Source organism: Cytobacillus massiliigabonensis, assembly GCF_900199725.1.
Classification (GTDB): domain Bacteria; phylum Bacillota; class Bacilli; order Bacillales; family Cytobacillaceae; genus Cytobacillus; species Cytobacillus massiliigabonensis.
This window is the reverse complement of sequence record NZ_LT904903.1, coordinates 898864-956534: the sequence shown is the minus strand read 5'-3', so window position 1 is coordinate 956534 and position 57671 is coordinate 898864. Positions and strand designations below refer to the sequence as shown.

53 protein-coding genes and 1 other annotated feature (2 of these 54 only partly in view) are annotated in these 57671 nt (G+C 37.8%); of the genes, 10 read left to right on the top strand and 43 right to left on the bottom strand.

The genetic code is table 11. The features are described from left to right. A protein-coding gene (locus tag C1726_RS10670; RefSeq protein ID WP_235822748.1) for a vWA domain-containing protein crosses the window boundary here: on the bottom strand, positions 1 to 1710 show its 5' portion. Its footprint begins 63 nt before the window's first position; 1710 of the gene's 1773 nt are visible here — the first part of the coding sequence; the start codon lies at positions 1708 to 1710; its stop codon lies off the left edge, out of view. Positions 1711 to 2057: 347 nt separating this feature from the next. On the opposite strand from C1726_RS10670, the gene C1726_RS10665 reads away from it, so the two are divergent. Together C1726_RS10665 and C1726_RS10660 are read left to right on the top strand one after the other, a co-directional pair. Then, positions 2058 to 2993 (top strand): hypothetical protein, encoded by a 936-nt coding sequence (locus tag C1726_RS10665; RefSeq protein WP_102273122.1) that lies wholly within the window; start codon positions 2058 to 2060, stop codon positions 2991 to 2993. A gap of 13 nt (positions 2994 to 3006) precedes the next feature. Continuing rightward, positions 3007 to 4254 carry a hypothetical protein gene (locus C1726_RS10660; RefSeq protein WP_102273121.1) on the top strand — a complete coding sequence of 416 codons (1248 nt, stop codon included), beginning with the start codon at positions 3007 to 3009 and terminating at the stop codon, positions 4252 to 4254. A gap of 181 nt (positions 4255 to 4435) precedes the next feature. Here the strand turns inward: C1726_RS10660 and C1726_RS10655 are convergent, their stop codons facing one another. From C1726_RS10655 to C1726_RS10590, 14 genes are all read right to left on the bottom strand, one after another. Next, on the bottom strand, positions 4436 to 5041 hold the full coding sequence (locus tag C1726_RS10655; protein ID WP_102273120.1) for a response regulator transcription factor: 606 nt from the start codon (positions 5039 to 5041) through the stop codon (positions 4436 to 4438). Continuing rightward, positions 5034 to 6149, bottom strand: a complete 1116-nt coding sequence (locus C1726_RS10650) for a sensor histidine kinase (protein ID WP_102273119.1) — start codon at positions 6147 to 6149, stop codon at positions 5034 to 5036. Before C1726_RS10650 ends, C1726_RS10655 begins: the two co-directional genes overlap by 8 nt. Before the next feature lie 14 nt (positions 6150 to 6163). Beyond that, positions 6164 to 7312, bottom strand: a complete 1149-nt coding sequence (locus tag C1726_RS10645) for a DUF418 domain-containing protein (protein WP_102273118.1) — start codon at positions 7310 to 7312, stop codon at positions 6164 to 6166. A gap of 218 nt (positions 7313 to 7530) precedes the next feature. After that, on the bottom strand, positions 7531 to 8493 hold the full coding sequence (locus C1726_RS10640) for a DUF4097 family beta strand repeat-containing protein (RefSeq protein ID WP_102273117.1): 963 nt from the start codon (positions 8491 to 8493) through the stop codon (positions 7531 to 7533). 1 nt (position 8494) lies between these two features. Next, entirely contained in the window at positions 8495 to 9094 is a 600-nt protein-coding gene (locus C1726_RS10635; RefSeq protein ID WP_102273116.1) for a DUF1700 domain-containing protein, read from the bottom strand. Then, a complete protein-coding gene (locus tag C1726_RS10630; protein ID WP_102273115.1) occupies positions 9087 to 9407 on the bottom strand; it encodes a PadR family transcriptional regulator in 321 nt (106 codons plus the stop codon). Before C1726_RS10630 ends, C1726_RS10635 begins: the two co-directional genes overlap by 8 nt. Positions 9408 to 9638: 231 nt before the next feature. Then, positions 9639 to 11117, bottom strand: a complete 1479-nt coding sequence (locus tag C1726_RS10625) for an aldehyde dehydrogenase family protein (protein ID WP_102273114.1) — start codon at positions 11115 to 11117, stop codon at positions 9639 to 9641. Beyond that, the gene (locus tag C1726_RS10620; protein WP_102273113.1) at positions 11098 to 11838 is read right to left on the bottom strand and encodes an SDR family NAD(P)-dependent oxidoreductase; all 741 of its coding nucleotides are present in this window, start codon (positions 11836 to 11838) and stop codon (positions 11098 to 11100) included. The genes C1726_RS10625 and C1726_RS10620 overlap by 20 nt, the downstream gene beginning before the upstream one ends. Further along, positions 11839 to 12927 (bottom strand): tartrate dehydrogenase, encoded by a 1089-nt coding sequence (locus C1726_RS10615; protein WP_102273271.1) that lies wholly within the window; start codon positions 12925 to 12927, stop codon positions 11839 to 11841. It lies immediately after the preceding gene. Continuing rightward, positions 12924 to 14303 carry an FAD-binding oxidoreductase gene (locus tag C1726_RS10610; RefSeq protein WP_102273112.1) on the bottom strand — a complete coding sequence of 460 codons (1380 nt, stop codon included), beginning with the start codon at positions 14301 to 14303 and terminating at the stop codon, positions 12924 to 12926. Before C1726_RS10610 ends, C1726_RS10615 begins: the two co-directional genes overlap by 4 nt. Before the next feature lie 11 nt (positions 14304 to 14314). Continuing rightward, positions 14315 to 15583, bottom strand: coding sequence for a TRAP transporter large permease (locus tag C1726_RS10605; RefSeq protein WP_102273111.1), 1269 nt, complete (start codon positions 15581 to 15583; stop codon positions 14315 to 14317). Then, a complete protein-coding gene (locus tag C1726_RS10600) occupies positions 15583 to 16062 on the bottom strand; it encodes a TRAP transporter small permease (protein WP_102273110.1) in 480 nt (159 codons plus the stop codon). Before C1726_RS10600 ends, C1726_RS10605 begins: the two co-directional genes overlap by 1 nt. A 75-nt stretch (positions 16063 to 16137) precedes the next feature. Beyond that, positions 16138 to 17172 carry a TRAP transporter substrate-binding protein gene (locus C1726_RS10595; RefSeq protein ID WP_102273109.1) on the bottom strand — a complete coding sequence of 345 codons (1035 nt, stop codon included), beginning with the start codon at positions 17170 to 17172 and terminating at the stop codon, positions 16138 to 16140. A gap of 227 nt (positions 17173 to 17399) precedes the next feature. Next, positions 17400 to 18209, bottom strand: coding sequence for a DUF2262 domain-containing protein (locus C1726_RS10590; RefSeq protein ID WP_102273108.1), 810 nt, complete (start codon positions 18207 to 18209; stop codon positions 17400 to 17402). Positions 18210 to 18419: 210 nt separating this feature from the next. Here C1726_RS10590 and C1726_RS10585 point away from each other — a divergent pair, with 210 nt between their 5' ends. After that, positions 18420 to 19817, top strand: a complete 1398-nt coding sequence (locus tag C1726_RS10585; protein ID WP_102273107.1) for a trypsin-like peptidase domain-containing protein — start codon at positions 18420 to 18422, stop codon at positions 19815 to 19817. Positions 19818 to 19905: 88 nt separating this feature from the next. On the opposite strand, the gene C1726_RS10580 is transcribed toward C1726_RS10585, so the two are convergent. The 3 genes from C1726_RS10580 to C1726_RS10570 all read right to left on the bottom strand — a co-directional run bounded on the left by C1726_RS10580 (position 19906) and on the right by C1726_RS10570 (position 23006). Continuing rightward, on the bottom strand, positions 19906 to 20463 hold the full coding sequence (locus C1726_RS10580) for a hypothetical protein (protein ID WP_102273106.1): 558 nt from the start codon (positions 20461 to 20463) through the stop codon (positions 19906 to 19908). A gap of 66 nt (positions 20464 to 20529) precedes the next feature. After that, a complete protein-coding gene (locus C1726_RS10575) occupies positions 20530 to 21153 on the bottom strand; it encodes a class I SAM-dependent methyltransferase (protein ID WP_102273105.1) in 624 nt (207 codons plus the stop codon). A gap of 170 nt (positions 21154 to 21323) precedes the next feature. After that, on the bottom strand, positions 21324 to 23006 hold the full coding sequence (locus tag C1726_RS10570) for an FAD-dependent oxidoreductase (protein ID WP_102273104.1): 1683 nt from the start codon (positions 23004 to 23006) through the stop codon (positions 21324 to 21326). A 226-nt stretch (positions 23007 to 23232) separates the two neighbouring features. Between C1726_RS10570 and C1726_RS10565 the strand changes: the two genes are divergently transcribed. Continuing rightward, positions 23233 to 23844, top strand: a complete 612-nt coding sequence (locus tag C1726_RS10565) for a TetR/AcrR family transcriptional regulator (protein WP_102273103.1) — start codon at positions 23233 to 23235, stop codon at positions 23842 to 23844. Positions 23845 to 23850: 6 nt separating this feature from the next. Here C1726_RS10565 and C1726_RS10560 read toward each other — a convergent pair whose 3' ends face one another. From C1726_RS10560 to C1726_RS10540, 5 genes are all read right to left on the bottom strand, one after another. Further along, entirely contained in the window at positions 23851 to 24681 is an 831-nt protein-coding gene (locus C1726_RS10560; RefSeq protein WP_102273102.1) for an energy-coupling factor transporter transmembrane component T family protein, read from the bottom strand. After that, a complete protein-coding gene (locus C1726_RS10555; protein WP_102273101.1) occupies positions 24672 to 26384 on the bottom strand; it encodes an ABC transporter ATP-binding protein in 1713 nt (570 codons plus the stop codon). The genes C1726_RS10560 and C1726_RS10555 overlap by 10 nt, the downstream gene beginning before the upstream one ends. 45 nt (positions 26385 to 26429) lie before the next feature. Next, entirely contained in the window at positions 26430 to 26996 is a 567-nt protein-coding gene (locus C1726_RS10550) for an ECF-type riboflavin transporter substrate-binding protein (protein WP_407642017.1), read from the bottom strand. A gap of 23 nt (positions 26997 to 27019) precedes the next feature. Beyond that, a complete protein-coding gene (locus C1726_RS10545; RefSeq protein ID WP_102273099.1) occupies positions 27020 to 27877 on the bottom strand; it encodes an SAM hydrolase/SAM-dependent halogenase family protein in 858 nt (285 codons plus the stop codon). A gap of 56 nt (positions 27878 to 27933) precedes the next feature. Further along, positions 27934 to 28206: a binding site (T-box leader), on the bottom strand. Between the two features lie 148 nt (positions 28207 to 28354). After that, positions 28355 to 29602 (bottom strand): MFS transporter, encoded by a 1248-nt coding sequence (locus tag C1726_RS10540; protein WP_102273098.1) that lies wholly within the window; start codon positions 29600 to 29602, stop codon positions 28355 to 28357. A 484-nt stretch (positions 29603 to 30086) separates the two neighbouring features. Between C1726_RS10540 and C1726_RS10535 the strand changes: the two genes are divergently transcribed. Continuing rightward, complete coding sequence (locus C1726_RS10535; protein WP_102273097.1) at positions 30087 to 31133, top strand: SDR family oxidoreductase; 1047 nt, start codon at positions 30087 to 30089, stop codon at positions 31131 to 31133. A 73-nt stretch (positions 31134 to 31206) separates the two neighbouring features. On the opposite strand, the gene abc-f is transcribed toward C1726_RS10535, so the two are convergent. The 5 genes from abc-f to C1726_RS10510 form a co-directional block, all read right to left on the bottom strand. Then, entirely contained in the window at positions 31207 to 33129 is a 1923-nt protein-coding gene (gene abc-f, locus C1726_RS10530; RefSeq protein ID WP_102273096.1) for a ribosomal protection-like ABC-F family protein, read from the bottom strand. Positions 33130 to 33900: 771 nt separating this feature from the next. After that, entirely contained in the window at positions 33901 to 34908 is a 1008-nt protein-coding gene (locus C1726_RS10525; protein ID WP_102273095.1) for a Rossmann-fold NAD(P)-binding domain-containing protein, read from the bottom strand. A 206-nt stretch (positions 34909 to 35114) separates the two neighbouring features. Next, the gene (sstT, locus tag C1726_RS10520) at positions 35115 to 36353 is read right to left on the bottom strand and encodes a serine/threonine transporter SstT (protein ID WP_102273094.1); all 1239 of its coding nucleotides are present in this window, start codon (positions 36351 to 36353) and stop codon (positions 35115 to 35117) included. A 452-nt stretch (positions 36354 to 36805) separates the two neighbouring features. Next, the gene (locus C1726_RS10515; protein ID WP_102273093.1) at positions 36806 to 38113 is read right to left on the bottom strand and encodes an ATP-binding protein; all 1308 of its coding nucleotides are present in this window, start codon (positions 38111 to 38113) and stop codon (positions 36806 to 36808) included. A gap of 375 nt (positions 38114 to 38488) precedes the next feature. Then, complete coding sequence (locus C1726_RS10510) at positions 38489 to 38797, bottom strand: RNA polymerase alpha subunit C-terminal domain-containing protein (RefSeq protein WP_407642016.1); 309 nt, start codon at positions 38795 to 38797, stop codon at positions 38489 to 38491. Positions 38798 to 38962: 165 nt separating this feature from the next. On the opposite strand from C1726_RS10510, the gene C1726_RS10505 reads away from it, so the two are divergent. Together C1726_RS10505 and C1726_RS10500 are read left to right on the top strand one after the other, a co-directional pair. Beyond that, complete coding sequence (locus C1726_RS10505; protein WP_102273091.1) at positions 38963 to 39463, top strand: CBO0543 family protein; 501 nt, start codon at positions 38963 to 38965, stop codon at positions 39461 to 39463. A 38-nt stretch (positions 39464 to 39501) separates the two neighbouring features. After that, positions 39502 to 39714, top strand: a complete 213-nt coding sequence (locus tag C1726_RS10500) for a hypothetical protein (protein WP_102273090.1) — start codon at positions 39502 to 39504, stop codon at positions 39712 to 39714. A gap of 51 nt (positions 39715 to 39765) precedes the next feature. Here C1726_RS10500 and C1726_RS10495 read toward each other — a convergent pair whose 3' ends face one another. From C1726_RS10495 to C1726_RS10470, 6 genes are all read right to left on the bottom strand, one after another. Next, the gene (locus C1726_RS10495) at positions 39766 to 40476 is read right to left on the bottom strand and encodes a M48 family metallopeptidase (RefSeq protein WP_102273089.1); all 711 of its coding nucleotides are present in this window, start codon (positions 40474 to 40476) and stop codon (positions 39766 to 39768) included. 1 nt (position 40477) lies between these two features. Then, complete coding sequence (locus tag C1726_RS10490; RefSeq protein WP_102273088.1) at positions 40478 to 40972, bottom strand: YehS family protein; 495 nt, start codon at positions 40970 to 40972, stop codon at positions 40478 to 40480. A gap of 83 nt (positions 40973 to 41055) precedes the next feature. Beyond that, on the bottom strand, positions 41056 to 41610 hold the full coding sequence (locus C1726_RS10485; protein ID WP_102273087.1) for a GNAT family N-acetyltransferase: 555 nt from the start codon (positions 41608 to 41610) through the stop codon (positions 41056 to 41058). A gap of 297 nt (positions 41611 to 41907) precedes the next feature. Then, positions 41908 to 43164 (bottom strand): MFS transporter, encoded by a 1257-nt coding sequence (locus C1726_RS10480; RefSeq protein ID WP_102273086.1) that lies wholly within the window; start codon positions 43162 to 43164, stop codon positions 41908 to 41910. Positions 43165 to 43269: 105 nt separating this feature from the next. Next, positions 43270 to 43641, bottom strand: a complete 372-nt coding sequence (locus tag C1726_RS10475) for an MmcQ/YjbR family DNA-binding protein (protein ID WP_235822746.1) — start codon at positions 43639 to 43641, stop codon at positions 43270 to 43272. A gap of 22 nt (positions 43642 to 43663) precedes the next feature. Next, the gene (locus C1726_RS10470; RefSeq protein WP_102273085.1) at positions 43664 to 44209 is read right to left on the bottom strand and encodes a GNAT family N-acetyltransferase; all 546 of its coding nucleotides are present in this window, start codon (positions 44207 to 44209) and stop codon (positions 43664 to 43666) included. Between the two features lie 251 nt (positions 44210 to 44460). On the opposite strand from C1726_RS10470, the gene C1726_RS10465 reads away from it, so the two are divergent. Further along, the gene (locus C1726_RS10465) at positions 44461 to 45582 is read left to right on the top strand and encodes a phosphatidylglycerol lysyltransferase domain-containing protein (RefSeq protein WP_102273084.1); all 1122 of its coding nucleotides are present in this window, start codon (positions 44461 to 44463) and stop codon (positions 45580 to 45582) included. Beyond that, complete coding sequence (locus tag C1726_RS10460) at positions 45582 to 45965, top strand: GtrA family protein (RefSeq protein ID WP_102273083.1); 384 nt, start codon at positions 45582 to 45584, stop codon at positions 45963 to 45965. The genes C1726_RS10465 and C1726_RS10460 overlap by 1 nt, the downstream gene beginning before the upstream one ends. Positions 45966 to 46247: 282 nt before the next feature. Here the strand turns inward: C1726_RS10460 and C1726_RS10455 are convergent, their stop codons facing one another. The 8 genes from C1726_RS10455 to C1726_RS10420 all read right to left on the bottom strand — a co-directional run bounded on the left by C1726_RS10455 (position 46248) and on the right by C1726_RS10420 (position 54744). Continuing rightward, positions 46248 to 47207: a tRNA dihydrouridine synthase gene (locus C1726_RS10455; RefSeq protein ID WP_180968157.1), complete on the bottom strand. Its 960-nt coding sequence runs from the start codon at positions 47205 to 47207 to the stop codon at positions 46248 to 46250. A 247-nt stretch (positions 47208 to 47454) separates the two neighbouring features. Then, positions 47455 to 48834, bottom strand: a complete 1380-nt coding sequence (gene rlmD / locus C1726_RS10450; RefSeq protein ID WP_102273082.1) for a 23S rRNA (uracil(1939)-C(5))-methyltransferase RlmD — start codon at positions 48832 to 48834, stop codon at positions 47455 to 47457. 19 nt (positions 48835 to 48853) lie between these two features. Further along, positions 48854 to 49714: a DNA-3-methyladenine glycosylase family protein gene (locus tag C1726_RS10445; RefSeq protein WP_102273081.1), complete on the bottom strand. Its 861-nt coding sequence runs from the start codon at positions 49712 to 49714 to the stop codon at positions 48854 to 48856. A gap of 283 nt (positions 49715 to 49997) precedes the next feature. Next, positions 49998 to 50795, bottom strand: a complete 798-nt coding sequence (gene pdaA, locus C1726_RS10440; protein ID WP_102273080.1) for a delta-lactam-biosynthetic de-N-acetylase — start codon at positions 50793 to 50795, stop codon at positions 49998 to 50000. 125 nt (positions 50796 to 50920) lie between these two features. Beyond that, positions 50921 to 52468 (bottom strand): fumarate hydratase, encoded by a 1548-nt coding sequence (locus C1726_RS10435; protein ID WP_102273079.1) that lies wholly within the window; start codon positions 52466 to 52468, stop codon positions 50921 to 50923. Positions 52469 to 52627: 159 nt separating this feature from the next. After that, positions 52628 to 52813: an SE1561 family protein gene (locus tag C1726_RS10430; RefSeq protein WP_102273078.1), complete on the bottom strand. Its 186-nt coding sequence runs from the start codon at positions 52811 to 52813 to the stop codon at positions 52628 to 52630. A 110-nt stretch (positions 52814 to 52923) separates the two neighbouring features. Further along, complete coding sequence (locus C1726_RS10425; protein WP_102273077.1) at positions 52924 to 53619, bottom strand: N-acetyltransferase; 696 nt, start codon at positions 53617 to 53619, stop codon at positions 52924 to 52926. A 15-nt stretch (positions 53620 to 53634) separates the two neighbouring features. Then, complete coding sequence (locus C1726_RS10420; RefSeq protein WP_102273076.1) at positions 53635 to 54744, bottom strand: mandelate racemase/muconate lactonizing enzyme family protein; 1110 nt, start codon at positions 54742 to 54744, stop codon at positions 53635 to 53637. Between the two features lie 284 nt (positions 54745 to 55028). On the opposite strand from C1726_RS10420, the gene C1726_RS10415 reads away from it, so the two are divergent. Beyond that, a complete protein-coding gene (locus C1726_RS10415) occupies positions 55029 to 56297 on the top strand; it encodes a helix-turn-helix domain-containing protein (protein ID WP_102273075.1) in 1269 nt (422 codons plus the stop codon). Positions 56298 to 56344: 47 nt separating this feature from the next. On the opposite strand, the gene nhaC is transcribed toward C1726_RS10415, so the two are convergent. Next, positions 56345 to 57671 carry the 3' portion of a Na+/H+ antiporter NhaC gene (nhaC, locus tag C1726_RS10410; protein WP_102273074.1) on the bottom strand. It continues 95 nt past the right edge of the window, so 1327 of the gene's 1422 nt are visible here — the last part of the coding sequence; its start codon lies beyond the right edge, outside the window — the gene reads right to left on this strand; the stop codon is at positions 56345 to 56347.

Sequence of the window (57671 nt, the reverse complement as noted above, 5' to 3'; positions counted from 1 at the left end):
ATTCTTCTTAATCGTTATTCCTTTTGAAGCATCTACTGCTCGCCCAGCCTTCTCAATGATTACATCCCCTTTATTAAAAAGAGTGAGTGTGTCATTTTTCCCTGGCACGAGAATAATAGATTCCGTTTCAATGTATTCTGGTGCAAGCTGAAGAAGCTGGTGGAGTTTAATCTTTCCTTTGAATGTATTCAACTTGCGATATTGTGGTGTTGTTTTCTCCCCTGTATTCTCATCTCTGATTTCAACAACAATCTGCCCGATAAAACCTTTGTTTGCCTTTTTAATCAGTGCTAGAATATAGAAGGCAAGAATCAATAACAAGATTACGCCGATTCCAATCAAGACGTACAATACCCACGGGAAATCTTTTTTATTCCCCTCTTTCTCAGGGGCAGCAGAGGCAGCAGCCATTACACTGGCATCAATGATAAACGGATCTGTTTCACGGTAAAAACTATTATCTTCTGCTACAACTTTTAATTCATATTTTTTATCCTCTGGAATGGTAAATTCTCCATGAAAGCTTTTTCCATCATTCGTAAGAGAAAGTTCGCTTTTAGTATTCGATGCGGTATCGCTAACAATCAGTTTCGCGTTCATCGATTGATACAATTCAGGACTATTCACCTTCTGTCCATTTGATTCAAGAAATGACAGAATTTCTATCATGTCACCCTTTTTATAGTTCGATTTCGCAGGCTCTTCTAGACGAAGCCCTAAATCATAATTAAAAACCATATTAATGTCAATTTTATCCTTTTGTACACCCTTAACTTGAACCTTCCAATTCCCAGACTTAGGTTTAATTAATTTAATTAATGAATAGGCTTTTGACTTTGAATAGTAAACATCATTTGATGGGATTTCTACTTCCTTTCCATCTGGTGAAAATAACTTTGCTTCAATCGGATTCCCTGATGTAATTGAAATGTTCGCCTCCATAACACTGCTGTTTGGAATCTCGATCGTTACATCTTGAAATTGACCGTTTCCTGTTAAATTTGTAATGGGTATTACTTTTAACTTGAGATGGTTAGCGAATATCTCACTTAATATTCTCGGAAGGTCATCTGCCGTTGTCGTAGTAAAAAATTTGCCGCCTGTCTCTCCAGATAGCTTTTCTAATATTGTTTTATTTAACGTGCCATCTGCATTTAAACCGATTGTATAGATAGGATATCCCTCTGCCTTCGATTGCCTTATCGCTTCATTCAGTTCCTTGTCAGACAGCTCCTCTGTTCTATCTGAATTTGGATTCAAATAGTTATTCCCATCTGTTAATAAAATAATTAAAGGTGTATGGTCAGCTTCCTTGCCGGCATCAAGGATTTTAACCGCTTCACTGACACCAACCGCAATATCTGTATAAGCTCCAAGGGATAATGTATCTATATATTTCTTAAAATCATTTTTATCATCATCTGATCCGATCTTCATTAAGGCTTTTTCCCGAATAATTTGGTCTGTGTAGGCGACCATTCCGACCTTATCCCCATTTTTCGAAAGCATATCAATGAACATTTTCATTGCCTCGTTGCTGATTTTGTTTTTATCACTGTCCTTCATAGAATTGCTGACATCTACTACTAATACAGCATCCATCTTTTGAGCATCTGCAGCAATATTTGCTGCAGCAGAATCTGGTAGAAGAAGTGAACTTAACAATAATAGGCATAATAAGAAAAAAGCCGCATACTTATGCACCTTCACCAAAAAATCCCCCTTAAAATATGAACATTCCCCAATTATTTACCTGAAAAATCACCATATATTGTAATTATCCTGGTTATTTATAGAAAAATTACCTTATTTTAAATATAATTAATTTATCGTATATTGTAAAGTTTTGAATATTTTTGTTATTATAGAAAGATTTAACATTTGAAAAGGAGGAAGAACTTTGCTTCCATACTATCTGCCTTTACTCATTTTTGTTTTTTGTTTTATATGGAAATCTTTTAAACTATATAAATATAAAACTGCTGCTATTAAACAAGAGGATGCTGATCGCTTCATCTATAAATATATAAACAATAAACAGGGAGGAAACTTATCTAATGAGTAAAACTCCTGTCAAATTTAGCCCTTTTATGTTTAAGGAGAAGTTAACAAACCGATTATATGTATGCAAAAACTGCAGCGGATACACCTTGCTGCATATGGAACATTGCAGTCATTGCTCCCAGGCAAAGGGGTATTTTACAATGGAACAATTTATCTCCAAAAAATACCGGCTTACATTTCAGAGTGATATTTTCCTATTGCTGTTCCTCTTATTCATAGCTGTTTTCTTTACCTTTCATCTTAGTTCAATAGTAATCATTGGAACGATTGGGGCTGCAGCCATTATCTTCTTTAGTATTTTTAAACTGCTCATGCGCAGTTCTGAAAAAAAACATTTCCTCATGAACCAAGTCATCGCTGATAGGGAAAAAATAAAGAGAGGGATTCAAGTAAACAAGAAATTTGCTGAGAAAAAGGTACAGAATTCCGCCTACCTTGAAGCCTATGAAATCTTAAGAATCATCGGTTTATTTTGGAATGATGACTCTATTAAAGAACTAAAATTAATATGCTTAAATACTTTTATTATTCGAAAAGATATGCAATTAGAAATGGATACAGTTGTTCCAAATAGGTATAGTAAGGAATTTATTACGTACTTAGGTAGTGCAGCGAAAGTACAGCGGCATCTCGTCAATAAGAAGATATTAGATTATGTCGTTACTTATGAAAGACAGATTCAAGAGCATTTTTCTAATGAGATTTTTATTACCGTGGCTGGGTCAGCTTTACGAATGAAACAATACTTTTTAATCTATGAAGATTTTATTATGAAATATGTTGATGAGATGCCTAGAGAACGAGTCATACGCTTGTATCAGCTTCTTGAATCAATCAATTCTTACGAAATAGGAGAATCAAAGAAACGGGCACATCAATTATTGCTCTCAAAATTTAATGAAGATCCATTCGCAGCGGCTCTCCATTAGGAAGGACAAAGGTATGAAAAATACTCTGTGGATTAGAAACGGTTTATTTCTTCTGTTTGTCATTTCAGCAGGACTTCTTGGATACAAGGCTTATCTTGGTTACGAAAAAGTAACTGCATCTAAAAAGGCAGAGCATTTTTATAAGTCACAGCAATATGTAAATGCTGAACCCTATTATAAAAAAGCTATGAACAACCGTTCCATTCTATACAAAGAGAATGAAATCCAATCGAACTATACTATGCTTTCAAGCAGCAATAAAGAAGTATCCGCTTTATTAGAAGAGGCAGAAGCTTCTTACAGAAATGAAAATTATTCTAAACTGATCAATACCTATAAAGGCTACCTTGATCTAAAAGAAAAGAAACGAGATGATCCTATATTTTTAGGTTACGATCAGCACTTCAATGTACAAGAGGAATTTGATACCCTGCTTTCCAATGCGAAAGAGAACTTATATAAGCAAATGGATGCGAATATAAATAATGAGATGTTTGAGAATGAACATTTCATTGCTATTTTAGGAGAAATGCCAACTAAGGTTTATGGGAGTGCAGACAAAAAAGCAGAAGAACTAACGAGCCATTTTATCAATTATGATAAAAGGAAATATTCGTTATTGGAGAATATACTAAGTTACAATCAGCTAAAGAAAACGATTAATCGCCAAGTTTCTTCCTATTATAAAATAGGCATAGAGGCCTTTTGGCTAAAAGAAACACTCAAGAAGATTGAAAAGGCTCATGAATTAAAAATGGCTGCTTTAGAGGAAGAGCGCAAAAGAAAAGAGGAAGAATTAAAGAAAGCAATGGAAGAAGAAAAAGCAAAAGACCCTGCCTTCCAGGAAGAAATAATGACCATTGTCAATGAGTACGTGATCGGATGGATGGCTGCCTATAATCAACTAGATCCTTCCTATTTTGTTCATATTTCACCTGAACTATTGAATTTCTTTGATGAACGATTTGAGGAGATCAAGTCAAAACAGACAATTTTCACGGGAGAACTTTTATACACTGAATTCGACTTAGATAGTTTTAAATATAGTATGGATGATGAAGAAAGTGTTGAGCTACATGTTGTTTTAACAATGAATTCAGCTACCTATAAAGAAGGGGAAAATTATGAGATGAAGGAAACCGCCAATCCATGGCATTACAAGCTGATTCATACAAGCGATGGCTGGAAGCTGAGTGAACGAAAAGAAATTGTTAATTTCAATTCTGCAAATACCCAAATTTATGAATTCGGATATTACTAATATGCGGGGACAGGGGGACAGGTTCCTCATCCCATTAAGAAATACCATACTGCTTTTTGTACGGTATTTCTTTTTTGCTTCATCGTTCCTTTATAGGTATTCGGATCACGTAATTCTTAAAAAATGCCGGACCCCCGATAAATTTCTTATAATGGGGTTTCTTTAATATTCTTATACAGTTTTAAATCCACCCTTTAGTTTTCGCCTTCTCAATTGCCTGCTGCCTAGTCGTAACCTCTAGCTTTTGGATGGCAGAAGATAAATAATTTCTAACCGTTCCATCTGTTAAAAATAAGGTGTTAACAATTTCTCTTGTTGTCATTCCATCCTTTGCGAGACGGAGCACATCCATTTCACGATCCGTTAAAGGATTCATCTCTTTTAGAAATAAGGCTGCCGCTAAGTCTGTACTTAGTACACGTTCACCCTTTTTTACCTTTCGAATGGCTTCAATTAGGAAATCGATTGGTTCATCTTTTAGTAAATAGCCATCTACTTGCACATCAATTGCTTTTTGTAAATAGCCGGGGCGAGCAAATGTCGTGACAATAATAACCTTTGATAGATGATTCTCTTGCTTAAGTTTTTCTGCGATTTCAAGACCTGACATCGAAGGCATCTCAATATCCAATAAACACACATCAGGCTGATATTTCATAATCGCATCCCATGCCGCCAAGCCATCTGCAGCTTCTGCTACGACTTCTATATCATCTTCCAGCTTTAATAATGATGTTAATGCCCCACGAAGCATTTTCTGATCTTCTGCAATCACAACGCTAATCACTTGATCCTCTCCTCCCATTCACATGAATCGGTACACTCAATGTGATCATGCTACCGCCTTGGGAATTCTCACAGATCTCCGCCTGTCCTTGAAGCATATCGATCCGCTCCTTAATAGACTGTATCCCATTGCCTTTCCCCTCCCTTATTTGCCCACTTCCGTCATCCATAACCTGAATGCAATATTCTCCATTCTTTTCAAACTGAGTACATGTACAATGCTTAGCCTTACTATGCTTGACAATATTCGTTATCGCTTCTCTTACAGAAAGCGCCAGCATGGTTTCCGCAACATTTGACAATAGCGGCAGCTTCTCTTGTTTCTTATGAACCATAGCAATGCCTGCAGTTTGTAAGACTTTCTGTGATTGATCAATTTCTTCTTCAAGCGAGACAAACTTCATATCTGAAACGAGTTCCCGAACTTGCTTTAACGCAAAACGGGATGTATTTAAAATATCATCTAACTCCTGCTTTGCCTTATCTGCATCTTTTTCAATTAACCTCTTCGTTAACTCGCTTTTCAGTTTTATCATCGTTAATGTTTGCCCAAGTGTATCATGTAAATCTCTCGCAATTCTCTGCCTCTCCTTCTCCAAAATAAGCTGAGCGGTTGCTGTATCAAGTTCCTCTTGAAGGACATTTGCCTTTTTACTTATAAAAATAACTGCCGGCACAAGCATTTGTACAATCATAATGGGGAGATGCCACATTTTAATAAATGCGAACGGGCTCCCTTCTGATATTAAACCGAATAAAACATGCATCACTGCAATGCCAATAATCCCGATTCCAAGATCTACGTTGCGCTTTGCTTTTCCAAGCAAATCCGAAAAAACAAATCCGAAAAGCAAAATCCATTTATCCACATAAACAGCTAATAGCATAAGAATGAGGCAGCCTGCAAAACTAGCTGCAGAAAGCCTCCAGTCCTTGTGCCACAGGCAGATATAAAAGCATAGTAAATACAAAACGACTAATAAAAACTGCCCTGGATAACCAAGTGCTCCATTCGTAATGCTAACTTTATAAATTAATACCACAATAACAATCACATCAATAAGCAAATATTTTTGAATCTGATCGAGAGGATAAAGTTTTTTTAGCATTACGATCATCTCCTTTATTTAATCCCTGCTAATCTCGAAGTATATCTCCTAGCAGCTTCCATAGGACCAAACTTATAATGCTCCAGCCAAACATTCGCAAATAAGACTTGAATCGTGCTAATAAATAACCAGATAAGAACAACCGCTGCGGAATTTATTTTTCCGCCTAGACCAATGCCCCAGCCGTAAAAAACAATCGCTGAGATTAAATTTTGCACCACATAGCAGCTAAGCGACATCTTTCCTACCTTTTCAAGCTTTCCCCAAAGCCAAAATGACTGGGTTCTTTCCACTGCTCTAGCAATAAATGCGATATAGCCTAAAGATAATATCGGTGCAAAAAGATAACGGACAGGAAAATCAAAGATGCCCCCTGGCACAAAAATTAGTAAATTTAGCGGAACGCCTGCATACAAGCCTAATTTAAATAATTTTTTCCGCTGTTTCTTGCCATGTTCATCCGAAGAAAAAACGCCGGATCTCATTAGGCGAATGCCAAGCAAAAAGAGAAATATATTCATAGGAATAACAAAAATAACCTCTGTACGTAAAAATACAAAATTTAATAGACGATATTGAATCTGCTCTATCCAGCTTCCATTCTGATACAGTAATACAATTTCTTTCATATCACCGAATGAAACAGCCGAAGCTGAGAATCCAAGAACCATTCCCTGCACTAAAAGCAGCAGCATAAAACCGCAGTGAAGTCCGCCAATCATCTTCATCGCCCTGGCAATCACCAGATCTCCGCCCTTTACAATAAAGGAAACAATGATCGCGGTTACCCCATAACTCATTAAAATATCGTATTCCATGACAAGCGTGAAATGAATGAAGCCCTCCATCATTAGAATAAAGGAAGTCCATATATAAACACCTGGCCAAGCATTTCCTTTTCTTAAAGCCTGCTGATATTTTAATTCGAGACCTACACCAAACATGATTGTTAATAACCCCAGCATCTTTCCATTCACCAAAAATAAGATAAGTATCCTGATAAAGTCTTGAATTGAATCCCACCATGCAGAATGATCATAAGTGAAAATATATGACAAGTCCCCTAAGTACGCAAATATCCATATATTTGTACCTAATGTCCCAAGCACAGCAAATCCTCTTAGAATATCTAACAAACGAATTCGTTTATTGTTTCGATTCATGAATATCCAATTCCTTCCTATATGTGATAACTTTATTTTAGCTGTGGAAATTAGCAATCAATATTCACACATATCAGGAGTTTTTTATGACAGGTGTCATATACAAAAAAACGGACATGCTCATGGGAGCTAGTCCATTTTAAATCTAATCTATATGTAAAACTCCATTAATCAAGAAAATCCGAGATCTCGATAAAGAGGCTCGGATTTTCTTAGATTTAGAAGTCAACTTGAACATCGCCATCATTGGAAACGATATCTAGCTTATTTTCAGTGTTTGCCTTATTCGTTGCCTTTGCTTCGAAATGATTATCATTAATGGAAATATCTCCGAATTGGTTGCGGATCGAATAGCTTAGCTCTGATTCTTTATTAGAAAGCTTCAAATCAATGTCCCCAAAGCTTGAATGAATGACGGAATTTCCAAGAAGCTTTCCTTGAATCTCAATATCTCCATCATTGCTTTTCATCGTTAGCCCTTGACTTGTCAATTCTCTGAAGGTAATATCACCGAACTTATTATTAACATCGGCAGAAGCAGCCTCTAGCTCCTTAAACACCGCATCTCCATCATTCATTTCGACTTGCAATTTCGCTGTTTTCACGTTGCTTCCTGTAATATCTCCAAATCCATTTTCAATTGTTAATTCATTGGATTGGAAATCCTTGATTTCAATATCCCCATCGTTCGCATTAATGTCCATTTTATCCACTGCCATTTCAACTAGGCGAATATCTCCAAATTTGTTCACTAACGAGATATCAGAGAATTTCGCGTCCTTTGGAACGTAAATCTTAATAAAGGGCTTTGGGATGTTTTTGAAAGATAAATTCATCAAAAATATCGAGTCAGACTTTTGATGTTCTCCTGTTAGAACGAGGGTGTCATTCACTACTTCATGCTTAACCTCTGTCCATTTTAATCTTTCAATTTCGAGTTTGTATTCATTGGAAGGAATAATCTCTATATCAGCATCCTTAAAATCAACCTTCATATTTTTAAATGAAGGTAAAGAAAATTCCTCATTTATGCGATCTTCTTTTTTAATTACCTTTATACCATCTTTCGTATTTGATATAGACAACTCTGCCCCAGCTGAAAAGCCAACCACTCCAAAAATAATTCCGATAACAATCATACAGCTTGCAATAAACGTTATTTTTTTTCTGGAGACTTTCATCTTACACACCCTCCTTACGTCTATTTGTGATTTTATCTAATAGCCTTTTCAGCCATTTGGCTAATGAATTGCTCATACTCTTTGTTACTAATATAAGTGGCGGATATAGAAGTATCCCAATACCAGAGGCTGTTAAGCCAATGCCAATAAAGAAAAGGGACGTTTGCCAATGCTGTGCAATAACAGCCAATCCCGCTGCTATACTAAAAATCCCTCCTAAAGCTAAAGAAAAAGTAAGAAGAAAGAATGTTAATAAAAAGGTTCCACAAATAAGAACGAGAGTAAATATGAGAATGATCACAAACAGCAGCAAAGGCAGTGCAATCGGCGAAGCTAGTATCGCAAGAATAATAAACCAAACAGCCGACAAGCCTTTTTTGGCTGTACTTTCTTCGTTGTCCAAGCCTTTCACAGCATATTCCGCTAAAATTTGCGAGGACACAAGTGCTGGTGAGCCTAGTTTAGCAATTACTTCAGCCGTATTTTCTGGTCCAGCTTCTTCAAAATATTCATTATAAAATTCTAAAGCAGCATCAATTTCTTCATTCGGTAGCTTTTTAAGCTTTTGCCTCAGTACTTTTAAATACTCTTCCCTAGTCATCATTTATTCCCCCTAATAGGACTGAATCAATTTTTTGCTTATAATCTATCCACTCTTCAAACAGTTCCTCATACTTGGAGCGGCCGCTTGCAGTAATTCGATAATACCTCCGATTTCTACCTTGAAAAGGCTGATCATAGGTTGTTAAATATTCTCCTTTTTGAAGCCTTCGCAAAACAGGGTATAGCGTCGATTCTGAAATATCCATTATCTCGCGCACTTGCTGTGTAAGAGAATACCCATAGGCATCCTCCTTCGCTAATATGGCAAGAACACAAGCATCAAGCAAAGAGGAACCAAGCTGAAATGACATAAAGTACACCTCCATGTGTTATACATTAGCTCATATTATATATCGTATAGTATTAGTGTCAGACATATTATATGATGTATAATATGTTGTGTCAACGTATATTATTGATAAATTTTCCCATTTTAGATTAATAAGGAGTACTAAGGTCAAATCCTGCAAGAAAAAAAATAAAAGAGAACACAATTATTGAATTTGTGTTCTCCTGCTAATTTGGCTTATATTTCCCCGTGCCTAATATTTAAGCGCAATATTTTTAACTTGTGTGTAATTTCGTATAGCTTCCAGTCCCTTTTCTCTTCCAAAACCGCTTTTTTTATAACCGCCAAACGGCTGGGCAATACCTCCGCCAGCACCGTAATGATTGATGAAGACTTGTCCGCATTGAAGCTCATTTGCTACACGATGTGCACGCCCGGCATTTTCAGTCCATATGCCTGCAACAAGCCCATATGGCGTGCCATTTGCTATTTCAATTGCCTCTTCCTCGCTTTCAAAAGTAGTAACTGTCAGAACAGGACCGAAAATTTCTTCTTGTGCAAGGCAATGGGATGACGGAACATTATCAAGAATTGTTGGCTGTAAGTAGTACCCCGATTCACACCCTTTTATAGAAATACGTTCTCCACCCGCTGCAATTTGGATTCCATCTTTCTTGGCAAGATCAATAAAACCTTGAATCCGTTCAAATTGTTTTTGCGATAACACAGGACCTAAATCATAGCCATCCATCCCTGGTCCAATCGAAAGACTCTCCATTTCCGCTGCTAATTTTTGGACAAAATCATCCTTAATTGTTTTTTCAATTACTAAACGAGAGCCAGCAGAACAGGTTTGGCCCGCATTTTGGATAATTGAGCGCATCACCCATTCTAATGCGTTTTCCTCATTGCAATCTGCAAATACAATATTTGGAGACTTTCCTCCAAGTTCAAGTGTTACAGGAACAATGTTTTGAGCTGCAGACTCCATCACTCTTTTTCCAGTCTCCACTGAACCGGTAAATGTTATATGGTTTATACCCGGGTGTGAAGATAGTGCCGCACCTGCTTCATATCCATAGCCTGTAACTACATTTATTATCCCTTTTGGAAGTCCAAGCGGTTCAATGATTTCAACTAGCTTTATGGTTGTTAACGGAGTATCCTCAGCAGGCTTAAGTACAGCTGCATTTCCTGTTGCAATCGAAATGGCAATGCTCCTGGCTGCGATTTGCAGCGGATAATTCCATGGAATGATATGTCCAACAATTCCAAGCGGTTCACGGACCGTATAATCTATAATTCCCGATTCAACCGGAATCGTTTCTCCTAAAATTTTGTCGGCTGCACCTGCATAAAACTCAAAATAACGAGCAGCAATTTCTACATCCGTTTCTGATTGAGCAAATGGTTTTCCCACGTCCATTGTTTCTAATCTAGCAAACTCCTCTTTATTTTCACGGATTAATTCAGCAATTTGATAGAGAAGCTTTCCCCGTTTATATGGCTGGAGTGATTGCCATTCTGAAGAAGAAAAAGCCTCTTTTGCTTTTTTAACAGCCAGGTCAATTTCCCCCTTATTCCCTCTTGGAACAAAGGCAATCGTTGACCCATCCGCTGGATTTTTCACTTCTATTAATTTCGTCTCATCTGGGACAACCCATTCTCCCCCAATAAAACAGCCAAGCACATTCACATCTGCTGCTTTCACTTTATATTCCCCTTCCGCCATCGACATTTAAAACGGAACCCGTTACAATTGAAGCTTCCTTCGAACATAGGTAAACAAGGGAATTAGCAATATCAATCGGATTGATGAGCCTTCCTAATGGGACACTCTTCTTGAAAATGTTTTCCTTCGTGGATTCCACATCCGCATCCTTTGATGTAAATTGGCCAAGCATATTCGTATCTGCTGGACCCGGATTCACCACGTTTACTCGGATTCCATAATCAGCAAGCTCAATAGCTAATGCCTGTGAAAAAGAAACAGCCGCTCCTTTTGAAGCAATATAAGCATTTAAACCTGGACGCGGTCTGACCATTGATATAGAGGCAATATTCACAATCACGCCTTCTCCTTGCTGTTTCATATAAGGGACAGCTTCACGGCATGTGAGAAAAAGAGATGTCGCGTTCACACTCATCAGTTTTTCCCAATCTGCCAAGCTTACCTCTTCAATTTGTGTCGCTGCTTGAGCAATCCCGGCAATATTCACGAGCCCATCTAAACGGCCATATACACGTTTAACTTCTGAAAAGACTCGCGCAACATCTGCTTCACTCGTTAAATTAGCTGCTATCGGCAGAAGCCGATCAGACTTCTCTATTCCATCAACATTTAAATCAACAGCAGCAACATAGGCTCCTTCTTCTAAAAATCGCTTCACCGTTTCTCTTCCCATTCCGCCTTTTGCACCAGTGACAACAAAAACCTCATTTTCTAGTCTCATCTATGCGTTCCCTTCCTTCACTAATAGGATTTGCTGCAAGGCACCACAAATGGCAGTGCCCATTTCACTTGTAGTTGATGTTCCGCCTAGATCAGGTGTACGCACCTCTTTCTCTAGCAAAACTCTTTCAATCGCCTCTACAATTACATCTGCTAAATCTGCTCTCCCTAGATGCTCAAGCATAAGAGCCGCTGACCATATTTGTGCAATTGGATTGGCGATGCCCCTTCCTGCAATATCAGGGGCAGACCCATGTACAGGCTCAAACATAGATGGGAAGTCTCCTTCTGGATTAAGGTTAGCAGATGGGGAAAGACCCAATCCGCCAACAACAGCCGAGCCTAAATCACTTAGTATATCACCGAACAAATTGGAGGCAACCACCACTTCGAAATCCTTAGGTCTTGAAACAAAGTAGGCTGCAAGAGCATCAATATAATAGCTATCTAGTTTTATAGCAGGAAACTCTTGAGCCACCTCTTGCACAACCTCATCCCATAGCTTCATGGAATGAATAATCGCATTCGATTTTGTTGCACTTGTAACCGACTTTTTCCCATTCTTTTCTGCATATTCAAAGGCAAATCTTGCCGCCTTGGCCGTACCATTTCTTGTGAAAATTGTATTTTGAACAGCGATTTCCTGTTCAAGCCCTGGGTATAATCTTCCTCCGCTGTTTGAGTACTCCCCTTCCGCATTTTCACGGATAATGACAAAATCTATGTCTCTCCCATCAGCTAATGGAGAAGCTGCACCCTGCAGCAATTTTACCGGACGGAAATTAATGTATTGATTAAATTGCTTCCTTATCGGCATGATCAACTTCCATATAGTTATCTCGTCAGGAACACGCTGGTCCCCGATTGCCCCAAATAAAATGGCATCATATTTTTGTAAAATGCCCAGACCATTCTCTGGCATGATTTCTCCGTGCTTAAGATAATATTCGCTATTCCAAAGAAATGTCTCAAATTCCATATGTAAAGTGGGATCTAGCTCTTTTAAAAGCTCTAATACTTTAATTGTTTCATTTACGACCTCCGGACCAATTCCGTCTCCTGGTAAAACAGCTATTCGATAACTTTTCATTTTTTCGCCACTTCTTCCCATTCGAATATTTTCCCCGGGTTTAAAATATTATCCGGATCAAATGATCTCTTAATTAATTTCATCATTTTTAATGAGGTGCCTCGTTCTTCTTTAAGAAATTTCATCTTCCCAATCCCAATTCCGTGTTCGCCTGTACATGTTCCCCTATGTTCAAGTGCAAACTTAACTACTTTCTCATTCAACGCATGAAAGCGGGCCATTTCATCTTCATCATCTGTATTTAATCCAAATACTGCATGAAAGTTTCCATCCCCTACATGGCCAAGAATCGCTCCATCCATCTCATATTCCTTTAATAATTTTCTTGTGTAAGCAATGGAAAGCGCTAATTGTGAAATAGGAACACACACATCTGTTGATACAAGCTTCCGATTTGGCTTACGGCCAACTATGGCTAGCGCAGCCTGATGCCGGGCTTCCCAAAGCTGTGCTCGTTTAATGGAATCATTCTCAAACTCAAAATGGGTTGATCCTGCATCCTCCATTAATTCCTTAATAAAGGTGATTCCTTGCTCCGTTGCTTCTGCAGTTCCGTTATATTCTAAAAAGAGAGTTGGAGTTTCCTTAAAGTCAGTCCCCTTAAATTCATTAACCGCCTGAATCGTCGCTGCATCAACAAGTTCCATTTTTCCAATGCCTACGCCCGACTGGAGAACTAATTCGGCTGCCTTTCCTGCTTCTTCAACGGTCCCAAAGGATGCTTTTGCTACCACAGTTGCTTCTGGGATACCGGCAAGCTTTAACGTAAGTTCAGTGAAAACACCTAATGTTCCTTCCGAACCAATCAATAGCTCAGTTAAATTATAGCCAGCTGATGATTTAATTGTTTCCCCGCCTGTTGAAATAAGGCTCCCATCTGCCATGACTACTTGAAGGCCAAGCACATTGTGCTTCATTGTGCCAAACTTTACCGCATTCGTCCCGCTAGCGTTTGTTGCAGCCATTCCGCCAATCGTCGCATCTGCACCTGGATCAATAGGGAAAAACAAGCCATATTTTTTTAAATGTTTATTTAATTGCATTCGCGTCACACCAGGCTGAACCTTAACGACAAAATCATCCGGATAAACGGAAATCACTTCATTCATAAGGGTGAAATCCATACTGATGCCGCCAAAGACTGGCATTAGATGTCCTTCAATGCTGCTTCCCGCACCGAAAGGAATGATCGGTATTTTTTTTGCGGCCGCATATTTTACAATCTCAGCAACCTCTCGCTCCGTTTTAGGAAAAACAACTATGTCCGGCTTTTTCCTTTTATGATAATCTGTACCCCCGCTATGATGCTCCAACACTGTTTCATTAACACTTACACGCTCTGAGTCTTTTAAAATAGATAATAAGTCTTCGTACATATTTTTCACCTCTATTTATCTAGTAAAAACAAGCTGATTGAAGGGATAAAACTTAGAATAAATACATCTACAATTAAAATAATCAAGAATGGAATAATTGCTCGAACGATATGCTCCAGTCGAATCTTTGCGATATTAGAAGCCACAAATAAATTAATTCCAACTGGCGGTGTGATCATTCCAATGGCAAGATTGACAACCATAACAACGCCAAAATGCACAAGATCGATTCCTGCAGCAGATGCGATAGGAACTAAAATTGGCGCCAAAATAACAATGGCTGCTGATGTTTCAAGAAATGTTCCAACGATTAACAAGATGATATTGATGATAATTAAGATCATAATCGCATTTGTTGTTATGCCAAGCATCGCATCCGTTATTTGCAGAGGGATTTGTTCCCTTGTTAATATAAAGCCAAAAATCGATGCACATGAAATGATAAAGAGAATGACAGCCGACGTCACACCTGAAGAAATAAAAATCTCAGGCAAATCCTTCCACTTAATCTCTTTATAAATAAAAAGACCGACGATTAACCCATAGACAACCGCAACGACTGAACCTTCTGTTGGAGTGAAAATCCCCCCATAAATCCCGCCAAGAATAATTATTGGCATTAAAAGCGCTAAAATTGCATCTTTAAAGGAAATAGCGATTTCTTTAAAAGAGCTTTTTTCCTCTTTGCCATAGCCTCTTTTACGGGAAATAAAATAGGCAACGAAAATTAAAGAAATTCCAACAAATATTCCTGGCATTATTCCAGCAATGAAAAGATCTCCAATGGAAGCACCCGCAATAACCCCAAATAAAATTAATGGAACACTAGGTGGAATCATGACCCCAATCGTTCCGCCAGCAGCTTGGATCGCTGTAGCAAAACTCTTGTCGTAGCCTTTTTTCACCATAGCTGGAATAAGAATACTCCCGACAGCAGCCGTTGTTGCAGCAGCAGATCCAGATACAGCCGCAAAAAACATACAAGTAACGATAGAAACCATCGCTAATCCCCCATGCATGCCTCCAACAAGGGAACCAGCAAAATTCATTAAACGCTTTGAAATGCCGCCTGTCTCCATTAATTTCCCTGCTAGAATAAAGAATGGAACAGCCATCAATGTAAATGAATCGGCCGAATTAAACATTTTTTGCACTACAACCATTAATGGAACATTATCCTGAACCATAAGTACAATCATTGAAGCAAGCCCAAGCGCCACTGCCACTGGAACGTTAATTAGAAACAGAATGATAAGGACTCCAAATAATAACCAGGCCATTATTGATTTGCCCCCCTTCTCCATTCAGTTACAGAAACCTGAAGAAGATTAATGATAAATAGAACACTTGAAATCGGGATGACTGTATAGACAAGTCCCATCGGCAATTGCAGAACAGGTGAAGTTTGTGTCATGCTGCGGCTGATAAATTCGAAGCTGTTCACGATAATTTGCCAAAAGAAAAAGAGGATGAGTGCAGTTGATAGAACAATTAGCCCCTTTTTCAATAAGCCTCCTGCTTTTTCAAAGAGCAGCTCTATACTTGGATGTGCCTTCACGCTCATCCCATAGCCTGTACCTAAAAAGGTGAGCCAAATGAGCAAATATCTGGACAGTTCCTCCGTCCAAGCAAGCGGCTGATCCACAACAAATCTAAAAATCACCTGTAAAAATACGGCAATAACCATGAGAAAAAAGAGAAGAATTACAACCCATTTAACGACATTATTTATCGCATGAATAACATTATTTAGCACCATTCATTTCTCCTTATGATCAAAAAACTTGGGTTGTACAGGAAAGGTTTCCTGTGCTCGCCAAGTTTTTCAATAAAATTATTTTGTATTTAAAATGGCGTCGATTTTTTCTTTTCCAAATTCTGATTCATATTTTTCATATACTGGCTGAATAGCATCACGGAAAGGAGCCACATCAACATCTTCAATAATTTCCATTCCTTGCTCTTTGAGAACCTTTAATGAGTCTTCATCAGATTTCTTAATAAGTTCACGAATTTGATCGCCAGATTTTTTCGCCTCTTCACTTAAAATTTCCTGATATTCAGCAGGAAGCTTGTCCCATGTCGTTTTACTGAACATAATAACTGCAGGAGAATACAGATGACCTGTTAATGTCATATATTTTTGGTTTGCATCAAAAAGCTTGTACGTATCTGCAACAACGATTGGATTTTCCTGCCCATCGACTACTCCTTGCTGAAGAGCAGTTAGAGCTTCCGTCCAAGCCATCGGAGTCGGTTTTGCTCCCAGTGCATTAAAGGCATCAAGATGAATCGGATTTTCCTGTGTACGAATTTTAATTCCCTTTAAATCTTCCGGCTTTGTAATTGGGTGCTTCGCATTTGTAATATGGCGGAATCCATTCTCCCCCCATGCAAGCCCGATAATTCCGATGTTCTCCATTCCTTTTAGAAGCTCTTGTCCAATTTCCCCATCCAAAACTTTATAGGCATGTTCCCTTGATTCAAATAAAAATGGCATATCAACAATACCGATTTCTGGATAAAAGTTTACAATGGGTGCAGTTGATGAAACAGACATATCTGCTGTTCCAAGTGTCAAAGCTTCAGTCAACTCGCGTTCTGCACCGAGCTGGCTTAACGGAAATACTTCAATTTTCACTTTTCCGTCTGTCCGCTCTTCCACGTTTTTAGCCATTTCCAGTAATCCAATATGATACGGATGATCTTCTGTCAGCGAATGTCCTGCCTTTAAGGAGAATGTTTCCCCACTTCCCTTTTCACCCGAATCCTTATCTGCCTCTCCCCCAGATTCATTACTTTTGCTGCAGCCAGCTACAATAAACACAAAAGCCGCTAAAGCTACTAACCAAAACCGTTTCTTCTTCATGTAAAAAAGCCCCCTTTTTGTCTATAATTTTTAGAATATTGACATTATAACACCTTCTACGCTTTTATGTACTAAAAATTGTCGATTCATTTTAAAAAATTCTGTCTATTCTACATCTACAGGATAGAGGAACAGAAAACATGTCCTTCGAAAACAAAAAAGAAGCTATTGATTTTATTAGCTTCTTCTAATGAAATAATTTTCCTGACTTAAACCACTTCCTGCATTTAGCCTGCAATTTCAGCGGAAGTAAGATCTCCATGAATGTTTCCACTTACAATGATCGAATGTCCCCAAAACATATCCCCATCAAAAAAGAAAAAATTAAAGTCGCCATCTGAATAAACACTTATGCTATTTAATTCCATCAGATCCATGAACATTTTATTTGTAATTTCGTCTATCTCTGCCTCCTCATTATCCTGAAGCCAATCATTTGCTAATTCTGTCAGTTCTTCTGCAGCATACCTTCTAATTTTCATGTTCCATTCCTCTTGATTTTCGAAAAGTGCATAGGCTGTTTCCAATGCAGCCTTCATCCCGCTCTCATCTGCATCCCAGTCAAAATACAGATTGCCTTCTTCACCAGCCCATAATACTTTCTTTTCAAAAGTCTTCACACTTTTATCAAGTTCAAACTCACCTAATACCTTGTCCATGTAAAAGACTGGCTTCAACGAATCCTGCAGAATCATTTCCAACTCATCATCTTTATATGCTGCCTCTAAAACCTTAACAAGCATCATTGAATGTTCCGACCTTCGCACTAGTAATCTTACAATTGTATTCTTTTTCAAAATATCTTTTGATCGTTCCCATTCTTCATCATTCACTTGCCACTCTAACCGTAACTCTTCTATTTTCGTTTCATTAGATAATACATTTTTCCATGCAATTAATGGAATAGATGCATTCCACAGCTTAGCTCCACCACCTCTTCCTGCTCCGATTCCTGATGCCCCTGTAACGGCTGCAATTTCGGTAACATCTTCAGTGAATCTGCTCTCAAATTTATTCTTTTCGCGCGATAAACTCATCTGAATAACATTCCTTTCACCTATAGTAACTTTTTCATATACTTCACCTAAAATATACCATTTGGATGATTCCCATGTTCCCTAGTTTCTTATAAAATCTTTGTAACGGGACCTTTGAAAATATTTACTTATTAGATTTGTGCCTATGAACTTTTTAAACAGTTCCTCATAATTACATTATACAAAAAATTGGAAACAGGAGAATGATTGATGATCGTTAGAACAAAGCCTTTAAAGGTAAAACTTAAAGCAACAAACAGCCCTCTAGAGGATTTTATGACAATAAATAATAAAGAGTCCGTTACAAAAGAGGTTCTTTTTATAAGATATATTGGTATTCCTGAATCCATTAAACACTACACAGACATGATTCTAAAGATTGATCAGCACATGTCCGCTAAACCTTATTTACGAATACAAGGGCTTGAGAGAATATCAAATAGCAATGATATTAACAGACTAGCAAATGTTTGGGAGAATTGGCAAACAGTGGTTTCCCCTTCAGGAATTAACTCAAATTCTCTTTATCAAGCAAATTTGTGTGCTCCATTAAATAACGATACCCTTGAGTGGACGAAAAAGCTTACCTTTATGCAAGTTCTATCAATGTATACACAAACCCATCCAAATACGAATCCTAGTTTAACGAAGAACTTCGTCATTAAATTTTTACATTGGATGGAAATCTATTTGCCGAAGCTCTTTACTACCACTGGAACATCCCCGAAAGTCATTTTTATCGGGGATATTAAACAGCATGAATTATTATTTTTGTATTTCTTATCCAAGCTTGGCAGTGACATTTGCTATATGAATCCTAAAGAGGATATAATCCATTTGCATCCTGAATTAGAAACGTACTCAACGCTATATAAGTGCAGTACTTTATATTCAGAACCTATTAAGATACCTGATTACTTACCAAAACCTATTGCAGAAATTACGTCCGTGCCCTCTAGACCAAATATAATCTCTCAGCCAAAGATAGCTAATCCTTTAAAACAAATCCAAAACCGAGTGCCGGCAGCAGAAATGAGTTATGAACAGCTGGCTGCCCTATCAAACTCAGTTGTTATGATTAAAGTGTATGATAACGAAAATAAAGTTGTATGCTACGGTTCTGGTGTGGTCATTCACAGTAAAGGGTATATTTTGACGAATTTGCATGTGGTTGAGGGCGGGCATCTTTTTTCAGTGCTCTACGAAAATGAAACGGAAGAATATATGACAGACCATTTCATTAAATATCATCAGCAATTTGACCTTGCCATTATTAAAGTGGATAAACAATGCTCCCCTTTAACTGTTAAGGCAGATGGCGAACTCGTTCGGGGCCAAAAAATTGTAGCCATTGGCAGCCCATTAGGATTATTTAATTCTGTCTCGGATGGGATTGTTTCTGGTTTTAGGGAGATTCATCAGTTATCCATGATTCAATTTACTGCACCGATTTCTAATGGGAGCTCTGGCGGTGCTTTGCTCGATATGTTCGGAAGACTGGTAGGCTTGATCACCGCAGGGTTTGATAGTGGGCAAAATCTAAATTTAGCCGTACCCTCACAAAAAATATACTTATTTGCTCAGAATTTTATTGAACATACGAACTAGCATATTAAAATCCACCGCTTAAACGAAGCGGTGGATTTCCTTTTTCTCAAGCGGGTGCTTTTTTCTTCTATTATAACTTCTTAATTATTTATTTTTTCCGTTTATTAATAAGGAAGATTACTATAATGACAATGACTAAAACGACTCCGCCCCATATAAACAGTTGGCTTCCACTTTGCTTAGCCCTCAAATCAACTTTCTCAGCAGGCGCTCGCCCTTCACCTAATATTTTCAAGTCTTCCTGTGAAAACCTCCATTCATTTGTTCGATCACAAATAGTTGAGACAAATGATTTTCTGCCATACAAAGTGGAATCCTTCGCGTAAACCAAATATTCTTCTCCTTCTTTAAAATCAATTCCACAGTCACCTCCACCTTGACCAGTTGTAATGATTATTTGTGATTGATTTACACCTTTCCAGGTGTTCGTTACTTCAAAAAGAACAGACTTGTACAAATATCCTTTTAAACTTCTTTTCTCCCTTATGTCGGCAACCTTGCCACTGAATACTGCTTTTGAACTTTCAAATTCAGCTTCTACATTGGGCAGTTCTGCACATTTACAAGCACTCGCCATAGATGGAAATGACCCAATTAGTAATAAACTTATGAAAAAGAATGCGAGAAACAGAGTCCCTTTTTTCAATATGAATCACCTCAATCATTCAGATAAGCAGCATGTTCGTTGGAAGACTCGATTTAAATCAAATGTTCACCTGGGGTTTTTAATCGCTATTATTTTTCTATACATCCCATTTAGCATAATCGGGGAATCTGTTTGAATGGATATAATCTTTGCGAAAGGTTTGGACAATGATTCAAATTTTATTCCAATATCCGTTCCGAACACAGAGATAATTGGCCTTGCCAGCTTTTTCAATAAAGACAGTTCCTCGTTCCTCGGGACAAATTTATCAAAAATAATTATTCTCCCCCCAGGTTTAACTACTCGAATCATCTCTTCCATACATTTTTGCGGATTCGGAACAACAGATAGAAGTAAACTTGCTATTACGATGTCATACGTTGCATCAGGAAATGTTAAGTTTTGCGCATCCATTTGCAGAAATGTAATACTCGCATGAGGAAATTTCCCCTTTGCTTTTTCAAGCATCTCACTAGAAAAATCTATAGCTGTTATCTTCATATTATTGTGTGGAACATATACTAAATCCGCACCAGTGCCACAGCCCACAAAGAGAACTTTTTCCCCATTCATAAATTCTATATCCTTAAAGACTTCTTTTCTTGCTTTTAAAAAGATACCCTTATTGAAAAAACGGTCATAAAATGGCGACCAGACTTTATAGATTATTTGATTCCATTTATTATTCATTTTTGAACCCCTCTTATATAGCCTCTCATTTAGTAACCTTATTCTTTGAAAAACAAGGAAATCCTTTATTTTCAGGAGTTCTTATTAAAATAATAATCTTACCCTAACATTTAATAAAAAATGGAGAGCCTGAGCTCCCCATCATGATTGAAAGATTAAGTATATAGCTATCATGCCTCTTTAGGTCTAGCAGCTACAGCAGCCATCTCTGTTGCTGCCACATACCCGAAGACCATCGATGGACCGATTGTTGCACCAGGTCCGGGATACGTTTCTCCCATTACAGAAGCGGCACAATTTCCAGTAGCATATAGTCCTTGTATCGGCTGTCCGTTTTCATGCAGGACCCTCGCCAAATCATCCGTGACTAAACCGCCTTTTGTTCCTATATCTCCAGGATAAATCGGAATCGCATAGAAAGGTGCTTTATCCAATGGAGCTAGGTTAGGATTTTTTAAGGTTGGATCCCCATAGTAGCGGTCATAAGCGCTTTCTCCACGGTTAAAGTCTTGATCATGGCCGTCAACTGCAAATTTATTAAAGCGTTTTATCGTTGCGGCTAGTTTTTCCGGTGGAATGCCAATTTTTTTAGCTAATTCTTCCGGTGTTTGTCCAACCTTTACATACCCTGTTTCGATCCATGTTTTTGGGAATGATTGCCCCGGCATGATACCAAAGACAAGATATCTCTTTTTCACAGTTTGATCTAATATCATCCAAGAAGGGACGGTTGTTGCCTCTGATTGGTTATTCTCATACATTTTATCAACAAACTCATGATACGGGACCGATTCATTTAAATAGCGCTCCCCTTCACTATTTACAATAATCAAACCTGGCGTTGCACGTTCAGCAACTGGCATAAATGCTGGAGAACCAGGTGGAATAGATGTTGGTGTCCCCCACATTTTATCCATTAAATCCAATTTTGCCCCTAATTTGCGGCTTACTTCAATGACATCTCCCGTTTGTCCTTCAGATGATAAAGTCCAATCTGTATTCGAAGGCTGCGGCAAGTATTTTTCGCGGAGTTTGCGATTGTGTGAAAAGCCTCCAGAGGCAAAAATAACCCCATATCTTGCTTCAATATTCACTTTCTTTCCCTTTTGTTCAACGACAATACCAGACACACGATTATTTTCAAAGACAAGATCATGAAAAGGCGTCGACAGCCAAACTTCCCCGCCAGCTTCCTTCAAAGAAGCATATAACCGCGCAACAAGCGCCTCTCCAAGAGTGGTAGGATTATATGAACTAAGCTTCGTACGAATAAGGCGCATGCCTACTTTCAATGAAGTCTTTTTGCCAATCCATGTCCTTGTTATCATATTTACTTTATGAAATTCGCTAGACTTCAGTACCATCCCTTTCGTTGGCAGTCCAGCTTTTCGCAGATTCTTTTCATCTTCCCCTAGTTTATTGAGATCAAATAGCTGTGCTTCCATTGCACGCCCGTTTGGTTTTCCGCCAGGAAGCTCAGGGTAATAATCAGAATATCCAGGGGTATATTCCCATCTGACATGTTCCGTATTTTCGTGGAGGTATTTTATCATCTCCGGTCCTCTTAGCAGGTAAGCATCCTTTAAGTATTTCGGTACGCGATTACCAATCGTTGCATCCATATAAGCACTTGCCAGCTCATAGGAATCTCCTACCCCGGCCTCTTCAAGATAAAAGTTATTTGGCACCCATACCGTGCCGCCTGATTTAGACGTAGAACCGCCATAAAGCTCAGTCTTTTCTACAACTATCGCAGAAAGTCCCCGCAATCTAGCCGTTAATGCTGCCGTCAGCCCTCCTGCTCCTGAGCCAACGACGACAACATCATAACTGGAATCCCATTGTTTACTCATTGTTCAATCCTCCCCTACAAGTTTATCCAAGTTTAATCATAATATGGTATAATACAATTCTAAAAAGAGGGAAAATTCAATTAATTATAAGTGCTATAGATCCCCTTTTTACTACTATAATGTTCTTTAGTCAAGTGAATCAATCAGTAAAATTCTATCAATTGTATAGATAAACGACAGATGTTATAAATGTGTTTAAAAAAAGTAGAGAGGGCTGAATGACAACATGGATAAAAATGTGGACAGAAGAGTGCGGAGGACGAAAACACAATTAAAACAAGCCTTTATCAAATTAATGGGGGAAAAAAACTATGACCAAATTACCGTAACGGACATTGTCAATCAAGCGGATTATAATCGGGCTACCTTCTACCGGCATTATAATTTTAAAGAAGAACTAGCAGAGGAAATCATCTCTGACAAAACGATGGAGCTTATTGAAACATTTAAATATCCCTACAAAAAGAAAAGTCTCATACACCTAAATTCCCTATCTCCTTCAGACATCATTGTTTTTGACTATATTATGGAAAATAAGGATTTCTACAAGCTTTGGGGAAAATTTGAATCCATCCCTCGATTTGAGGAATCATTTTTACAATCCATTGCAAGGTTTTATAAAAAGGAGATTATTTTATTAACTCCCAATGATTCAGAATTAGATGATGATCTTTATACATCTTTCTATGCCAATGGCATTTTAGGAATGATTATGGACTGGATAAAAAAAGGGCTGGAACCAGACCCCGGCTATATGGCCAAGCAGCTTATAAAAATATTAAATTACTATCCAGCAGAATCATTTATAGGAAACAGGGAGACTGGTGTTCTCCCTTAATATATCCTATTCAAACGGATTATAAAAACGGCTTCCATCATGAAACGTCACAGCCATCCCAGCCACAAAAATGATTCCAAATGCTGCTAGTGTAATATAATCTCTTGTCTGAAAGGGGCGAGCGCTATACCAGGTCCTCTTGTTATTTTTTCCAAACCCGCGCAGTTCCATTGCATTGCTAATTGTCTCAATCTTATCTAGGCTCGATAAAATAAGCGGAAATATAATAGATGCCGCATTTTTTATACGGATTGGCAATTTTTCTTTATTGGACATATCAATCCCGCGAGCTTGCTGTGAAACAGCAATGGTTCGAAAATCTCGCTGAACATCAGGGATATAGCGAAGAGCCAGGGCAACAGCATAAGAAATTCGATAGCTTACCCCAATTTTATTCAATGATGCTGCAAATTCACTCGGATGAGTCGTTACAATAAAGAGCAATGCAACTGGGATGACAGCAAAATACTTTAACGTCACATTACTTTGGTAAAATATTTGTTCCAATGTAACATTATATCTCCCTGCTACCTCAATTAAGACATGACTGCTTCCATAGATTTTCACTCCCTCCTGAGGAGAGAAGAGGTAAATAGCGATATTATTGATGAACAAAAAGAACAAAATAAATAGAAGAACAAATGAAACTTCAGATACTTTTATCTTTGAAACAATGAAAATGACAATACTTAAGACAAAAAGAAAGGCAAGTATACGAGTATCATACGTCAGCATAGCAGCAGATGACCATACAATAAAACAAATAAGCTTTGTAACGCCAGTTAGCTGATGAATAGGAGATATTCGGTCAATATACGATAGCATCTCTACTGCCATTGCTTTCTAACCTCCCTATCATATGCAATAAAATGTTCAACAAATTCCTTTGGTTCCTTTATTCCCAATCGTTTCGCCAGTACTAGCAAAGAGGTTTCCTTTAAATTCGCCTGACGGATAATCTCTGAATCTGTCAGTATCACTGATGGTGTATCATCAGCAATGATCTTTCCCTTATCCATTACGATCGCACGTGTCGTATATTCAAGCATTAAATGCATATCATGTGTGATCAGCAAGATCGTCATTCCTTGGCGATTTAAATCTGCCAAAAAGTCCATCATTTCCGTATAATGCCGCAAATCCTGTCCAGCTGTCGGCTCGTCCAATATCATGATCTCAGGCTCAAGCACGAATATCGCTGCAATGGTTACCCGTTTCTTTTGTCCAAAGCTTAATGCTGATATTGGCCAATTTCTGTATGGATACAAACCGCAAACTTTAAGGGCTTCCTCCACTTTCTTTTTTGCCTCATTCTCAGGGACACCGCGAATAACTAGACCTAATGCTACCTCTTCAAAAACGAGATGCTTGGAAATCATATGGTTCGGGTTTTGCATGACCATTCCAATCCTTAGTGACCGTTCCTTAATCGTATCACCCGTTATGTCTTGTTCATTCAATAAGATCCTCCCTGAGCGAGGTTTTTCAAATCCGCATATGATCTTTGATAAAGTTGACTTTCCTGCTCCATTTTTGCCAACAATGCTTACCATTTGACCTTTCTCAACAGATAAAGAAATTCCCCGGATTGTTTCATGACGGGGTGCATAACTAAAAGATATATCTCTCAATTCCAAAATAGGTGATTTTCTTTCCTTTGGCATCGCTTGATTCCCGGTACGAACCCAGTCCAGAAGTTTATCTTTGCAGTTTTCTATGGAAAATGAGTGCAGCTGTGAAGGCTTCATGTCCTCCGTCACTTCACATCCTGCATATTTAGCCGCCTTAACATATAATGGCTCGCGAATATGGCTAGCTTCCAAAATTGGACTAGATAATAGCTTATCTGGACACATATCTGCAGCAACACGACCATCATCCACAACAATTATCCGGTCAACATGACGATGCAGCACATCCTCTAAGCGATGTTCAACAATAACGATTGTCGTATTCGTTTCTTGATGAATTCGATCAATCAATTCAATAGCATATTTGCCAGTCGCAGGATCAAGGTTTGCAAGAGGTTCGTCAAATAAAATAATCTCAACCTTATCTACCATCACTCCTGCAATTGATACTCTCTGTTTTTGCCCACCGGATAAATGGTGTATAGAAGATGTCAGATATTCATTCATCTCCACCATTTTGGCTGTCTCCTCAACAAGGTTCTTCATCTTTCCTTGTTCCGTACAGTCATTTTCCAATGAAAAGGCAATGTCCTCTCCTACAGTAAGTCCAATAAATTGTCCATCAGGATCTTGCAAAACAGTGCCGACGATTTTCGAACGTGAAAAAATATCTAAACTGTGTGCATCTTTTCCCATAATCTTTAGGCTTCCAGTCACTTCACCTTTATAAGAAAAGGGAACAAGCCCGTTGATGCAATGACCAATCGTGCTTTTCCCCGACCCAGAAGATCCTACGATTAATACCTTTTCACCTTCGTATACAGTAATATTTATGTTATGAAGGGTTGGTGCTGCCTGACTATGGTACTTAAAACAATAGTTGTTAAATTCAATGACTTTCTTTTTCATTTTTTTCTCCTAGCCACTCTTTTTTAGCATTAGCAAATAATAAATCTATAATTCTCTAGTCAAACTATTGCTTCGACTGCGTGTTTTTGCATAACCCAATAATAATAATGTTCCGATCACTCCGACTGTTACCATATTTGATACACCTGCAAAAAGACCTTGCATGAAAACTTTGTTCGCTGGCTCCGCATAGATTAAAATATCCAATGCCGGTGCAAGTAAAAACCATCCAATACCTTGAGCGATCACCTGAACAATATTAAAGGTAATGATCTTTTTTGTATTAAAAACCCCTGATTCAATATCAATTTTCTTAGCCGCAAAACCAATTAATAGTCCAACAATCATTGATACGGCCACCCAGCTCCACCAAACAGAACCATACGATATCGCATCATTAAGCGCGTGCCCGATTAAGCCAATTAATCCGCCTGCAATCGGTCCAAAAACAACAGCCATTAATGCTAAAAATGCATATGATGTTTGAATCGACGTATTTGGTACCGGTGACGGAATGGCTGCAAATTTTGCCAGAATAATAAAAACTGCTGCTCCTATTCCAATCGCCACAATTGTTCTAATAGATAACGGATTTCTTTTCAACACCCACATCCCCTTTATAGTTTAATTAATAGCTAATTATATGCAATATTCGAAACTTTTTGTATAGAAATTTTCCAATTCGCACCTGATTGAACATGATAAGCCTTTGCAAAAGATCCTTGATTCAATGCAACGCCTATTTTATCGAGTGAATTAACATAAAGCAGCGGTTCACCTAAATGACTATCCGCAAATGATCTTCCAAATGTCATAATATTTTTATACACTTGACGTGTTTCATTCTCGATCTTTACTTCGAAAGAATCACCATATTCAATTTCCAATAGCTTAAATAGCTCTCGGTCAATATTCGTCCAAAGATTCCCGAATCGAATATCAAGAATATCAATGTTCCCCGTAATTTTCCTGTTATTCAAGCCTGCTTCAGTCAATGGCAGCTCAATAATAGAGCCGACATCAATCTCAGGACCTACTTGTTCAAAAGGAATGATCCCTGATGAGAGCCTGGCACCAGTAAAAGCATACACATCCCGGCCATGGAATGTATAAGACTCCCCGGACTTTGGCAGACGATTTACATTTTCGTCAATGACTCTAGCCTCTACTATGCCAATGTGCTTCTTTATCTGTGTAAGTGTCCCATTGTCAGGCGTAACGATGTATTGATTTGTTTCCGTTTTTGCAACAATACTTCTTCGCTCAGACCCCACCCCCGGGTCAACAACAGATACAAATACTGTACCTTCAGGCCAATAAGAGATGGTTTGATATAAGCGATAGGCTCCTTCCCAAATATTATACTGAGGAATATCATGAGTGAGATCAAACACTCGAACGGAAGGATCTACTGACAATGCAACACCATACATCGCGCTTACTGCACCATCGCCCGTACCAAAATCTGATTGTAATACTAAAAAATTATTCATGTTAGCTCCTCCATTCATCTTTTTTGAAAATAAAAAACCACGTCAATATCCAATTGGATAAGGACGTGGTTTATTCACGCGGTACCACCTTACTTTACTGTTTGCTCACACATAACAGCCTTAACTAGTGCTCGGGCATAACTATCACCCTAAATACTGTGGTATGGATAACGAGTACCAAATCTCGCCGGAACCTACTCATACCTCTCGATACTTTCAGCACGGAACTCAGAGGCCATTGTTCAGATCAGCATTTTTGCTTCTTTTCAGCTACCGAAGCTCTCTGTGTAAAATAGCGTAACCCTACTTTTTCTCTTCATCGTTTTTAGTTGTTTTCATAATAATTAAATAATTTGAAATTTATTATTTTTGATTATAATTGATGCTTTTATATTGTGCAAGTGATTTTAAAATATACTGGCTAAATGAATGATAATTTAAAACGTCTCTACCATAAAGTAGAGACGTTATTATCACTTACTGCTGTGATTGTGATGCAGGCTTGCCTGCTTCTATTAGAATTTTGCTTCGCCCTAAAAAAATCGCAAGTATAGTCATGAATACGCCCGTTCCTATTAGCAGCCATTCGATTTTAATAAAGTCCGCGATTGGACCGAATATAAGCATTCCAAGCGGCATCATTGAGGTTGAGATCATTCCCATTACCCCAAAAACTCTGCCTAAATAATCCTCTTCTATTTTCTCCTGCAGCAAAACAGTAGCTGGAGTATTAAAAATTGGCATAGCCACGCCAAACAGAGCCATGAAAACTAAATAAATCCAAAAGCCAGGTACGATCCCAAGTGCAAATGTACATACTCCCATTATCACACTTGCAAACCCCATTGTCTTCACTTTGTTTGAAAATCCTCCCCAGGAAGCGATCACTCCGCCGCCCACCATCATCCCAATGGAGAAGGCAATTTCAATCGCAGTCAGCCGCCATACGTCATCTCCAAAGCTGCGTGTCACCTGCAGTGGTGTGAGAAAGGCTGCAGGTGCCATCAGTACAAAAAAGACAGCAAAGAAGAGGAAAAATTTCTTCAGAAAATCATGCTTATTTACATATTGTAAACCTTCTTTAAAGTCACTGAAGTAACTCGTTGTTTGTTTCTCTGCTGCTTTCTCATGCACAGATATTTTTAAAAAGGCAAGAAGTGTGACAATCGCGATAGCTGCAGTTATGACATCAATAAAAAATATGATTTCAATTGATGCCATTCCTAATAAGGCTGCGCTCACCATCGGAGATACAAACATGATCACCGCTTGAATACTGCCATTTGCTCCGTTCACCTTTGTCAGTTTATCCTTTGGAACAATCTGAGGTAAAATTGCCCCAACAGCAGGCGTTTGAATGCCTGTTCCAAGAGCACGAATTGCTGCCATTACAAAAAGCAGCCAAATTGCGTCATATCCCATTAAAAAGAGAATAGCAAGAATGAATGTTGACAATGCAATAAGACCATCCGCTAATATAATCAGCATTTTTCGATTATATCGATCCGCCCAAACCCCAGCAACTGGGGATAAAAGAAACGTTGGTATAAAACCGCAAATAATATACAGCGTCATCATCATCCCTGATTCAGTCTCTAAAGTGATATACCACATAATGGCGTATTGAACTAATGATGACCCAAATAGTGAAATCGTTTGGCTAGTTAAAAAGAGAATGATATTCCTTAACCAATTCTCCTTCGTATGATTACTTTTTTTGTTCATTGATTAACAACCCATTTCCTATAAAATTTTTCAAATAAATGCTTCACCTACATCCATAAGATTGTACCGCTCTAATTATGACAATAACTTTTTTAAGACAACAAAAAAGAGGGCAGACTCATCCCCTCTTTTTTAAATAACCGTTTAATATAGGTTTCCTTAAAAATAGACAGACCAATCCCGTTGCTCTGAACATAGGCAGAGCGATCAAGCGTATTCAATTAACGAATGATAACTGGGAATCTCAATCTCATTGATGCTGTCAAAAGGAAAACCTCCATTTCATTTATAAGTGTTTTTATCATAACAAAAGTGCCTCTCTGATACAAATACTTTTTTACCTGCTCTAAGCCATTCATTATTAAACATTATTTTTAATTAAAGGGATAAAAATTTTTCCCTCCTCATATCTTTCTGCGAAGGAATATCGTTATATTAGTGAATAAGTCAATTTTCTTAAAAATAAACTGGGCGGAGGAGAAAAATGAAGATTCTTATATTAGGAGGCACTCGTTTTTTAGGAAGAGCTTTAGTAGACGAAGCAATAGCAAGAGGGCATGAAGTAACCTTATTTAATCGCGGTAGTAATAAAGAAATGTTCCCACAGGTTGAACAAGTAATCGGTGATAGAAATAGTGATGCAGCACTGCTGAAAGGAAGAAAATGGGATGTATTAATAGATACATGCGGCTTTGCTCCTCATCAAATAAGAAAAGCTGCAGAGGCTCTGGGGGATAACATCGAGCATTATACATTTATCTCAAGCATATCTGTCTATAAAGATTGGATTCCACTTAATATTGCGGAAGACTATCCATTACTACCCATGCTGCCGGAGGATAAATTAGCTGATGTCGAAGCAGGCAAACTCTCTCCTTACGAATATTACGGAGAGCTGAAAGCATTATGTGAAGCAGAAGCAGAGAAACATTGGCCTGGCAGCGTGCTGCATGTTAGGGCAGGTCTGCTTGTTGGCCCATTTGATTATTCGGATCGTCTTCCATATTGGGTTCAGCGTGTTGCAAGAGGTGAAAAAGTTTTGGTGCCCGGACGCTCATCCCGCCCTGTTCAACTGATTGATATTAAAGACATAGCGTCATGGGTGCTTACTATGGCGGAGAAGAGAACAGCAGGTACATTCAATGTAACTGGTCCTAAGAATATTTTGACTATAGAAGAACTTTTGAACACATGTAAAGCTATTTCTAATAGCAATGCCGAATTTGTATGGGCAGAAGAGCCATTTTTATTGAAGCACAAAGTGCTGCCGTGGACGGAGATGCCTCTATGGATCCCTGAAAGCTCCCCATTAGAAGGGGAAGCAAAACCGTGGAAAGGTGCATTTTCTTTCAATATTGAAAAAGCTGTTCATGCCGGGCTTTCCTTTCGCCCTCTGGAAGATACGATTTACGATATCTATCAATGGGAGAATGCAAGGACTAACGATGAACGAAAAGCAGGAATATCACTAGCAAAAGAACAGGAGCTGCTTGAGCTTTGGTTACAAGAAGTTAAAAAGGGGATCATTTGAAAAGATTAAAAACCTATGAGGAAAAATTGGAGCATGTCCCCTTAAAGATGCGGGTACATGCACCAATGCTATGTTAATCATTTATCCACAATTCCATTACAGCATCCAGTTCCTTATTTAACTCAAGCTTCCTTTCATACAGCTTATTTAACTGCTCGTAACCCATCGGATCAGCTGACATGGTTAAATCAAGCTCCATTATTTCTTGTTCCAGGCATTCTATCTTTGCCAGAGCCTTAGCTTTTGCTGCATCCTTCTTAGGGTTTTCTGCAAGATTCGTTTGTTTTTTTACTTTCTCTCTTTTTACAATAGTCTCTTTCTTCTCTTGAAAGCTTTCATTTTCTTTCTCCGCTTTAAAATGATCATAATTTCCAGAATAGCTTTTTAATGAGTGATCCTCTAAAGCAATCACTCGTTCACAAATTTTATTAATAAAGTACCGGTCATGGGAGATAAAGAAAATGGTGCCATTAAAGTCTTCCAGTGCCTCTTCAAGGGTTTCAATAGAATCGATATCTAGATGATTTGTAGGCTCGTCAAGTATTAATAAATTTATATCTTGAAATAATAGCATAGCCAGCTTTAGTCTAATTCTCTCTCCCCCAGATAAGTGTTTTACTTTTTTAAAGACACTGCTTTTATAAAACATGAACTTAGAAAGATATTCACGTGCCTTGCCTATGTCTATTGAAATATTCTCCCTAAAGGCTTCTAACAACGTATGCTCTTCATTATTAAAAATGATTTTCTGGGGCAGATAGGCACTCATCACATTTGCCCCTAGTTCAATGACTCCATCATCTGGCTGCTCTTCACCTAGCAGCATCTTTAGGAAAGTCGTTTTCCCGCTGCCATTCGGTCCAATGAGGCACACTCTTTCCCCAAAGGTAATGAGTAAATCAGCTTCCTTAAAAAGCATTATTTCTTTATAGCATTTAGTAAGTCCGATTGCCTTAATGGTTTCATTTCCTGACCGAACAGCAGCATTCAGGCCCAATTTCATATGACGCCTTTCAAAAAGTGGCTTTTCGATTCTCTCCATCTTATCCAGCTTCTTTTGGATACTGGCAGCTCTGCGAAAAAACTTGTTATTATCAGCCCTCATTGCCCAGTCTCTCAGATTCAAAACAGTCTTTTCCATGCTATTAATCTTTTTTTGCTGCTCTCTAAAATGCTCATATTGAATCCGCATATTTTCTTCTTTTTGATTAACAAAGGAAGAATAATTGCCTTTATAGCATTTTGACTCCATATCCTCTATTTCTACGATTTTAGTAACTACATTGTCTAAAAAATACCGGTCATGGGAAACGATTAAGACAATTCCCTTGTAGTCTTTTAAATAGCCTTCTAGCCATTCAACGGAGTCCATATCCAAATGATTCGTAGGCTCATCCAGAAGCATTATATCCGGATGATGAATCAGGAGCTTTCCAAGGACGACCGTCGTCTTTTCCCCTCCGCTTAATAAATCAAACTCCCTATTTAAAAAGCTCTCATCAAACTGTAGACCTGTACAAACCTTGCTTACTTTTTCTTCCCGTTCATATCCGCCTTTGACTTCAAATAATTGTACAAGGTCACTGTATTTCTTTAAGGTTTTTTCCAACGGTTCTTCTTTCAAAATCTTCATTTGCTCTTCTAATTCGCGCATTTGCTTCTCAATTTGGTCAATTTCCTCAAAGGCCAGGTTTAATACATCGATCACTTTTAAGCCTTCTGGAAAATTTGGCATTTGATCAAGATAAGCACTCGTTGCTCCTCTTGGCAATTGAATCAGACCTTCATCATATCCTGGGCTGGAGGTTTGCGGGTAACCTGGGTAGTAATTCATCGGCTCTTTTCCTGCAATTAATTTAAGAACCGTACTCTTTCCACATCCATTTGCTCCTATAATTCCAACCTTTTCCCCTTCATAAGCTTCGAAGGTAATATTTTTCACTACAAGCGTTGCTTCCATAAACTTTTTCACGCTATTTAATTTCAGTTCTAACATCATATTTCCTTCTTTCATCCATAATGTATGTTATGCCTTTTATGGATAGCCAAAGAAGTGCACTGTACTATTTATTATATAAATAAAGACCCTGTTATAACTGATTTTGCTGTATATGAGAAAATAAGCGGAAGAATTCCGGTTATTTTGGGAAATAGCTATATTTCCTTAAAAATAAAGGGAGTTTTTCCGGTTATCGTATTCAAATCTTTGGATTTTGTCTTAATTTGAGTATTTAAACGGAATATCTCCGCTTATTTCTGCTTCTTAAGCTTCCTTTCTTTAAATAGCCGGAAATTCTCCGCTTATAAATTCTCATACATACTCGAAAATCAACAATGAAAAAATAACAGAGCCTAAATAAAAAAAGACCATAAGAAGATCATTCTTCTTACAGTCTAATATTCATAGAAAATAATTTACGTAAAAAAATTCTGCATACATTCAGGTGCAAGAAAGCACATTCCTATGCATCTAATTTGCACCAGCTAGATTGTATACTGACAGAATAAATTATTATCTCGATTAGCAGTAAAGTAAGTACGTACCTTCTAAAATTGCCGTGATTCCATAAAGAGCATAACAAATAAACCTAACTCAGCTAGGTAAATGTCACTCCACTATAAAATCTGTATTAATTTAAAAAATAAATTAAAATTAGCAATTAGTTGGTTCCATATACTTACTTTCCTCCCTTCGAAATTTTCTTTATTATCCCATTTTTCACTCTCCTTGTAAATAACTGATTTCTTTCTATCATTTAATCCATGCTTACTTTTTTCCAATAAGAATACTTTCCAGTCTTTGAAGCTTCTTTTTCAGTTCCGGATGAATTTGATTCTCTTCTTCTAGTATGAAAGAATCTCCCTCAGTATCTTTGAACAATTCATGAATACCCTTTAGCTGATTCATTTGCTCAACTGTAGGGGGATTTATCACCATTTGGTTAAGTAAATCATATACACTGCTTAAAGAAACATTAAGCTCTGGATTTAATTCACTGACTGTATCAAACAATCGCTGTGCATTTCCAATATCAGCAACAATTGGGTCAATGATGGCAGCCCGATCATTGAGTTCCTGAAGTTTATTTTCGCTAGCTTCTAAAGCTTTCAAAGTTTTATCTGTAAATGCTTGCTTCATTATTTCGTAAGCGTCATTAAAAAAGGCGTAGGAAGCATGCTGGTTATACTGTTGCAACGGATTCTCTCTCTTATACAAAGTTTCTTTTACAAATCCTTTAGCTTCATCATCATAGGTAAATTTGTAAACAGCTTTGTCAGAATGCCACATCTCTAGCATCACAATACTCTTTTTGACATCAAAGGCTGCCGTACTAAAATCGATTGATCCTAATTGAACATAATTGTCATAAAGCGGATAGGTTTTCTCGCCGTCTTTTACTGCCAGCAGCCAAGTCTGTCCATCATCCCATGCAAACAAACCATTTTCCATTCTCTCTGCATTCACATACAGTTGAATCATTTCATCTTCTCCGTCCATATCAATATCAAAAGCTGCTTCCTTATAAATGGAACGCGGATATTTTTCAATTTCCCTTGTAAGAATAATAGCATCACCAAAGAGCGTCGCTTCCTCAAGTGCTTTTTCTTGTTCTTTCACCGTATTTTTCAGGGTTTTATTTTCGTGTGAAAGCAGTTCATTTTTCTTTTTTAATTCACTTACTTCACTAGATTTACTTGCAGCAGTTTGATTCGTGCAGCCTGCAACCATCCCAGCAATAACCATAAATACGATATTCAATAAATATCTCTTCACCTTTCCTTCCTCCTTTTACTGAAATAACAACTTCTATCCATTCAGCAAATTTATATATTTATCCTAACATAATTTATTTGAATATTATAAAATAACAGATAATTATAATGTTTGACTTTACATTTTTTGTCCATAAAAAAAACTGTACCACTTATATTAGCCACTGCTAACTACAAGGGTACAGTTTTCTTATAAAGGACTGCGCTTTATGCTGCTTTTTTTATCTCAACTTTTTTTCCTTTTTTACGCCATTCTTTATATTCAGCTGATGCTGTGAAAAGAACGTCAGTAGAAGAATTAAGCGCTGTTTCAAATGAATCTTGCAGCACACCGATAATAAATCCTACTCCGACAACCTGCATAGCCACATCACCTGGGATTCCAAACAAGCTGCACGCTAGAGGAATCAATAATAACGATCCGCCTGCGACACCTGATGCGCCACAAGCACATACGGCTGACAGAACACTAAGGATGATCGCTGTAGGAAGATCGACTGAAATTCCAAGCGTATGAACCGCTGCAAGTGTTAAAACAGAAATCGTAACAGCCGCACCAGCCATATTGATCGTTGCACCTAATGGAATGGAAACAGAATAGCTATCTTTATTTAAACCAAGATCTTCACATAATTTCATATTTACCGGAATGTTTGCAGCCGAGCTGCGTGTAAAAAATGCTGTAACTCCGCTTTCCTTTAAGCACTTAAATACAAGCGGATATGGATTTTGCTTAATAAATGTAAATACAATGATTGGATTAACAACTAATGCAACAAATAGCATACAGCCAATTAATACAGCTAGCAGTTTCCCATAGCCAAGTAATGCATCCAATCCATTTGTTGTAATAGACTCAAACACAAGGCCCATAATTCCTAATGGTGCAAGCTTGATCACCCATGTAACCACTTTAGAAACAGCATCTGAAAAATTACCAATTAATGTTTTTGTTGAATCTGCGGCATTTTTCAAAGCTACCCCAAAAAGAATTGCCCAAGCCAATATCCCAATATAGTTCGCATTAACAATAGCATTTACTGGATTATCAACAATGTTTAGCAATAATGTTTTTAAAACCTCTACAACACCGCTTGGTGGCGTTACTCCCTCTGCCCCTTTAACAAGCGTTAAGCTTACCGGGAAAACAAAGCTAACAATAACAGCAATTAATCCAGCTAAAAAAGTTCCTAAAAGATAAAGAATAATAACGGATTTCATATTCGTTTTCTTGCCGCTTTTGTGCTGAGCAATTGCTGACATGACCAAAAAGAGTACAAGCACAGGTGCAATCGCCTTCAAAGCACCTACAAATAAAGAGCCAAAAATAGCAACCGGTTTTGCTGCTTCTGGGATCGCTAAAGCAAGAATAATACCGATTATTAAGCCAATAATGATTTGTTTTACTAGGCTCACTTGATTCCACTTTTTCAATAAGCTTTTCATAGATGTTCCCCCTTAGTAAACATTGCGATAATGTCTTTGTTTTTAATAGAATTTTTCATCAAATAAAATATTATGAGTAAATAGATAGCTGCTATACAATCGCTTTAAGTTATAGAGGTCTATCTAAAAGTTCTGCTTACTGTAATCATACAGATTTCTGGGATTATTCACTCTTTATATTATTGGACACCTCCACAACATTCCACCCCAGAAGGACAAGTGTCCTCTGTATAAATAGTATTATACTTACTTTTTTAATATATTACAATACTATTATTCAATTATGATTCATTTTAATTCATAAAACATTCGAAAAATATAAAATAAACCTTTATCCATTAACTTTTTCTATAAATATTTTTTTTGAAATTTTTATATTCATGCAATAAAAAAACAGCGTTTTAATCATAAAACACTGCTCCATTCAGAACTCAATAAATATTTATTTATTTCTAACCTTTAGGTATTCTTAATATAATTGTCGTACCCTTTCCCATTTCACTCTCTACGATTATTTTCCCCTTATGATCTTCGATGATTTTTTCACAAATTAATAAGCCTAACCCTGTTCCTTCCTCCTTTGTTGTGATAAAAGGCTGTCCTAAGTTATTTAGTATTTCCTTAGGGATGCCTGGACCTTCATCCGCTACATAAATATGAACATGATCAATTAAATCCTTTGCAGTAACCGTTATAAACCCTTTTTCCATTGCTTCTATGGAATTTTTAATTAAATTTATTAATACTTGCTTCATTTTCATATCATCACAAGTAATTAGGATGTCATAATGATCATACTCTAATTGGATTCCTATATTTTTTTTAACAGCCTGAGGTTCCAAGAGTAATTGGACGCTCTCTATTAAATGAACGACATTGATTTCCTTCTTATTATCTACATGAGGCTTGGATAGAATCAGGAATTCAGATGATATTTGCGCGATTTTTTCTATTTCCTCGCTAATGATATGCAGAAATATTTTATTCTTGCTTTCTGTAGCTTCAATTAGTTTAAGAAAGCCTTTTATAGCCGTTATTGGATTACGAATCTCGTGAGCAATTCCAGCTGCCAGTTCTCCTGCAATAGAGAGTTTTTCCGAACGTATCACTTGGTTCTGTGCCGCTTTTTCTAATTTAATTTGTTCCGAAATAGCTGGGAATAGGACTGGCTTTTTCTTATACAAGTTAGAAGTTGTTAAATGGGTATCAGTCATATGGTATTCATGTGTTTGTAATATTTCACAAAGAATGGAAGAGGACAGTTTGAATCCATCATAAGCACAAACAGATATAAAATTTTCTAATTTACTTACAAAGGAATCACAGCCACACTCATATAATTTCAAACGAGTCATTAAGCTATTCTGGTTTTGTTCTTTCCATGTAACAACCCCCCATGTACGTATAACTCTATCTTTTAGATGAGGCTCTAGTATGTCCATAAAATTGGCCATCACTTGATTTATATTAAAAACATCATGCGTTTCATAGAAATCATCCGTATCAGCAAAAATGATTTCATTTAATTGTTTCTCAGAATAATCGGCAAGCTTAAGCTTATCAATTATATGCTTATAACGGTCTGGTTTATCAATATAAATGACTACTTGGCTTTTATCAAGACCCTCAGTTATATAGGAAAGCGCGTTTTCTAAATAGCAATTCATATCAGTGTATGTATAAACAATGTGACACCCAGCTGATAGTTCAATATTTGTAGTAAAATTAACTTTCTTCCCAACTTCTATACTTTGTTCCACCTTGTCACCTTTTTCTAATGTAGAATCATTTCTAGCGTTCAACCATTCAGAATAGTCAATTAAATGATAGTTTGTATACTAAGTCTATCATTTTTTTATTACATTAACAATTTAGCCAGATAAAGCACACCTATTTTAAATGTGCTTGATTATTTAAGAATCTTACTATTCTTAATTTCTCTCTAATTTCTACTAAATGTTACCTGTATCACCAGTTGCGAAAGCATATCCTATATTAATAGGCTGATTAAGGAATCCTTTTAAAAGGTTCGATATAAGACCACCATGAGGATTAATGATAAAAACCTTTAGTTCTCATTGCAGCCAACCGTCATAAAATTAATGCTTCTAGCAACATTCTTATATAACTTTTATTCATTCCTTAAATGATAAACCTTCTTCTTGTAAGGAACTTCTCATAATCGGTAAAGAAGCAGGTCCAATACCATGGAGTTTTAAAATTTCCTTCTCCGTGTAATTGGATAGTTCATGCAAGGTGTCAATTCCGTTATGAACCAATGCATTTCTTGCAGGTGAACTAAGTTTAGAAAGGAAGCCGCTTTTAGGCTTATTCTCTTTATTACAGGTAGGACAGCTTGGACAATCGGTGCTTTTATAATACTTATGGCCCTTTTCACATACTCTTACACTTTTTTCTTCTATCACTATAATTCCTCCATTCATTCCATTTTTAATATTATATATATTGTATACTTATTTTTTCTATCGAATATACGCTCCGCATGTCCAATATTGTTAAAAGACTGTATTGAATATGATTGAAAGAAACAGAAAATACTTGTATTAATAATGAATTATCATCCTATCGGAAGGTGGCGTTTCTACAAAATGATGATGGAGCATTTTATCCTGGCAGCTATGTGGATATTCGGTTTTATTGGTTTCATCCTGTTTATTCCACGCAAAAATCGGCGCAAGGGGATTTTTGCATTCATGATATTTCAAGCATTCATCTGGCTTTGCGACATGCCTTCTTTTAAGTTTGGCTTATTAAGTGCACCTGTCCGGGAATTCCCGAAAGCTACAGATCTAGCCATTACAATCGATTATTTTTTTTATCCCGTATTATTCTCTATCTTTTACGTTAGCCAAAAACGTCAGGGCACTAAATGGATGAAATTTATATACTCTTTAGTTTGGATCTCTGCGATCACGCTATTTGATATTGTTATCGAGAAATATACAGATTTATTAGAATATGGACGATTGACATGGTACGGGATGTGGCTTTACATTGGGCTTCTCTTTTTTGTGAGTCTAACCTGCTGTAATTGGTTCTTTAAAGACAAAGCCTTGTTTCAATCAGACCAGCGGATCACAAATAACTAGAGTGTTTCAATGAAAAATTCATTTTTTTAGGGGACTTTATGCAAACATTGTTTGTTGTGTTTTTTATTATTATTCGTTTGTTCTTTGGAGTTTGGAAACGCTTAAATGAATTTTACCCTATTCTAATTGACCATCTTATTTTTCCTACCCAAACGATTATTGCAACTGCTATCGCATTTCTAATTTACCAATCCGTTATTGTCTTAAGAAAAAGGAACGAAATCCGATTGATTCGTTCCTTCACTTCATGATTATTTGGATTGCAAAAATGGTTTGGGACATGATTCCTGTCCCTTGTCCCACTAAACAGTCATTTTCCAGTTTGATAAAGCTAGCCAGTTTTCCTTGTCTTTATAATCGGGCATAATACTGCCAACAAGTCGCCAGAAGGAGCGGTCATGATTTAAATGGACTAAATGACACATTTCATGAACAACTACATAGTCGATTACATCGCGAGGTGCCATTGCTAACCGCCAATTAAATGTTAACTGCTTTCTTGAATCACAGGTTCCCCAGGTAGTTTTGCTATCTGATATACGAATAGAACGTGGTTTTTCTTTCAATCTGCTTTGATAGGAGACGATACTCTTTTCCACTAAAGTCTTACACTGCTGGTAATAAAATCGTTTTAAGGCCTGTTTTATTTTTTCATCCTCTAGATGTTTCACATATATATGCAACGTTTCTGCTTTAAACACTACATGATCCTGCATTACATTACTATCTTGGAAAATCTTTATTGGATAGCTTTTTCCTAAATAAAGAAAATTCTCGCCATGCTCATACACCTTTTCCTGTGGTCCAAGCTGCCTATCCTTCATTTCATTTATTTTTTGCTGAATAACGTCCCAGTTTCCCTCTATTAATCGCAAAACTCTTTCATCAGTTGTCTTTTTCGGTGCTTGAACTTCCACATTTCCATAGCTATCTATCGAAATTCCTATTGTAGTTCGGTTTTTGTACTTTACTTCAAATCGTATCGTTTCACCTAAATAGGTATGTGTCCTCATATTATCCTCTATATTTGATTGCCAATCCTTTTAAGAACTTCCTGGCAAATTTATCTCCACACTCTTTATAGTTCTTATGCCCTTCTTTTCTTAACAAAGCACCGAGTTCTCCTTTTGTTACAGTAATCCCAGCTTTATCGAATAGTTCGAGCATATCCTCAGTAGTTAATGCCAGCGCAATTTTCACTTTCTTTAACAGGAGATTATTAACGCTTGCATTTTTCATTGGACCTGATTCTGCTGTTTCAGGCTTACCTGGTTTGGGATCTTGCTTCCCTCTCTTATATATAATCAGGCCATTTAAAAAGGAATCAAACATACTATTATTGCACTTTATTTGTTCCTCATTTTCATCATCTTCATCTGTTTTTGTTAAGACCTGTATCACTTCTGGTACAGTTACTTCCACTCCGCCAAGTTTGAAAATCTCCGCCATTTCCTTATTCTTTAATTCCAGCGCATATCTCAAACGAATGAGTCTATCGTTATTATCCATTAGTAGTCCTCCTAAGTAGTTTTTGGTGCCTGGCACCACTCATATTTGATAATTATAGTCAGAACTTCGAGTTTATCTTCTATCTACTCGTGACTCTTTATCCAATTTTCTTTCGCCAATTTCATATTGATAGAATCAACCCATTCTCCATCAAACTCTAAATCGTTTTTATCGATACTGTCAAAAACAAAACCTATTTTTTCATATACATTTTTTGCTCTTGGATTGAATTCAAAAACACTTAAGGTCAGCTGTTTTATTTCAGTATTGCTAAAAACATAATCAATCATAAGTTTAGTCGATTCCGTCCCTAGCCCTCGATCTCTTCCTCTTGGCCCAATTAGAATTCTAAAGTTCATACTTTCATTTTTCTCATCATAAAGATTGACTACTACTTCACCAACCAAAATATTTTGGGATCTATCAACAATTGCAAGGTCCAGACGATCTTTTTGTTCATTTCTCGTATTATACCAATTAACCGTTGCCTCTCTGTCATATTCTGAAGATCCCCCTGTCAGTTTAATAACCTCAGGGTCCTGTAAACATTCTTCAATTTGAGGGAAATCTTCAGCCATAAAGGGTCTCAGAATGACTTTCTCTCCTGCGATAGTCGGTTTATTACTCAAATCTATCATAGTCTTTGCTCCTTCAACTCACTAATACTTTCTTTTCGTTTTCTCGTACTTAAGCCTTGTATCCATATCAAAATCATAAAGTTTAGCTTTGCTTATTAGCCAGTAATTGTTGTGCCGCCAGTTGATTAACCAAGTTTTTCGGAGTTATGTTTTCAAACAAAATCTCCGCTGTTTCTATCCTACATTAGAAAATAAGAGAATGTCATTTCTTTTTCTAATTTCTGCTTATAAAAAAAAACCTGATAAAAAGGGGATCAATCAATATCGTATTAATTCAAGCAGCTATTCAATTCTCGGCTAGGTTTTGTCTGTTTCCCGGCGTTTTTCCTTTATGGATATGACGCCAGCCAAGCCAATAATTGAGAAGATAACTGGAGTGATGAAACCGTAGTAATATCCATCACCAATATTGCTTGAAGCAGTCTGAAAATGATCCAATACGATACCAAAGATACTTGGCAGCAGGACCGCACTTATAAAACCGCCCGTATTTGCAACACCTGAGACAACGCCTGCTTCCTCTATCGGAAAGGACTGACGTACAACAGCAAAGGTTAAGGCACTGGCTCCATATCCAAAACCAATAATAAAGAAAAGTATATAAAGAACGAAAAATGGAGGATTTCCTTTGAAAAATAAAAAGGTGCACCAGCTCAATAATATAGCGATATGCACAACAGCATAAGGTCGTTTGATTGTTAACAATCGGCTAGAAATCCAACTCATCACTGGCGCACCAATAAGTGCCCCAATAAGACCAAACATAATGAGCTGACTCGCATCTGAACGTGTCATTCCATATACATTCATCCCATAGGGCACTGCCCATGAACCGATAAATCCTACATATGCACCGACAACACCAAAGTGACAAAAGAATAATGCCCATGCCTGCCGATTCGAAAAAATTCTGCGTAATAAAAATGACGTTTTTTCACGTTGCAGCTCATTTTTTAGAGAGACTGATTCATTAAGAATTTGTTTTGGTTTTTTTATGAGTACAACATATAGCAGAATTCCACAAAGACATAATAGAATGCCAGCTAAAAAAAATGCTGCCCTCCAGCCTAGTAAATGAATCCATGCAGAAAAAGGGACAGTCGCTAATAGGAAGCCCAGACTTCCAGTCATTCCGGCTAGACCAATTAAGCGGACAAATTCCTTCACTTTAAACCATTGGCCTAAAATTAACACCATATTGACCCAGATAGTCGCATCCCCCGTACCAGTCAGAATTCTTGCTATGAATAGCACCATTTCATGTGTGCCAAGACTATAAATGATTGTACCTAAACCAGTTAGGATAGCGCCAAAAATAAGAAAAAAGTTGGGTCCATAACGATCAGCAAGGATTCCCATAGGAATTTGCAAACCAGTATAAACAAAAAATTGAATGCTTGTCAGAAGCCCGATCGTTGATGCGGTTACACTAAAGTCCCTCATCACTTGGTCTGTAATCAATCCTGGCGCTGTCCGCTGGCTCGCCATTAATAAATATGTAAACAGAACGGAAGCAAATACAACCCATCTAAAGCTGCTATTTTGTTTGTCCAATGCTTTCTACCCCTGTTAGCTTTTACTCTTATATATATGGGGTTCCTTTAACAGTAGAAACAAATTTTAAAAAATAAAGGAAAGGCAGATTTATTCCGCCTTTCCTTACTTTTCATGTAACTCCATCCAGTTTTTAACTAAACGCTTTGGTGCTGCACGCAAATAGGCTTCTTGAATAAGATCATTCAGCTCGTCCCAGTTATCCAAAGCTGGATTTTGGATCGATACCCAGCCATGATGTCCTATATATGGAGTTTTGTAAAAATACTCTTTCTGCAGTAATATTTCTTGCGTTTCCCGGTCTGACTTGAACGACAGGCTAAATCCTTTTTCGCTTTCACCTGATATGACGAAGGATTTCCCATTAATTTTAAAGGTATTGTGACCAAAACCATCGATTATTTCAACGGCTTCAGGCAGCGCAAGACAGATTTTCCGCACTTTTTCAAGCATGACAGCTGTGCCTTGTAATTCCATACGTTTATTCTCCTATTCTTAATTAACTGCCTACTGTAATTTTCCCAAATAGCAGTGCATCATAATATTTATCTTCTATAAAATAATGGTCTCTTAATCGTCCCTCTAATTCAAATTTGTTTTTTTCAAGTATCCGCGCTGAACCAATATTTGCATCGACAACACTCGCATAAACTTTGTGAAGATTCAGTGATTTAAAGGCAAAATCACTCATTAAAGCTACACACTCTGTGCCATACCCCTTCCCCCAATGATCTTTATGCAAAACATAACCAATTTCTGCTTTATTTGCTTCATGATCAAAATTGAAAATCATTGCTGTCCCAACAATTGCTTCAGTTGATTTTTGAACAATGGAAGCATAAAAGTAAGTCCCTTCCGACTCCCGCTTTAACATGACTTCAATATAGCTGTGAGTTTCACTTAATTTATTCATTAAATTCCAGCCAATAAACCGTGAAACTTCTTCATCTGACGCGTAGCTATGTATCTCTTGCACATCATCTGTACTTAATGCTTTGAAATAGATATTTTCACCTTCCAATGAATGAAATAAACAATGATTCATGTGCTCAGCCCCTTTGAATTTTACTTTGCTTTACTTTCTTATCATTATTATACATACTCCCTTTTGGATATCGTTAAATTTCTTCATAAAAAACTAACAGACCTATCTCTGTGAAGTGTATAGGTCCATTTTAAAACAAAAAAGAATTTGCTAGTTGATCTTCAATTAAAATTACAATAATTTACAAGCAATCTAGTAACCTTTCCTATGATATTATTTAAACGTTGATCTATTTCAGGAGGAAAGCATTCGTGTTCAATTTGAATATATCCTTTAATAAAAAACAAATAGAGATGATGAATCCAATCCATAATAATAATGATCTTCAATATGATCAATTAACTTCTTTTTTAAAAGAAAATGGAGGAAATCATGTTTCGCATCTGATTTACTTAAAAGATAAAGAAATGTTTTGGACAAAAGAGCAAGATGTACTTTTCGTATATCAACGTATTAGTAATAAATTAATAGTTTTAGGGGATCCAATCGGAGAAGAAGCAAAAATACATGCAGCAATTAAAGAATTCTGTGAATTTAGCAAAAGAAAGGGTTTAAAACCAGTTTTCTACCAAATAAGTCCACAGTATATGCAATATTACCATGATTCAGGTTATCGATTCCTTAAGGTGGCGGAAACGGGATTAGTAAATCTTCAGCAATTTTCCCTTGATGGAAAAAAAGGAGCAAAATTACGAACAAAATTGAATAAATTTACGCGAAATAACTTTACATTTAGCGTAGTTCACCCTCCATATTCCGACCAATTTCTTTCAGAAATAAAACATATATCAGATTCATGGTTAGGCAGTCAAAAAGAAAAAGGGTTTTCAGTCGTCTCTTTTAGCAAAGAATATGTTTCGCTTTTCCCTATAGCGCTTTTGCACGGTCCGGCTGGAAACATTATTGCATTTGCAACTTTAGCAACTGATTATAAAAATACAATAACGATTGACCTAATGAGAAAGTACTCGGATAGCCCTTATGGAACAATGGATGTTTTATTTATTCATATTTTTCATTGGGCAAAAAATAATAGTTATCAAACCTGCAGTTTGGGAATGACACCCTTATCCAATGTAGGAACCTGTAAACATTCATTTACAAGTGAGAAACTTATTCGTTTAGTCTATCTTTATGGGAATTCAATGTATAATTTTAAAGGTCTTAAAGAATTTAAAAGTAAATTTACTTCAAATTGGGAACCAAAATATTTAGCCTATAAAAAAACCATACTGCCGCTTACTCTTTTGCAATTACTTGTTCTAATCAACTATAAACGAAGTGCAAGAAATCCTATGAAAAAAAAGAGTAATTCTTTAAAAAACACAATAGCAAATGGTGTATTGAATGACCATAATGAGAGGCTATCTTGATGCTCGAAAGTAAAGAACTATTTCATAAATTTATGAAATATAGTGCTGTTGGCTGTATAAGCACACTCATCTATTTTCTTTCTGTCTTCATTTTTGTAGAAGCTCTTAACCAAGATCCCCTTATAGGATCATCCGTTTCCTTTGGCATCATGACTTATATTTCATTTATATTAAACAAAAAGTTTACCTTTGGAAGCGACTTCTCATACAATAAATTGCTGCGCTTTCTCGCTGTTTCATCCATTGGTTTTACACTGAATTTTTCAATTATGTATTTAATAGTAAATGTCTTATCTCTTCATTATTCAATAGGAGAATTGGTAACGATAATCGTCATTCCAATTATCAATTTTATTCTGAATAACTATTGGACATTTAAATAGGATATTTTTCTGCAGGGATCTTGATAGCTCCCTGCTTTTTTTATACTCTACTTGCATTGTTTTAGCAGATCTCATACGATTATTAGATTAACTGCGACACAATCAACGCTGTCCCCTTTTCTTAAATAGAGAAAAAATTGACAAAAGTATAAGGGATACGGATGAAAACAACCCAGAATTCGCAAATGATGCTTTTTACGAATTCCGGGTCAGGCAAGCAAGAAATTATTTTTTTACACAGATTTTATTTTAACCGTGGATGAATTACGGGAAATTTCTATTTTAAATTTCACCAAAGTTATCAAGCAATGCACGCACTTCATCTGTTGATTTCGTATTCATCAATTGATTTCTTAATTCAGCAGCTCCAGGAAATCCTTTGACATAAATTTTGAAAAAGCGATGAAGCCCTGTCATTGAACGTGGCAGTTCATCCGCATATCGATCTTGAAGATCAAGCTGCAGTCTTAAAAGATCAAGGTGTTCCTTACTGCTATGCTCTTTTGGCTCCTTTTCAAAAGCAAACGGATTTTTAAAGATACCTCGTCCGATCATCACCCCATCAATCCCATATTTTTCGGCAAGCTGCAGCCCGGTTTGACGGTCAGGGATGTCTCCATTGATGGTTAGGAGCGTATTTGGTGCAATACGGTCACGTAATTTCTTGATTTCCGGAATTAGCTCCCAATGCGCAGCTACTTGGCTCATTTCCTCTCTTGTACGTAAATGAATAGAAAGGTTCGCAATATCCTGCTTAAAAATATGCGTTAGCCACTCCTCCCACTCCTGAATTTCCTTATAGCCAAGTCGTGTTTTCACGCTGACAGGCAGTCCGCCTGCTTTTGCTGCTTGAATAAGTTCTGCTGCAACTTCTGGACGCAGAATAAGGCCGCTCCCTTTTCCTCTCGATGCCACATTCGGTACAGGGCAGCCCATATTAATATCGATGCCCTTAAACCCTAACTCTGCCATGCCAATACTCATTTGACGGAAATATTCGGGGTTATCCCCCCAAATATGTGCCACCATTGGCTGTTCATCTTCTGTAAAAAGCAAACGGCCACGCACACTTTTCATGCCCTCTGGATGACAATAGCTATCCGAGTTTGTAAACTCTGTGAAAAATACATCCGGTCGGCCAGCTTCACTTACGACGTGACGAAAAACAACATCTGTCACATCTTCCATTGGTGCAAGTACAAAAAATGGCCGTGGCAAATCACGCCAAAAATTATCTATCATTTCAAACTCAAATCCTCTCACTATGAATACAACTTCAATCCTCAAGAAAAAAATTTTAAGACGCATATTTCACTTCTTTTACACTTATATCATGCTTAATAACTTATTATCAAATACAAGTACATATGGATATTTATAATTTACTAAAAGCGACAATGTTTATTTTAACGAAAATCAGTCCTGAATGGAATTTTTATAAACAAAAAAGCAGATGGTATAGAAATCTTCTATATCAACTGCTTTTCGATTATACTAACTCCAGTAACGTGACTGCTTCACAATGTGCTGTTTGCGGAAACATATCCACCGGCTGAATCATTTTCACTTTATAGCTAGAATTTAATACATTAATATCCTTCGCCAAAGTTGAAGGGTTGCAGGATACATAAACAACCTTCTTCGGTTTTACCCTTAAGATTGTTTTTAACAGCTGCTCATCCAGCCCCGTTCTAGGCGGATCAACAATGATCACATCTGGCTTCCAGCCCTCTTTGACCCATTTTGGCAGTAAGACTTCTGCTTTTCCGGTTACATACTTCGCATGATTGATTCCGTGCCTTGCCGCATTTTTCTTGGCATCTTCAATCGATTCAGGGATGATGTCCATTCCTCTAATTTCCGCTGCTCCATCCGCAACCCAAAGTCCGATTGTTCCAACCCCGCAATAAGCATCCGCTACTTTTTCTGTTCCTGTAAGAGCGGCAGCTTTTTTTACTTCATTATATAGCTTCACTGTCTGTTCTGGATTCAATTGAAAGAATGTTCGTGCGGAAAGCTCAAATTGAAGGTCGCCCAGTGTCTCTTGAATGAAGTCACTTCCCTCAAGATTCACGGTTTCATCCCCAAAGATAAGCGAAGTTTTCTGTCCATTGATGTTTTGGATAATCGATTTGACTTCAGGCAATCTCTTCTTTATTTCTTGAATGATCAGTTCTTTTTTAGGCAGTTCTTTTTTCGTTGTAATGAGAACAATTTGAAGCTCACCAGTTTGAATCCCTACTCTTGCTACAATTGTTCGTACAAGTCCTTTTTTTGATTTCTCATTATAAATTGGAACTTTAAGATCTTGGAGTATTCGTTTAACCGTCTTCGTTGCTTTATTTGTTTGTGGGTGCTGCACGGCACATTGTTCAATATTAATTAGACGGTGGGAGTTCATTCCATATAAGCCTGCTAAGACTTTTCCGTCTCTGAATCCAACCTGGAATTGGCTTTTGTTGCGATAACTCCATGGATCCTCCATGCCAATCGTTTCTTTAATCTCTAACTTGGAAGGGTCTAGCTTTGTATGTCTTTCTAATGCTTGAATGACAATATCTCGTTTTTCCTTAAGCTGCTGGTCATAGCGGAGATGCTGAAGCTGGCAGCCTCCGCACTCTTCATAAATTGGACATGGCGGCTTAATGCGGAACTCTGATTGTTTTCGAATCTTTTTTATTTTAGCTTCTGAAAACTTGGGATGAACCTTTGTTGCTTCAACAACAACCTCTTCACCAGGGAGCGCTCCAGGTACGAAAACAACCTGCTTTTTAAAATAGCCGACTCCCTCGCCATTTATTCCGAGCCTTTTAATTGTCAGTGGAAATGTTTGTTTGAGTTTTAATTGATTTGATTGCTCTTGTTTCATGTTGCTTAATCACTCCATATTATTCAATGCTTCTCCATAAATAAAGAGAGGCATAGCTTAGGTAAGGGTCCCAACTTTTTGAAAATGACTCCATTTCCTGCAAGGTTGGTTTTGCTTCTAATTGATAGTGCTTTTTCAACGCATTTTGTATGCCAATATCTGCCATTGGAAATAGATTCTGCCTGCCAAAGCCAAACATCAGAAAGTTTTGCACAGTCCATGGACCAACTCCGCGAAGCTTAATTAATTGTTCAAATACTTCTTGATCAGATTTATATTTTAATTCCTCAAAATTAAGATTTCCTGAGGCAATTTCTGTAGCAATTCCAATGACATATTCCGCCTTTCGCCCGCTAAATTGCAGTTCTCTTAGGTCTTCAACCTGCAATTCTGCTACGGTCTCAGGTCGTGGGTAAAACCAAACCCCGTCTTTTTCAAATCCAAAGGTTTTTACAAATCTCTCGGTCAATGTATGGGCAAAAGAAAGATTTAGCTGCTGGTGAATGATGCATTTCAGCAGGCAGCTATACGGGTCGAAATCAAGAACAATCGGTGTCCCATAATGCTGCTCAAATATTCCTTTAAGATCTGTATGTTGAAAATGCTGATGGATGGTTTCCAGCGGTGTATTCCATTGGAGAATTTCTCCAAGTCTTTCCGCAGCTTTATCTTGGAATGATTCCTCTATTCCTGTAATAACAAATTCCGGCGCTTTAGTTGAACCAATCGCTTTCACTTGAGCAGCCATTGGTGCATTTTCGATCATTAAAGGCACTGATACACTTCTATTTTCTAAATCAACCTGATGAAGCGGATCGAGTGAGAGTCTGTCGAGTACGAGGTCAAAATTATATGGTCCATCAATTTTTATTGTTTCCAATCATGATCCGTCCTTTGACATTTTCTCGTATTATACCATTTTTCACTGTTCACGTCTTTTTAAGCAGGAATAAACCCGAATTGTTAAAAATTCGGGTTCAATCATTTTATTTAAGGTGCATTTTTTAGATCTCGGACCACTTCTATTCTTTTACAGGTCACTTTATAAATTTACGGGCTACTTTTACTAATTTACAGACCACTTTTCAGATTTACGGGCTACTTTTACCGATTTACAGGCCACTTTTCAGATTTACAGGCCACCTCTCGAAAAAACATCAATATCAATACAGCATATTCTCCTCAAAAGCCTGACTCATCATTAAATCATCCAAGCTTTTAAATGTATAGCCTCTTGCCTTCAAATCCTGAATAGCCTTTTCTAGTGCATCCGCATTGTCTTTTGAAACAGTGTGCAGCAAAAGAATAGCCCCAGGATGAATTTGCCTCATAATATTATCGTAGGAATATTGCCATCCCTTTTGCTGATCGGTTAGCCAATCTTTAAACGCTAGTGACCAAAAGATATGTGTGTACCCTTCCTTGTTTGCTAAATGAATCGTCCGCTCACTGAAGATTCCTCTTGGAGGCCGCAAGTATGACATATGCTCGATCCCAGTCAGTTTCTCTGTTCCTTCACGGACTTTTTCCAGCTCTTCAGCTAGCCGTTCTCCGCTAATTCTTGTCATATCTGGGTGGCTCCATGAATGATTCCCAATAATATGTCCTTCTGCAGCCATGCGCTTCACTAGATCAGGCGCACTATTTATATAATGGCCTGTAATAAAAAAAGCTGCTGGAACCTTTTCCTTTTTCAAAACATCTAATATTTGGGCTGTATACCCATTTTCATAGCCATTATCAAAAGTAAGATATATATCCTTTTTCGCTGGATCTCCTTTGTAAAGAGCTCCCATTCGACCTAGCATGTCGTCTAAAGCCTTTCCGGCATCTGCAGGCTCTTCATTTACTCCCTTTTTAAATCCCCAATGTGTAGGGGAATTGGCATAATCAGCATGCGCTGTTGTCGTAAAAAATATGAATATTGCACTTAGAACGACCAGATGTTTGAGTAGTTTCATCTGCGCTCCTCCTCTATTTTTTTCTTATTGTTTGTGTATAGGATGAAAACATTCACCATTGTCCATTCCAAAAATCTCCACAAAAAAGAGAGACCCATTTACAGGATCTCTCTTTTAAAAATTCATTAAAATACTCGCTCTTTAAACTTAGCTAATTTTTCTAATGATGATTTATCTACATCTGCATGAAGGCTGCTTCCATGTGAATCCATTGTAACAACGGCTGTAAATCCTTCTACCTTTAGATGCCACATCGCTTCTGGAATACCAAATTCCATTAAATCTACACCTTCAACTGCTTTAATACAATCCGCATAATATTGCGCTGCTCCGCCAATTGCATTCAAGTACACACCGCCATGCTCTTTTAATGCGGCTAATGTTTTCGGTCCCATTCCGCCTTTTCCAATGACTGCACGAATACCGAACTTTTTCATGATGTCACCTTGATAAGGCTCTTCACGAATACTTGTAGTCGGACCCGCAGCTTTTACATGCCAGTTTCCTTCATCGTCTTTTAGCATAACAGGACCACAGTGGTAAATGACTTGGCCGTTTAAATCAACTGGTGCCTCATGCTCCATTAGATGATGATGGATTGCATCTCGCCCCGTATACATTCTGCCGTTAATTTGAACCACATCGCCAACCTTTAGGCGGCGGATTTGTTCTTCCGTAATCGGTGCTTGCAATGTAATGACTTCGCTTTTCGTTTCTGCTGCAGCAGCTGTTTCCTTCTCTGCTTCTGTTGCTCCAAAGTCGATATTTTCTCCCTCTTGATACATCCACTCATTAATTTCTCCAGTTTCTGGATTGACAGCCACGCCAAGGCGGCGAAATGCCCAGCAGTTATACGCAACAGATACAAAGAAGCTTGCTGGAATGCGGTTCATAACGCCAACTTTACAGCCGAGAAGGGTCGTTTCTCCGCCAAAGCCCATTGTCCCGATGCCAAGCTCGTTCGCTTGATCCATTACATATTCTTCTAATTTGCGAAGTTCCTCATTTTGATTCACATCTTCAACAGAACGGAAAAGCTGTTCCTTTGCAAGATCATACCCAGAAGAGCGGTCTCCGCCTATTCCAACTCCGATAAAACCAGCGCTGCATCCTTGTCCTTGTGCTTGATAAACAGAATGCATGATGCATTTGCGAATGCCATCAAGGTCGCGGCCTGCGCGGCCTAAGCCATCAAGCTCGCAAGGAAGGCTATATTGAATGTTTTTATTTTCACAGCCCCCGCCTTTTAAAATCAGGCGTGCATCAATATAATCTTTCTCCCATTGTTCAAACTTAATAACTGGTGTTCCGCCGCCAAGATTGTCTCCGCTATTTGCCCCTGTTAGCGAATCAACTGAATTCGGACGCAGCTTTCCATCCTTTGTCGCTTGAGCGATGGCATTTTTGATCGCTTCTTTCATAACAAGCTGATTGGCACCAACCGGTGTTTTAATCTTAAATGTCGGCAGACCTGTATCCTGACAAATCGGAGAAACATTATCATCTGCCATTTTAATATTATTCGTAATCGTCGCTAAGCTCATCGCTGATCTCGTACCAGCACTCTCTCTTTCCTTCGCAGCTTTAATTGCCCTGCGCACATCCCTTGGCAGCTTTGTAGAAGTCTCAACAATTAGCTTGTACATGCTTTCCTGAAATTTTTCGATATTCATGACTTGCTAGTCCCCTTTCCCTTTGTTCCCTTATATATCTATTATGAAAATTATAAATTATTTAACGTATATTATTATACCCCTATCATAATAGGTTGGAAAGACCAAGCTTTGGCAGCGCCTATACAGAATCAACGTAAAAAAGAGCCAAAGCGGCTCTTATTCTTCGCGATTATTAAATTCACGGCATTTTGATTCTAGATCATCAATCATATCAATTAAACGGTCAATATCTTCAAGCTCCGTTTCTTCCGGCTCAATTGCTTCCAAAACATCAAGAAACATATTTAACCGCTGTTTCAAAAATGAAACTTGGCTATTTTTATCTTTAATCGGACTACCCAAATCGCTCTCTCCTTTCGTCTCGTTACCATCCTATCGAAAAATTCATTCCTTCGCAAATTTATTTTTTTCATTTCCTTCATTTTAAATTACCTATCTTATCCACTGATAATTCATCGTGTATACTGCACTAACCATGCTCCTGCACGCTCTTCCATTTGTATCCCCTGCCAGCCTTCAGCCAGTTTTGCTTGCTGAGCACGAGTATCGTTCATTTGAATAAAAATGGTTTCCTTATATTCAGGTTCTCCTATTTCCTCTAAGTCTTTTACAAAAATATAGCGCAAACTGCCGCCATATTTTTCTTTTAGCGCTGCAATCTTCATTCCTTGCGCAAATTTATCCTTCAAACTAGGTATATTAAAAGGAGCAACCGTACAGCAAACATAGCGGTATGAATGATTTTCCTTTGCTAGCTCCTGCATAATAAGGCTCGCTAATATTTTTTGCAATTGGTTTCCTCGGAATGCTGGCAGCACATTTGAAATTTCCTGGTAAATAACCTTAGGTAATTCCATTTCAGTTAGCCCGATATCCCTTCCTAAATGCTCCTCATCAATTGGAGGCACTAACAATGCACGAAAAGCAATTAGCTGATTTTCAGCAAATGCGCCAATCATCCACCCATTTCCATCTAAGATGAATTGAAATTCTTCATCTGTTAGCGGCTGGAGCCGTTCCTTATTTTCCAGCTGAAGAATCACTTGATCCTGCACATTCAATATCCCAGGCAAATCTCCCATCGTTAATTTTCTTACCTTAAAGGTGATCTGTTTATTTTTAAGTATTCCTTCGTAAATATAACTCACTCATTCTCAGTCCTTTCAATAAACACTCTCTTGGAAGACTGTCAATTCTATAATCATTTCATCACTCACGTCTACTCCAAGCCCTGGCCCTTCCGTTAGCCGAATATATGGCACATCATAATGAAGATTGCCAACATCCTTTGAGAATTTCAGTGGACCAGTCAGCTCTACACTCGTAATCACTTTTTTTGAAAAAGCAACATGGAAGCCAGCTGCGGAACCGATGGATGATTCCACCATGGACCCAATTTGGCATTCAAGACCTGCAAGCTCGGCTTGATGTGCCAGCTTGACTGCTGGGTAAATGCCTCCGCATTTCATTAATTTAATATTCACTTTATCTGCGGCACGCTTTTGGATAATCTCAAGCATTTCACGTGGCCCCTTTAAGCCTTCGTCAATCATTAACGGAAAAACAGATTTCGCTTTTATTTCAACCATTCCATCAATATCATCTGCCACAACAGGCTGCTCTACCCAATCAAGGTTACAATCCTGCAATTGTTTCAGTGCAGTTAGCGTTGTTGCACTATTATTCCACCCTTGATTAACATCCACTCGAATGGCAATCTCTTCTCCTACCTTTGAACGAACGGCTTGAATCCGCTTAACATCCAAACTTACATTTGTTCCAACCTTCATTTTAAAAGAGCGGTATCCTTGCTCAACCATTGCTCCAGCTTCCATTGCCATTTCTTCAGGCTCAGCAATACTTAATACATGAGTAATCGGAAACTCATCATGGTATCTGCCGCCGATTAGCTGATAAACAGGCTGCTGCAGCTTTTTACCCATAATATCAAAACAGGCAATATCAATAGCTGCTTTTGCAGTAGGAGCACCATAAATCGCTTTATTCATATAATCATGAAGCTTTTCGATTTCCATCGGATTTTTCCCCATTACAGCAGGTGCAAGCGTATTTTTGAGAATCTGGTAGACTCCTTCCCATGACTCTCCTGTCACATGCTCATCCGCTACTGCTTCCCCATACCCAACAATGCCTTCATCCGTTTCAACCTTTACAATAACAGATGGCATATAATCGTAAGTATGGTAACTGACAACAAATGGAACATGAAGTGGTAAATGAATCGCATAAAGATGAATAGCTGTTATTTTCATATAGAAAACTCCCTTATTTTTTAATTTACAAATATTCTATTTATTTGATATAGTTGTCGGTAAATAGTCGTTAATTAGAAAAGTGGAAGCGCCTTGATCATCGCCGTACACACTGGACGCTTGCGCTAGACAATCCGAAATGCGGAGGCGGCTTGCCCAGGGGCGACAAGCATAAGACGAATCTGCAGGAAGGCTGCTCTTTAGCCTTCTTGACGAGTTGGCTTATGACCTCGAGCCCCTAGCCGCCGAAGCTAGACAATTCCCCAACATAAAGAGGTGAACCAATGAGAACAAGAATTGCAGTAATAAGCTCTGCTGAATTTTTCGAACGAATCGAATCTGTCGCTTCTTTCATTAATGAGATTGAATTAGACAGTTACATCTATGAGGATCCTCAACAGGCACCAAGTTTGCTTCATCAACTTAAACCTTGCGATGTTGTATTTTTTTCAGGATCGCTGCCCTACTATTTTTCAAAAAAGGAACGAGAACAGCTGCCAGTTCCAACTCTTTATTTAGCTCAAGATGAGTTAACGATTTCATCTTCTTTATTAGCTGCAATTTATCATAGGCAGGTTTCCTTGGATCGTATTTCAATCGATCTATTCGACAGCATAATCGTTGAGAATGTGCTTGCTTCTGTAGATATCGATACATTTCCTAAGTATGTCATTGATTATGAAGAAATGCTTGATTTAGACAGGTTCAATCTTTCCGAAATTGTATCTTTCCATCGCACCTTATGGGAAGAGGGGAAAATTGATTTAGCTATAACGAGTATTCATGCAGTTTATGATCAGTTGGTACTCCATGCAATCCCTTCAATGCGAATGGCTGATCCGAAAACTGCCATAATCCGAGGACTACAAGAGTCAAAGTCGCTAGCCATGTATAAAAAAAGTCAATTGGCTCAAGTAGCAGTTGGATATATATCTACAAAATTACAAGAAAATGAAATTCAAAAGCTTATAGAAGCGATTGCCCGTGTCATTCACGCATCTGTTCAACAAATCAGCCCTACTGGCTATTCATTATACAGTACTCGCGGCGACATAGAGGGTTTACTAGACCAGAACATTCTCCTTCAGTATTTTTCAGGTTTTCCTCATGTATCAATCGGTTTTGGCTTTGGCTCAACCATTATGGAAGCAGATAAAAACGCCTTAGCTGCCTTGCGTTTTGCGGAAAAAGATCAGAAAAAAAGCTGCTTGTATATTTTAACGAATGATAAAAAGTTATTAGGTCCTTACCCCCAGGAGAGTAAGCAGCAGAGCCTAATCAATGTTCATCCTGAATTGCTTCAAATTGCTCAAAAAGCTAAATTAAGCCCAGGAAATCTCTCAAAGCTTATTCAATTTGGGAAAGAGAGACAGTCCCATCATTTCACTGCTGCTGACCTTAGCGATTATTTGCAAGTGACTAGAAGGACGACCGAGCGAATCATTAAAAAACTGGCTGATCAAGGATACATCCGTATAATTGGTGAAGAAATGACCTATCAGCAGGGACGCCCGCGAGCAGTATATATTTTGAATCTGCCTATTTACCAATAATGCAGGAAAAGGAAAGCTCATGCGAAAATGAACTTTCCTTTTTTTCTTTACCCTTTAAGTGCAGCTTCTTCTTCTTTTTGCAGTGCCAGCTTTTCTGATTCTGTCAGTTTAACAATCGTAAATCCAGTCATAGCAAAGATGATTGAAATGATTGGAACGATAAAATTAAGAACAGCGTACGGTGCATATTGAAAAGCAGATACTCCAAGTGTGCCGAAAATAAAGACGCCACATGTATTCCAAGGAACGAAGACCGATGTTAACGTTCCTCCATCCTCCAGCGCCCGCGATAAGTTTTTCGAATGAAGCCCTTTATCACGATAGGCCTTTGCAAACATACGAGATGGAATGACAATTGAAATGTATTGCTCTGAGCACGCGGCATTTGTTGCAAAGCAGGATGCCACAGTAGAAGCTACAAGTCCCTTTGCTGTTTTCGCTAGCTTTAAAATTTGATTAACAATGGCATTCAGCATTCCTGTATGTTCTAATATCCCTCCGAAGGTCATCGCAACAATCGTCATGGAAACCGTGTACATCATCGAATCAAGACCGCCGCGATTAAAGAGGTTATCCACCATTTCATTTCCCGTTTCAATAACAAATCCGCTTTGCAGTGCTCCAACTGCTCCAGTAAATGATCCGCCTTGAACGATAATTTGTGATAGGAATCCTAGCAAAATCCCAATAATTAATGCTGGAATTGCCGGTACTTTTTTTGCTACCAATATGATTACAAGTAATGGAATAATTAAGAGCCAAGGAGTGATGACAAAGCTATCTTGAAGCACCGCTATCGTTTGATTAATATCTGCCGTATCAACCCCATTTTTCCCAAAGCTTCTTCCCAAGATTGCATAAGTGATTAATGCAATAATTAATCCAGGAATGGTCGTATAAAACATATGCTTAATATGTACAAATAAGTCTGTATTTGTCAGCCCAGCTGCCAAGTTAGTCGTGTCTGAAAGCGGTGACATTTTATCCCCAAAATAGGCACCTGAAATGATCGCACCCGCTATCATCGGAGCAGGTATCCCCATGCTTAATCCGATTCCCATTCCAGCCACACCAATTGTCCCCATTGTAGACCATGAGCTTCCAATCGCTAATGAGACGATGGCACAAATGATGCAAATTGAAACAAGGAAAAGTGAAGGTGTGATGATCTTCAATCCATAATAGATCATTGTAGCAACTACTCCGCCGCCGATCCATGCTCCAATCGTAAGTCCAACAAGCATAATAATAATAACTGCAGGCAGCGCAAGACGTATTCCTTTATACATCGCCTCTTCTATTTCCTTCCACTTGTACCCCGAACGCCAGGCAACAAGTGCAGCAACGGATGTTCCTACTATTAGAGGGATGTGC

Bases quoted from the DNA above. Each gene is read 5' to 3' on its own strand.
- C1726_RS10630 (WP_102273115.1), bottom strand. From the start codon at position 9,407: ATGTCATTTCAGCTTGGTTCCTCTTTGCTTGATGCTTGTGTTCTTGCC.
- C1726_RS10415 (WP_102273075.1), top strand. From the start codon at position 55,029: ATGAGAACAAGAATTGCAGTAATAAGCTCTGCTGAATTTTTCGAACGA.
- C1726_RS10495 (WP_102273089.1), bottom strand. From the start codon at position 40,476: ATGAGGACACATACCTATTTAGGTGAAACGATACGATTTGAAGTAAAG.
- C1726_RS10600 (WP_102273110.1), bottom strand. From the start codon at position 16,062: ATGGTGCTAAATAATGTTATTCATGCGATAAATAATGTCGTTAAATGG.
- C1726_RS10560 (WP_102273102.1), bottom strand. From the start codon at position 24,681: ATGGCAGTAGAGATGCTATCGTATATTGACCGAATATCTCCTATTCAT.
- C1726_RS10570 (WP_102273104.1), bottom strand. From the start codon at position 23,006: ATGAGTAAACAATGGGATTCCAGTTATGATGTTGTCGTCGTTGGCTCA.
- C1726_RS10460 (WP_102273083.1), top strand. From the start codon at position 45,582: ATGCTCGAAAGTAAAGAACTATTTCATAAATTTATGAAATATAGTGCT.
- C1726_RS10540 (WP_102273098.1), bottom strand. From the start codon at position 29,602: ATGAACAAAAAAAGTAATCATACGAAGGAGAATTGGTTAAGGAATATC.
- C1726_RS10590 (WP_102273108.1), bottom strand. From the start codon at position 18,209: ATGAGTTTATCGCGCGAAAAGAATAAATTTGAGAGCAGATTCACTGAA.
- pdaA (WP_102273080.1), bottom strand. From the start codon at position 50,795: ATGAAACTACTCAAACATCTGGTCGTTCTAAGTGCAATATTCATATTT.
- C1726_RS10575 (WP_102273105.1), bottom strand. From the start codon at position 21,153: ATGAATAATAAATGGAATCAAATAATCTATAAAGTCTGGTCGCCATTT.
- sstT (WP_102273094.1), bottom strand. From the start codon at position 36,353: ATGAAAAGCTTATTGAAAAAGTGGAATCAAGTGAGCCTAGTAAAACAA.
- C1726_RS10500 (WP_102273090.1), top strand. From the start codon at position 39,502: ATGCAAACATTGTTTGTTGTGTTTTTTATTATTATTCGTTTGTTCTTT.
- C1726_RS10485 (WP_102273087.1), bottom strand. From the start codon at position 41,610: ATGATAGATTTGAGTAATAAACCGACTATCGCAGGAGAGAAAGTCATT.
- C1726_RS10640 (WP_102273117.1), bottom strand. From the start codon at position 8,493: ATGAAAGTCTCCAGAAAAAAAATAACGTTTATTGCAAGCTGTATGATT.
- C1726_RS10455 (WP_180968157.1), bottom strand. From the start codon at position 47,207: ATGATAGATAATTTTTGGCGTGATTTGCCACGGCCATTTTTTGTACTT.
- C1726_RS10510 (WP_407642016.1), bottom strand. From the start codon at position 38,797: ATGAATGGAGGAATTATAGTGATAGAAGAAAAAAGTGTAAGAGTATGT.
- C1726_RS10605 (WP_102273111.1), bottom strand. From the start codon at position 15,583: ATGGCCTGGTTATTATTTGGAGTCCTTATCATTCTGTTTCTAATTAAC.
- rlmD (WP_102273082.1), bottom strand. From the start codon at position 48,834: ATGAAACAAGAGCAATCAAATCAATTAAAACTCAAACAAACATTTCCA.
- abc-f (WP_102273096.1), bottom strand. From the start codon at position 33,129: ATGTTAGAACTGAAATTAAATAGCGTGAAAAAGTTTATGGAAGCAACG.
- C1726_RS10435 (WP_102273079.1), bottom strand. From the start codon at position 52,468: ATGAATATCGAAAAATTTCAGGAAAGCATGTACAAGCTAATTGTTGAG.
- C1726_RS10650 (WP_102273119.1), bottom strand. From the start codon at position 6,149: ATGCTAAAAAAACTTTATCCTCTCGATCAGATTCAAAAATATTTGCTT.
- C1726_RS10645 (WP_102273118.1), bottom strand. From the start codon at position 7,312: ATGAATCGAAACAATAAACGAATTCGTTTGTTAGATATTCTAAGAGGA.
- C1726_RS10565 (WP_102273103.1), top strand. From the start codon at position 23,233: ATGGATAAAAATGTGGACAGAAGAGTGCGGAGGACGAAAACACAATTA.
- C1726_RS10420 (WP_102273076.1), bottom strand. From the start codon at position 54,744: ATGAAAATAACAGCTATTCATCTTTATGCGATTCATTTACCACTTCAT.
- C1726_RS10545 (WP_102273099.1), bottom strand. From the start codon at position 27,877: ATGAATAATTTTTTAGTATTACAATCAGATTTTGGTACGGGCGATGGT.
- C1726_RS10475 (WP_235822746.1), bottom strand. From the start codon at position 43,641: ATGGAATTACAAGGCACAGCTGTCATGCTTGAAAAAGTGCGGAAAATC.
- C1726_RS10610 (WP_102273112.1), bottom strand. From the start codon at position 14,303: ATGTACGAAGACTTATTATCTATTTTAAAAGACTCAGAGCGTGTAAGT.
- C1726_RS10625 (WP_102273114.1), bottom strand. From the start codon at position 11,117: ATGGCGGAAGGGGAATATAAAGTGAAAGCAGCAGATGTGAATGTGCTT.
- C1726_RS10490 (WP_102273088.1), bottom strand. From the start codon at position 40,972: ATGGATAATAACGATAGACTCATTCGTTTGAGATATGCGCTGGAATTA.
- C1726_RS10615 (WP_102273271.1), bottom strand. From the start codon at position 12,927: ATGAAAAGTTATCGAATAGCTGTTTTACCAGGAGACGGAATTGGTCCG.
- C1726_RS10470 (WP_102273085.1), bottom strand. From the start codon at position 44,209: ATGAATCATTGTTTATTTCATTCATTGGAAGGTGAAAATATCTATTTC.
- C1726_RS10665 (WP_102273122.1), top strand. From the start codon at position 2,058: ATGAGTAAAACTCCTGTCAAATTTAGCCCTTTTATGTTTAAGGAGAAG.
- C1726_RS10505 (WP_102273091.1), top strand. From the start codon at position 38,963: ATGATGATGGAGCATTTTATCCTGGCAGCTATGTGGATATTCGGTTTT.
- C1726_RS10620 (WP_102273113.1), bottom strand. From the start codon at position 11,838: ATGAGACTAGAAAATGAGGTTTTTGTTGTCACTGGTGCAAAAGGCGGA.
- C1726_RS10595 (WP_102273109.1), bottom strand. From the start codon at position 17,172: ATGAAGAAGAAACGGTTTTGGTTAGTAGCTTTAGCGGCTTTTGTGTTT.
- C1726_RS10555 (WP_102273101.1), bottom strand. From the start codon at position 26,384: ATGAAAAAGAAAGTCATTGAATTTAACAACTATTGTTTTAAGTACCAT.
- C1726_RS10635 (WP_102273116.1), bottom strand. From the start codon at position 9,094: ATGACTAGGGAAGAGTATTTAAAAGTACTGAGGCAAAAGCTTAAAAAG.
- C1726_RS10550 (WP_407642017.1), bottom strand. From the start codon at position 26,996: ATGTGGGTGTTGAAAAGAAATCCGTTATCTATTAGAACAATTGTGGCG.
- C1726_RS10535 (WP_102273097.1), top strand. From the start codon at position 30,087: ATGAAGATTCTTATATTAGGAGGCACTCGTTTTTTAGGAAGAGCTTTA.
- C1726_RS10660 (WP_102273121.1), top strand. From the start codon at position 3,007: ATGAAAAATACTCTGTGGATTAGAAACGGTTTATTTCTTCTGTTTGTC.
- C1726_RS10585 (WP_102273107.1), top strand. From the start codon at position 18,420: ATGATCGTTAGAACAAAGCCTTTAAAGGTAAAACTTAAAGCAACAAAC.